The organism is uncultured Hymenobacter sp., from assembly GCF_964243305.1.
Taxonomy (GTDB): Bacteria; Bacteroidota; Bacteroidia; order Cytophagales; family Hymenobacteraceae; genus Hymenobacter.
Genome location: NZ_CAXTEF010000035.1, coordinates 1 through 49,355 on the forward strand (window position 1 = coordinate 1; position 49,355 = coordinate 49,355).

Genomic DNA, 49,355 nt, shown 5'->3' on the forward strand with positions numbered 1-49,355 from the left:
ACCTGATTTGCAGCTGCACCCCGATTGAGCAGTACGCCGACCAGCCGGAGCAGCTTGTGGACACTGATAAAGGGCCTTCTTATTAGGATTTAAAAGTTGAGAGCGAAAAGTTAAAAATCCCTACCCCCTCATCAGCCTTGAAACTGGATGAGGGGGTAGGGATTTTTAACTCTTAACTTTTAACTCATTTCATCCCTTGCTCCCCGAAGCAGCGGCGGTCCATGTAGCCGCTCACGGTTTGGCCGTTCTTGTCCAGGCGCACGCGCACGAAGTAGGCGTTGATGGTGTCGGTGACCTGGACCTCGCTGCCGGTGCTGGTGGTGGCCAGCACGGCGGAGGTTTTGGTCATGCCATCATACACCGGGCAATCGACGATGGTGGTGTGCGCCACGGGCGTGCGGTTGTTTGCCGTGGTGCTCATTCGCTCGTCGCGGGCGGCAGAGCAGGCCGCCAAGGTGGCCAGTGCCAGCAGCAAAGTAAACTTTTGCATATACGTACGTTAGGGAGGAGCTTATTCGGCGGGTAAGGTAAGGGTAATCAGCATAATTCCGCCATTAAATTCAACTCAGGCCGCTTAAAATTTCTGTCATTACGCGGCGGCGGCGGAACATCGGCCGGGGTGCCTGCGTTAGGGATGCAAGGCTGAGAATCTGAGCTTTGCCACCGCTGAGCTGCTTTTCAGACGCCTGCCACAGTTGCTTTTTTAACTTCTCTTATATGACCTCCATCACCCGTTTTCTGACCCGTCCGGTGGCATTCGCCGCCGTTGGTTTGAGCTTGCTGCTGGGCACCAGCGGCTGCGCTTCTTCGGCCCGCGTAGGCGTGTCGAACGACTTTGACCACTCCATTAATTTCCGCGCCTACAAAACCTGGAGCTACTACCCCCAGCAGGGCCAGGATACCGAAGGCGGCCCGGCCCGCGGCTACGAATCGTTTCTGGACCAGCGCATCCGCGCGGCCGTGGAGCGGGAAATGACCACCAAAGGCCTGACCAAAGTAACCAGCAACCCCGACGTGTTCGTGGCTTACACCGCCAAGGTGGAAAACAAGCAGCGCGTCAACTCTTACCCCGGTGGCTACGGCTACCCTTACGGGTATGGCTACGGCTACTATGGCCGCGGCATGGCGCCCGTCACCGAGTACAAGGCCGGTACGGTCATCATTGATATCGTGGACGCCAAGCGCAAGGAGCTAGCCTGGCGCGGCACGGGCATCGCGCAGCTCGACCAGAACTCTATCAACGAGGCCGAAACCTACCGCATCGTCAACAGCATCCTGGGTACTTACCCGCCCCAGGAAGGTAATCCCAGCAACCAGGCCCGCCGCTAAGCGTCAGCTGGTCTGCTGAAAGCAAAAGGCCTCGCTCAGTAATGAGTGGGGCCTTTTCTATTTATGAATTGCTTAGCGCCGTTGCGCTTGGTGAAGCACAGCTATAATCTCAACACCGAAATCTGCGGCCACGTAAACGAGCCGGTGGCTGCCGACTAATAGCTCACGAACCTGTTCAAAGCTACCTTCCGGCACTATACGGCCCAACTTAGGGTAGTCTGCCAGGCGTTGGGAAGCCACAATCAAGTCATCTTCCAGCTTATCAGCAGCACTAGCCGAATACTGACGCAGATAGTCAGCAATATCGGCCAGTTGCGTGAGAGCTTTATTGCTCCAATGAACGCGCACGCTGCATCTCCATTCGCTGCTTCATATACTCCTTTACTTCCTCAGCCGGTATTGTTCGGCCGGCCGCTACATCTGCCAGTCCTCGCTCAATGGAATGAAGAACATAAATTTCATAGAGCACATCATCCCACGTGGCCTGGGCAGACAGGTGCTGCGCCAGGGTAAGCAACTGGTCTTTTACGGCTGGCAGAGTAGGCATCATAGCGAAGACAGTTTGAGGGATAGAAAATAATTACACCGGCACGTTCACGTGGCGCTCGGCATGGTAGGAGCTGCGCACGAGCGGGCCGCTTTCCACGTACTTGAGGCCGCGGGCGAGGCCTTCTTCCTTGTAATGGGCGAAGAGGTCGGGGTGGATAAACTCGGCAACTTCGAGGTGGCGCTTGGTGGGTTGCAGGTACTGGCCCAGGGTGAGGATGTCTAGCCCATTGGCCACGAGGTCGTCCATCGCCTGATACATCGCGTCGCGCGTTTCGCCCAGGCCCAGCATGATGCCGGATTTGGTGCGCTTGCCGGCCAGCTTGGTGCGGCGGATTTGCTCGAGGCTGCGCTCATATTTGGCCTGCGGGCGCACGAGGCGGTAGAGGCTGCCTACGGTTTCGACGTTGTGCGACACCACTTCCTGGCCGCCGGCAATCATCGTGTCGAGGGCATCCCAATTGGCTTTCACGTCCGGAATCAGCGTTTCAATGGTCGTGGCGGGGCTGAGCTGCTTGATGCGCACCACCGTTTCGAGCCAGATGGCGGCGCCGCGGTCTTTCAGCTCGTCGCGGTTGACTGAAGTGATGACGGCGTGCTTCACTTGCATCAGGCTGATGGCCTCGGCCACGCGGCGCGGCTCGTCGGTGTCGTACTCGGTGGGGCGGCCCGTAGCGACGGCGCAGAACGAGCACGAGCGGGTGCAGACATTGCCCAGAATCATGAACGTGGCCGTGCCGGCGCCCCAGCACTCGCCCATGTTGGGGCAGTTGCCGCTCTCGCAAATCGTGTGCAGCTTGTGCTCATCGACGAGGCGGCGCACGGCGGCGTACTCCGGGCCGACGGGCAGCTTCACGCGCAGCCAGTCGGGCTTGCGCGGCTTGGCCAGCGCGGGGGGGGGTAGGGATTCGGCCAGCGGCTGAATAACGGGCAGCTCTATCATTTTATCAGTTAACAGTTATCAGTGAGCAATGAACAGTAAGCGGAAGCGGTGGTTTGAGGCTCTATTCCAGCTTACAAATTCAAAGCTTAATTCCATAGCAAATCAAATTTACACTCAACCAGCGCTTGGTCGTTTGGCTGACTGCTCACTATTAACTGCTAATTGCCAACTGCCCTAAGAGCGGTGGCCGAAGTATAGGGTCAGGTACACGGAGGGGAAAAACTGCTTGTTAAGCTGCACGTTGGCCGATGTGGCCTCGGGCTTGAGGATGGTCAGGTGCTTGGTGTAGGCTTCCAGCAAAAAGCCGGTTTCGAGGCCCGCCACGGCATCGCGGTAGCGGCCATACTCAAAGCTGAGGGCGCCGCGCAAGTGGGCGCCCGGCACAATACTGGTTTTCCCTACCCCCCCGAACAGCGAGCCACGGTCCACAATGCTTTCAAAAGAATGAATTTCCGGATCAAAAGCCTCCTCTTGAAAGTATTGCGGGTCGGGGCGCTGTCCGCCCGGCGTGCGGTCATAGCTAATATAATAGGGCAATAGCAATCCGAGCGTGGGTCCCGCACTAAGCAGACCGTTGACCTGCACGCCCGAATCGGCTGCCTTGCGGAACAGGATGCGCTGCATCCCGAAGGAAGGGCGCAAGGCGAACGCATAGTTGACCTTGCCCCGAACAACGGTGCCGCCGTAGTTGGGGGTTACCTCGCGCTGCTCCTTGCTGTTCTTGAGCATCACGCCCTCCAGGCTCCAGAAGCGCAGCCAGCGCTCATCCAGCACCCTGGCCGAGCGAACCGAAGCGCCCCCGATAAGCGCCCCCTGGGTATTGAAGTTGATGCCGAACACCACCTCCTTTTGGTACGACTGCTCATCGGACGGCGTGTTCAGGCCCAGCGGGCGCGCCTGGTCCTGCGCGGCGGCCGGCAGGCTCAAACCCAGTCCGGCCAGCAGGCCCGCGCCGGCCAGCAGGCGGCGGCCTCGCCCGCCGAAGGCGGACGGGTGTCCGGCACCGGTCGGGGCGGCGGTTTGTAGATTAGCGCTCCAGTTGCTTCTCATCGTCATCAGCAAGTCAAACCGTTAAAAATATGAGTACCGCCACCGCCCGCTACGCCGGCCAGCTGCGCACCGAAGCTACGCACGTGGCCTCGGGCAACCTGATTCAAACCGACGCCCCGCTCGACAACCACGGCCGGGGCGAAGCCTTTTCGCCTACGGACTTGGTCGCCACCGCGTTGGGCGCCTGCATGATGACCGTGATGGGCATCGTAGCCGAGCGCCACCGCCTGGACCTGACGGGCAGCACCTTTGCCCTGACCAAGCACATGACCGCCGAGTCACCCCGCCGCATCGCCCAGCTCGACGTTCAGTTTCAGCTGCCCGCCGCCCTGGCCCCGGCCGACCGCGCGCTGCTGGAACGCACCGCCCGCACCTGCCCTGTGGCGCTGAGCCTGAACCCGGAAATCCGGCAGCAGGTTCAGTTTGAGTATGTTAGTGCTTAGTGTCTGGTGCCTAGTTGTAGATAAAGCTGCTAAAACCAGGCACCAGGCACTAAGCACTAATAGCTGAGGCTACTTCGGCCAGGCGGATGCCCATGTGGGAGGCGTCGTAGCGGCAGGCGCCATCCTGAATAAGCAGGAGCTGGGGCGACTCGTGCGGCACGCCAAACTGCTGGGCCACGGCCGCCGACAGAGGCCGGTAACGCAGCAGGTCGAGGTAGTAGAGCGGAGTGTCGGCGGGCAGGCCGGCGGCGTCCCACTGGCGTTCGAGCTTGCTTTTGGCCGCCGCGCTGATAGAGCAGGTGGTGCTGTGTTTAAAAATGAGCACTGGCCGCTGCCGCGACTCTTCGGCGATGGCCGTGAGCTGCGTAGCGTCGGTGAGGGGTAGCCAGGGGGTAGTCATTAATTGAGTTATGATTTTTGAAGTATAGGTTGCGAGTTGCTGGCCTTGGCAAAATGGAGGGGGGTAGGGATGCCGGAGCCGGAGCTAGTGCGCGGGCTAGTGCTTGCGGCGGCCGGCCAAGGGTGAGCGTTTAACAGCGCGGGGGCGGTTCCCGTTCTCAAACCGGACCAAGTCGCTGCCTTCGGGGCGGGGCTGGTTGCCTTCGCCGCGTCGCAGGCGCCGGCCGGGCTGCAGGTGCGAGTCCGCATACGGGCTGGGCAGGCGGCGGGCTTCGCGCTGGGCGCGGCGCTGGTCGGCATCCTGCCGGCCCGCCGAGCGGTGGGTGGTTTGGGCGGCGGCTGGCCCGGCCCATAGGCCCAGCAGCAAGCTCAGGCTAAGACTAAGGAGCAAGGCCGGTATCGGCCGGAGCCGGGGTGGGGCTTGCGGGCGCCTTGGGCGCAGATTTGCCGGACTTAGGTGTGCCATGATGACGCGAGGGTTTTTTCTTGAACAGGTTGCGGAGGCGTTGCCAGGGACCAAACGGCGGCGGCGCGGGCTTGTAGTAGCGGCGGTGCCTGAGCTTGGGCTTCTTCATCAGCCCGTTTTTGTCATATTTTACTGTTGACTTATCGGCCCCGGCGCGCCTGGTCTGCCCATCGTCGGTTGCTGCGGTGGCAGTGGGGGCCGCGCCGCTGGCGGTACCAGGGTCATCGGCGGCGTCGGGGTCCTGGGCTTTCTTGCGGCGGGCCTTGGCTTCGTTGTCGGCGGCGCGCAGGCTGTTTTTCCGGCTCTTGCGGGCGGCGCGCTGCTGCTCCTTGAAGCCGGGCGGCAGGTTGGGGTTGGTGATGCGGTGCGGGTGCAGTAGGGTGCAGCCGCCAAGCCCGAAAATGCTCAGCAGCAGAAAGAAAAGCAAACGAGAGCCGGGACCCATCACCAGAAGCTAGCTAAATTCAAGCGAAAGATACGCCACCAGCTTTGAGCTTATCACCAGCTTATTGGCAGGGTGCGGCGCTTCCCTACCCCCTGCTTTTTGCCTAGTAGTTGCGCAGCATTTGCAGGCGCTCCTTCAGCCGCTGCTGGGGCAGGAAATTAGCTTCGAGCGGTGGGCTGAACGGGATGGCCGTATCGAGCGAGGCCACCCGCTGCACGGGCGCGTCGAGGTGCTGAAAGCAGTTTTCGGCCACCCAGGCCGCGATTTCGCCGCCCAGCCCGCCGGTCAGGGTGTCTTCGTGCAGGATGAGGACGCGGCCGTTTTTTTCGACCGTTTTTCGCACCGCTGCCTGGTCCCAGGGCAGCAGCGTGCGCAAGTCCAGAATGTCGGCCGCGATGCCCAGCTCCCGGCAGGCGGCCAGGGCCCAGTGCACGCCCATGCCGTAGGTAATCACGCTCAGCTCATCGCCTTCCTGCGCCAGGGCCGCCTGGCCGATGGGCGTCGTGTAATACGCTTCCGGCACCGGGCCGCTCAGGCTGCGATAGAGCAGCTTGTGCTCGAAATACATGACCGGATTAGGATCCTCGAAGGCGGCGCAGAGCAGGCCTTTGGCGTCGTGCGGGTTGCTGGGGTACACCACTTTCAGGCCCGGCACGTGCGTGAACCAGGCCTCGTTACTCTGGCTGTGGAAGGGGCCGGCGGCGGTGCCGGCGCCGGTGGGCATCCGGATTACGACGTCGGCGTTCTGGCCCCAGCGGTAGTGGCTTTTGGCCAGGTTATTCACAATCTGGTTGAAGCCGCAGGTCACGAAATCAGCAAATTGCATCTCGACCATCGCCTTGTGCCGCTTGATGCTCAGCCCCAGCCCCACGCCCACGATGGCCGACTCGCAAAGCGGTGTGTTGCGCACCCGCTCTTTGCCAAACTCGGCCACGAAGCCGTCGGTAATCTTAAATACGCCGCCGTAGTCGGCAATGTCCTGGCCCATGAGCACCAGTTCCGGGAAGCGCGCCATGCTCTGTTTTAAACCCTCCGAGATGGCATCGATGAAGCGCTTTTCCGGGGCGGGCTCGCTGGCGGAAGGGGGGGTTGGGATGGCCGCGAAAGGCCGGTACATATCGGCTACTTCTTCCCTCTCATCGGCCGTGGGCAGGGGTTCGGCGTCGGCTTCCTTCAGGCCGGCTTCGATTTCCTGCTTAATTTGCTCGCGGAAGGTGTGGCGGGCGGTTTCGCTGAGGATATTCTCGCTCAAGAGCCACTTTTCGTAATTATCCACCGGGTCGCGCTGGGCCCATTCCTGCATCAGCTCCTGCGGCACGTACTTGGTGCCGGACGCCTCTTCGTGGCCGCGCATCCGAAACGTGAGGGCCTCGATAAGCACCGGGCGCGGGTTCTGGCGCAGGTCGTCGGCCAGCTCCTTTACCGTATGGAAGACTTCCAGCACGTTGTTGCCGTCCACCTGCACGGCCTCCAGGCCGTAGGCGGGGCCTTTGTCGAGAAAGGACTTGAAGCGGAACTGCTCGTTGCTGGGCGTGCTCAGGCCGTAGCCGTTGTTTTCAATCATGAAAATGACCGGCAGCTGCCACACCGCCGCCACGTTCAGGGCCTCGTGGAAGTCGCCTTCGGAGGCGCCGCCGTCGCCGGAATAGGTGAGCGTGACTTTTGGATTCTTCGCCAGCAAATCGGCCAGCGCGATGCCGTCGGCTATGGCCAGCTGGGGGCCCAGGTGCGAAATCATGCCCACGATGTGGTGCTCGCTGGTGCCGAAGTGGAAGCTGCGGTCGCGGCCCTTGGTGTAGCCCAGGCGCTTGCCCTGCCACTGCGCGAAGAGCCGCCCCAGCGGCACCCCGCGCCCGGTGAACACGCCCAGGTTGCGGTGCAGCGGCAGGATGTACTCGTCCTTTTCCAGGGCCAGCGTGCTGCCCACCGAAATAGCCTCCTGCCCGATGCCCGAAAACCACTTGCTCACCTTGCCCTGGCGCAGCAGAATCAGCATTTTCTCCTCAATCAGCCGCGGCTTGAGCAGCTCTTTATATAAGTTCAGCAGCGTGTCATCGGAGTAGTGATGACGCTTGAAGGTCATGGCAGGGGGTAGGGCGAGGGCGGCGGAGTTCATGCGGCAAAGGTAGGGCGGGCGTAACGCCAGTAGCCCCGTAGCGCGGACTTTGTAGCCCGCGAGTCCGCCGTTCGGGTGTCGTTCACTCGCGGACTACAAAGTCCGCGCTACTAGCCCAGCAGCTCGGCGCACTGCCGCGCAATCGCCAGCTCCTCATTCGTCGGAATCACCAGCACCCGCGCCCGCGCGCCTACCCCGCTCAAATCGCGCAAACCCGACTCGCGCTGCTCGTTCAGCTCTTCATCCAGCTCCAGCCCGAAAAACGACATCTCCCGGCACACCAACCGGCGCACCAGGGCATCATTCTCGCCCACGCCGGCCGTGAACACAATGGCATCCAGGCCGCCCAGCACCGCCGCGTAGGCGCCGATGTACTGCCGGATGCGGTAGGCGTAGATTTCATACGCCAGCTGCGCGCGCGCATCGCCGGCGGCCAGCGCCCGGCTGATGTCGCGCATATCGTTGGCGCCGCTTAGGCCCAGCATTCCGCTTTCCTGGTTGAGCAAGGTGCTGACCTGCCCGGCCGAATAGCCCAGCGGCCCGAGCAGGTGCAGCAGCACCGATGGGTCCACGTCGCCGGAGCGGGTGCCCATCACCAGCCCGCTGAGTGGGCCGAAGCCCATGCTCGTATCCAGGGAGCGGCCGGCGCGCACGGCTGCCATGCTGCACCCGTTGCCGAGGTGAATGGTGATGAGCCGGGCGTCGGAATTTTGCAAATACTCCGCCGCCTGCGCCGCGACGTACTGATGGCTGGTGCCGTGAAAGCCATACTTGCGAATGCGCTGCTCGGCGTAAAGCGCCGTGGGCAGGGCGTAGCGAAAGGCGTATTCGGGCAGGGTTTGGTGAAACGCCGTGTCGAACACCGCCACCTGCCGGGCCTGCGGAAACAGCCGCTCGGCCACTTCAATGCCGCGCAGGTTGGCCGGGTTGTGCAGCGGCGCCAGGGCAAACAGCCGCCTGATTGCGGCCTTCACTTCCTCGTTAATAAAGGTCGTCGCGGCAAATGTCTCGCCGCCGTGCACCACGCGGTGCCCAACTACGGCTATTTCATCTGGGTTTTGAATGATGCCGCCGGGCGGCTCGGTCAGCAGGCGCACGACCTCGTGCAGGGCGGTTTCGTGGTCGGGCAGGGGTAGGGAATCGCGCCGCTCAACGGGCGGGGCGGCCGGGTTGGCCGAATTAAAAACCTTGTGCGTGAGGCTGGCGTCGGTGTTCGCGCCAATGCGCTCGACGAGGCCGCTGCCCACGGGCTGCGGATTGGGCCAGCGGAAGAACTGATATTTTAGGGAGGAGCTGCCGGAGTTGAGGACGAGGATGTTCATGCGGGAAGAGGGGGGTAGGGCAGTAGCGTGGACTCTGTGAGTCCGCGCGTGAACGAAACCCGAACGACTTATCTAGGCTACCCACGCGCGGACTCGCAGAGTCCACGCTACAGTTGCTGGCTCTGAATGGCCGTGATTATCACCGTATTAAACACGTCCTCCACGGTGCAGCCGCGGCTCAAATCATTTACCGGCTTGTTCAGGCCCTGCAAAACCGGGCCGATGGCCAGGGCGCCGGTCTCGCGCTGCACGGCTTTGTAGGTGTTGTTGCCGGTGTTCAAATCCGGGAAGATGAGCACGCTGGCCTGGCCGGCAACTTCCGAGTCGGGCAGCTTCTGGCGCCCCACGAGCGGGTCGACGGCGGCGTCGTACTGGATGGGGCCTTCTACTTTCAAGTCGGGGCGCTTTTGGCGAACCAGCTCGGTGGCCTGGCGCACTTTCTCCACATCGGCGCCCGCGCCGGACGTGCCGGAGGAGTAGGAAAGCATAGCAATGCGCGGCGCGATGCCAAACGCCAGGCTGCTTTCGGCCGAGGAAACGGCAATTTCAGCCAGTTGTGCGGCCGTGGGGTTGGGGTTCACGGCGCAGTCGCCGAATACGGCCACGCGGTCGGGCAGACACATGAAAAACACCGACGACACCACCGACACGCCGGGCCTGGTTTTGATGAACTGCAAGGCCGGCCGGATGGTGTGCTGCGTGGTGTGCACCGCCCCCGACACCATGCCATCAGCGTGGCCCTTGTGCACCATCATGGTGCCAAAATAGGACACGTCGCGCAGCAGGTCGCGGGCCATGTCTTGGTTGACGCCCTTGTCTTTGCGCAGCTCATAAAACGTTTCCACGTAATCCTCATACCCCTCGGATTGCACCGGCTCGATGACGCGCAGGTGGCCGGCGGGCAGGCTGATACCCAGCCGTTTGGCGGAGGCCGCGACTTCGGCTGGGTTGCCCAGGATGGTCAGGTCCACGATGTCCTGGGCCAGCAGCTGGGCGGCGGCCCGCAGGATGCGGTCGTCGTTGCCTTCGCAGAGCACGATGTGGCGCCGCTGCCGCCGCGCCATTTGCAGCAGCCGGTACTGAAACATGTGGGGCGTGATGCCCTCAGACTGAAAGCTAACCAGCTTTTCGAGCAGCTCCGGCCCGGCCACGTGGCGCTCGAAGGTGCTGATGGCCAGCTGCATCTTCTTTGGATTGTCGGCGCTCAGCCGCGACTTGATATTTCCTACCCTGGTTGCCGCCTCAAAGGTGCCCACCGGCACGCGCAGAATGGGCACCGCGTCGGGCAGGCCCTGGAGCAGGCGGCGGATGGGCTCGTCGGGTCCGGCGGCGCTGGCCGTGAGCACCAGGCCCGCCACGCGGGGGTAGGAGGCCGACTGGTTGGCTTGCAGCGCGCACACGATGATGTCGCCGCGGTCGGCGGGTGTCACGATGAGCACATTTTCCTTCAAATAATTCAGGAAGCTGGGCACCTGCATGGCCCCGATGATATTGTTATCCACCTGGTTACCCAAGCCCGCTTCGCCAAACAACAGCTCGGCGCCGAGCCCGGCCTGAATCTCGCGCATGGTGGGGTGGCCCAGGTTGGCGTCTTCGGGGATGACGGCCAGCAGCACGTCGGCGGGCAGCTGCGTGCGCAACAGCTCGCGCACGTCATCGACCTGCGCCGGGGCCACGCGGTTGGCCACGGCCAGCAGCACCGGCACCTCGCGGGCCTCGAAGCTGCGCAGCAAAGTCAGCACGGCGTTGACGATTTGGGCCGTGCTTTTCCCTACCCCCGTTACCACGAGCAAAGCCGGCACGCCCAGGTTTTTGGCGATGGAGACGTTGGCATCCAGCTCGAACGCCGTGCCCGCCCCCACGAAGTCGCTGCCCTCGACCACGGTAAAGTCGTGCTGCTCTTCCAGGCTCTTAAACTTGCGGATTACGACGTCAATCAGCTCACCCTGGGCATCGGTTTCGAGCAGGCGCAGCGCCTGCGGCCGGGTATAGGCGAAGGTGTCGGCGTAGGGCAGCGCGAGCTTGAAATAGCTGCTCACGGTGCTGATGTGCGGGTCGGGCTGCCCGGCCGGCTCGTCGTTGATGATGGGCTTGAAGTAACCCACGCGGCGCGCCTGGCCCAGCAGCAGGTTCACCAGGCCCAGCGCGACCAGCGACTTGCCGCTGTAGGGCTCAGCGGCGGCAATGAAAACGGCTTTCGTCATGCCAGGGCTAACGTAGGGGCTGGGCTTGGCGTTGGGGCGGGTGGTATGGCTGGTGAGTCTCAGTATTGAAATGCTACCCCCCTGCTGGCTTCATTGTTTTCACCAATTAATGGTATTGCTTGGCTTCGCAGTATCAGAGGTCGTGGAGATTATCGTGCACTGTTAATTATTATGCAGCTTACCTAGGCCGTTCGTGACTGGGAAAGTTGCATGATAGAGTGAATATGATTCCAGGGTTTACTTGAGTTAAGTTTACTCTATCTACCCTTTTCGTGAACTGTCGTCTCCCTGGCAAGTGGTTCCATTCGCCCCCTTGTGCTCGCTAGCGGCGGGTAAAGTGCACGTCGAAGCGGCCGTGGGTAAGGACGAGCGGAGTGCCAGCGCCTGCTAGACGTAGGTTCATGGTGAAGGTGCCTGCCACAACGTTCTGCACGGTGTCGAAGCACGTAATGACGAGCTGGCCGGGGGTGTCGGGCCCAGTGCTGCAGGTGTAGTGGTCCAGACGGGTGCTGTAATGTTGGCCGCACGCGACGATGCTGACGTCGGAGTATCTGCCTCGGGTCGGCGTGCGGTTGAGTGCGTAGGTACCCGCCCGTTGAATGTCGGGCAGAAAGAGGCCTACGCCTTGCTGGCCATCCCGCGAGAGCTCGCGCAGGACAAGGCTTAGTGAGCGGCCGACGGGGGTTTTCTCCCAATACCCCACCACCGGTTCGTCGGCGCTGAAGTCGCTGCGGAGGGGTACATGGGCCTGCCCGTTGAGCAGCCAGCCGGCGGTGGCCAGGCCCTGGCGGGTGGGCGCCGGCAGGCGGTCAAGCTCGGTTGCCTTTTTTGCGCACCCGCTGAGTGTGAGCAAACCGAAAAACAACAAGGTGCGGGGCATAGTCGCCAAAGAAGCATCGCCCAAAAGCAGGCAATGCCTCAAACGTACTACTTTCTTCTTGGCAGCCTCAATCATTCACTCCTTTCCTTGAACCACTAAACTAGCCGGTCAGCAAGTTCCGCGAGAGCGTGTAACAGCCATTCGCGGTGTGTACCGAGTTTAAGAAACTCGTTCACGAATCATAGTTTACGAAACGTGCTGAAGCAATGAGTTTCGTGAACGACGTGCTTACCGCTGTTTCTCCCTTAAAATTTTACCGCAACGCGGGCAGCTTGAAGGCTTCGAGCGCGCTCGGCTCGGCCATCAGCTGTTCAATCTCGGCCACGGTGCGCGGGGCACCGGCCGAGAGGTTTTCGTAGCCTTGTTCCGTAATCAACACGTCATCCTCGATGCGCACGCCGATGTTCCACCACTTCGCGTCGCAGGGCGAGCCGGCGGGAATGTAGATGCCGGGCTCCACGGTGATGACCGTGCCGGGGCGCAGCGAGCCGTAGGTGCCGCGGTCGTGCACGTCGAGGCCGAGGTAGTGGCTGGCGCCGTGGGGGTAGTAGCGGCGGGTTTCCCTGGGGTCCTTGATGATGCCGAGCCTGAGCAGGCCGGCGGTGATGATTTCCTGGGTGGCCTTGTTGGGCGCATTGAACTCCCTACCCCCCTTGCACTCCCGGAAGCCGGCTTCCTGCGCTGCCAGCACCAGCTCGTAAATCTGGCGCTGCGCCGGGCTGAAGGTGCCGCCGGGCGGCACCGTGCGCGTCACGTCGGCCGAGTAGCCGTGGTATTCGGCGCCGCAGTCCATGAGCAGCAAATCATTATCCAGGCGCTGGCGGTCGTTGGCTTCGTAGTGCAGGATGCAGCCGTTGGCGCCCGCGCCCACGATGCTGGGGTAGCCCTGTGCCTCGGCCCCAAACCGGCGGTACACGTATTCGTGCAAGCCCTGTATCTCCATTTCGCCCATGTCGGGCCGCACCAGCTTGAACACCTCGCGCTGCCCGGCGGTGCTGATTTGGATGGCCCGGCGCAGCAAGGTCAGCTCCTGGGGCTGCTTGATTTCGCGCAGCCCGTCGAGCGCCGCGCCCAGCGTGGCGCCGTCGTGGCGGCCGGGCACGATGGCGGCCAGCACCTGCCGCCGCTCGGCGTCGGTTTTGGCGGCCAGGTAGTTTTGGATGATGGGGTCAGCCGCCGCGGCGGGCACTTCCTGGCTCAGGCTGCTCAGATAGGCGGCCACCTGCGGGGCATTGTTCAGGCCGTGTTTCTGCATGGTGCGCAGCGTGGCCTGCCGCTCGGCATTGTAGTCGGCGGGCACGCCGGCCTGCTGCCGGAACGTGGCCACGAGGTCGTAGAGGTCGGCGGGGTCTTTGGGGTCGTTGCGGGTGTCGGTGGGCAGGTCCAGAAACAGAATCTGACTGAAATCGGCCCACTTGATGCCGGCGCCGGCAAAGTCCTTGTTGTCGGCCGCAAACTGGAATTGAAGCTGATTTTTGGCGCCGTCGCGGCCCAGGCGGCGGCCGGTCCACTGCTCGCGCTGCGGGTCGCGGGGCCGCGTGAACAAAGCCTCCGTGATGCCCGCCTGCCCGCCCACCGGGCGGGGCTCCTTAAATAAAACCAGCACCGCGTCGGGCTCATCGTAGCCGCTGAGGTAGTAGAGGTCGGGATTCTGGTGATAAACGAAGCTTACGTCGTTGGCGCGGTTGCGCTCGGGCGCGGCGAAGAGCACGGCCACGCTGCCGGCCGGCAGCTGCTGGCGCAGGGCTTCGCGGCGGCTTCGGTGAAAAGCGGGGGGTAGGAAATCGGCCGGCCGCGCCGACACGGCGCCGGGCGTGGCCGCGGCCGGGCGCTGGGCGTAAGCCGGGCCAGCCAGCAGCACAAGCCCGAGCAAGGCCAGTAGCGGCACCCGCCGCACGTTCAGAGGCCAGGAAGCAGCGGCGGACAAGGCCTTCATAAGAAATTGAGTGATTGACACTAATCTAAGCCAGCGCCGCCTGAACGACCGGGCAGACTGGCGGCGGGAGTTTCCTACCCCCTCCGAACGCGAGAAGACCAAACTCCGCGCAAGATATTGCCCCTGGAGGCAATCCTTGCGCGGAGTTCGGTCTTCTCGACGGCGAGCTTTCTCCAATCAGAGCTGGAGGCGGCCAGCGCGGAAACTAATAGGTGATAAAGCCTTCCTGCTTGGCCTTTTTCAACACGGCCATGATGCCGTTCTTGTTGATGGTGCGGATGGTGGAGGCGGCTACTTTCAAGGTCACCCAGGCGTCCTGCTCGGGGATGTAGAAACGCTTCTTCTGCAGGTTCGGGTAGAACTTGCGCTTGGTCTTGTTGTTGGCGTGCGACACGTTGTTGCCAACCTGGGTGTGCTTGCCGGTCAAATCACAAACTCGGGCCATGATATTCAGCTTAAAAAAAAGAGGAGACGATGCGGGGAAACGGGGCGCAAATATCGGCAAAAGTCTGGCAACGGCCAAATTAGCCGTCGAAATAGCCTGCCCGGCCCCAGCCAACCCGTGGCGCTGAGGGCCGCCAAAGGGGTTTGGGCCTAGCTTTGGGACCCACTTTCTCGCTTCTAATGCAGCGCCCGGCGCCCGGACTTTCCCGCTTTTTTGGCAGTATCAGCCTCGCCGTGCTGCTCAACCTGCTCGTTAAGCCCGGCTGGGTGGTGCTCGAAAACCTGGTGCAGGACCGCCTGGGCCACGCTGCATTTGGGCTCCTCGCGGCGCTCTCCTCGCTCACGGTTGTGGCGCTGGCACTGGCCGACCTGGGCCTGACGCAGTCCGGCATTCAGCGCACGGCCGCCGAGCCCGACTTCTTCACCGAGCACTTTCCTACCCTGCACGCGCTGCGCGGCCTTCTCAATGTGGTGGCCCTGGCGGCGCTGCTGGCTTTGGGCTGGGCGCTGGGCTACCGGGGCGCGCAGCTGGGGCTGCTGGCCGGCATCGGCGGGGCGTTGCTGCTCACGCAGTACGGCTTGTTTTTGCGGGGCGTCTTTCAGGGGCGGCAACACTTTCGCACCGATGCGGTGCTTTCGGTGCTGGAAAAGCTGGTGCTGCTGGGCGCGGTGCTGGCCCTGGTGGCGGTGCCCGGCGCCCTGAGACTGCCAAGCTACGTGGGGGCGCGGGTGGCGGCGGCGGCCTTCACCATCGTGTTGCTCTACGGGCTGCTGCGGCGCTTTTTCGGGCCGGTGCGCGCCCGCCTGAGCCGGCCGGCCAGCCGCGCGCTGCTGCGCCAGAGCCTGCCCTTTGCCCTCATCACGGTGCTCTACGGCCTCAACGAGCGCATTGATATGGTGATGCTGGAGCGCCTGGCCTCGCCGCGGGAAGCGGGCTACTACGCCGGCGCCTACCGCTGGATGGATGCGGCCATGATGTACGCCTGGACCGTGCTGCCGCTATTTTTTGCCCGCTTCGCCGGCGCCCGTCCGGCCGAGCTACGCCAGCTGCTGGGTCTGGGGCAGCGGGTGCTGGCCGTGCCGCTCTTGTTCGTGGTGGCCTTCGTCCTGTTTCGGGGCGAGGTGGTGTTCTGGCAGTTCAGCCACAGCTCCGGCGCCGAGGTGGCGCGCATGAGCAGCTGCCTGAAAATCCTGTTTCTGAACGTGCTGGTCCACGCCTTTTTCGCCATCTACAGCACCCTGCTTACCAGCACCGGCTACGCGCGTGCCGTGAGCACCGTGGTAGCCGGCAGCGTACTGCTGAATATCGGCCTGAACCTGTGGCTGATGCCGCGCTACGGCGCCCTGGCAGCCGCCTGGAACACTTTGGTTTGCGTGGGCTTCGTGTCGGCCGGCTACGTCTGGCTGCTGGCCCGGCGCACGGCCATCCCGGTGCCGGGCCGGGTGCTGGCGCGCCTGCTGCTGGCCTTCGGCCTGCTCTGCGGCGCCTGGTACGTGCTGCGCCAGGGCGTTTACCTAAGCTGGTATATCGAAACTGGCCTCATGGCCGCCGTTTTTGGGCTGATTGTGCTCGGTACGGGGCTGATTCGGCAAAGCGAGTTGAAGCAGTTAACAATGAGCAATGAGCGATGAGCAGTTGCCGGTCAGCCCCAGTGGGGCGCCCCAACCTCGTTGCGCAGTCGGTCGGGTCGCCCCGCGGGGGCTTTGGTCACGTGAGGGGGGTAGGGAATCTGCCGATGGGCCGCCCTGCTGGCGCTGTCGTTCAACTATTCACTGCTCATTGCTGACTGTTCATTGCTTATTATTCATTGCCTTAAACCCCCAGGGGCAGTGCCGGCAGCCGCTTTGGCAGCAGTAGCCGCGGCGAAGGTGATACTGGGCCGTGAACACCACGTAGCCTTCGGGCGTGTAGTACACGTCGCCGGCCTGCAAGGGGCGGGCAGCAAACTCGGCCAGCGTGGGGCGGCGCGGCGGCGGTAGCTGTTCCGGGGTTTCAGCGGGCATGGGGGGGTAGGGCGGCAATGCACTCAATCTCGACCAGCGCCTCCAGCGGCAGGCGCGACACCTCGACAGTGGTGCGGGCCGGGCAGTGCGCCCCGAATACGTCGGCGTACACGGCGTTCATGCGGGCAAAGTCGGCGAAGTTTTTCAGGAAAACCGTGGTCTTCACCACGTCCGCCAGGCCCAGGCTTTGAGCCGAGAGCACCGTGGCCAGGTTGGCCAGCACCTGCCGGGTCTGGTCCTCAATGGTGAGGGCTTCGATGCGCATGGAGGCCGGCACAAGCGGCGTCTGGCCCGAACAGAACACGAAGCCGCCCGCCGCAATAGCCTGCGCATACGGCCCCACGGCCTGCGGCGCGTCGGGGTGGTGGAGAATTTGCATACGGGCAAAGATAGCGGGCCCCGACCAGCGCCGGGGGCCGTGATAGCACCCTTAACCGGCGCGGCCTGCGGGCCGGTTAAGGCAATTTTCTCTCTTAATCGTCAGTTTAGTTTCTCTATGATGAAGTTGCTTCAACTCCTATTGGTCGGCGCGGCCCTGCTCGTGGGCCGCGCCGCCCCGGCCCAAACCGCGCCGGTACACGTGCTGCGCGCCGCCCCCACCGCGCCGGCCGGCCTGCGCCGCCAGCTGGCCCGCGCCGACTCGGCCCTGGCCGAGCCCTTGCAGCAGGCCCGCCGCACCCTGGCCCAGGCCCGCAAGCGCTACGCCGCCGGCCTGCCCGGCGGCACGCACTGCCTGGTGATGGTGCGGGTGCTGGCCTCCGACACGAGCTTCCGGCCGGTGCAGGCCCGCGTGATTGGCTGGCGCAACGGGGCCGTGCAGGCGCTTATCAGCCCGGCTCCTGCCCCCACTGCGCCAGCCAAAAGCCCTGATTTGCAGCCCGTCAGCTTTCCCGAAGCGGCCGTGCTCGACTGGACCTTCGTGGCGGCCAACGGCCGCGAGGAGGGTAACTTCGTAGGCAAGTACCTGGACCTGACCCGGCAGCTCGAACGCCTGCCATTCCGCTAGCTTTCCCTACCCCCGGCCGGCGCCCCAGAGCCTTGTCGTTCGTGCTTACTTTTGGGCTCCCATCGCCCTGAACTTTGTATCCTATGCAGCTCACCGCCCCTACCCCCCCCGCCGCCACCAGCCGCGCCGAGCAGCTTATGCAGCTCGAAGACCAGTACGGCGCCCACAACTACCACCCGCTGCCGGTGGTGCTGAGCCGGGGCGAGGGCGTGCACCTGTGGGACGTGGATGGCCGGCGCTACTACGACTTTCTCTCCGCCTATTCGGCAGTAAATCAGGGGCATTGCCACCCGCGCATCATCGGTGCGCTCACCGAGCAGGCCCAGCGGCTGACGCTGACCTCGCGGGCGTTTTTCAACGACCGGCTGGGGCCGGCTGAGAAGCAGCTCTGCGAGCTGTTCGGCTACGACAAGGCCCTGCTGATGAACTCCGGCGCCGAGGCCGTCGAGACGGCCCTCAAGCTGGCCCGCAAGTGGGGCTACCAGGAGAAGGGCATCGCCCCGAATCAGGCCCGCATCCTGGTGGCTGAGCACAACTTCCACGGCCGTACCACGGGCATCATCTCCTTCAGCACCGACCCCGACAGCACCGGCGGCTTCGGACCCTACAATCCTGGCTATCAGGTGGTACCGTATAATGACTTGGCTACGCTGGAAGAAGCTATCAAAGACCACCAGGTTTGCGCTTTTCTGGTCGAGCCCATCCAGGGCGAGGCCGGCGTGATGGTGCCGGCCGTGGGCTACCTGGCGCAGGCGGCGGCCCTCTGCCAAGCCCACAACGTGCTCTTTATCGCCGATGAAATCCAAACCGGGCTGGGCCGCACCGGCAAGCTGCTGGCCTGCGACCACGAGGCCGTGCACGCCGACATCCTGATTCTGGGCAAGGCCCTGAGCGGCGGCGTGCTGCCCGTGTCGGCCGTGCTGGCCGACGACCGGATTATGCTCACCATCCAGCCCGGCCAGCACGGCTCCACGTTTGGCGGCAACCCGCTGGCCTGCGCCGTGCTGCAAGCCGCTCTCGATGTGCTGCTCGACGAAGAGTTGGCCGCTAATGCCGCCCGGCTCGGCCAGGTGTTCCGCGAGCGAATGTGGCAGGTGCAGGCCCGCCGCCCCGACGTGATTGAGCTGGTGCGCGGCAAGGGCCTGCTCAACGCCGTCGTCATCCGCCCCGCCGCCGACGGCCGCACCGCCTGGGACCTGTGCGTGAGCCTGCTGGCGCGCGGCGTGCTGGCCAAGCCCACCCACGGCGACATCATTCGCTTCGCCCCGCCGCTGGTCATCACCGCCGAGCAGCTCCACGAAGCCTGCGACGTGATTGCGGAAGTGATGATAGGCTTCTAATTCAGAACGCTTTCAGAACGCTCACCCGATGGCGGGTCGCGGGCCCGGCGTTCGTCCCACAAAAGCCTGGACGCAGTAGCAACGCCGCGCCCGCGGTACGAGCAAGTTAATTTCGATTTTTCCTCCTGCCTGCATGGTGCCATTCCCTACCCCCCCCTGGCAGCCAATCCGGCTGCTGCTGCTCCTGCTGCTAACCGGCGCTGGCTGCCAGAGCGCCCGCACCGCCTTCGAGTTTCAGCCTCCTACTTCCGTGCCACCCGCCGCATCAGTGCCTGCCGGCGCTGCGCCCCGGTCCGCGCATAGTCAGCCAGATGGGAGTGTCCTCAGCAGTCCTGCCCTGGCGCGGCTGGCCCCACGGCCGGCCGGCCGGCCCCAGTTCCAATTACGGCGGCGCGTGGCCGCCTTAGTGGCACAACCCGTCAGCTCGCTGAGACATAATCAAAAACATAAGCAGCTGACCGCCAGTCTGCGCCCACGGCCAACCCGCCACCACGCCAATCCGGCGCCGGCCGCTGTGGCCGAAAATGGCCTGGGCACCACGTTCATCGGCATTCTGGGCATTGTGCTGCTGGCCGTGGGCTTGGTGGGCCTGCTGCTGGCTGGCTGGGGCGTTTTTGGCTGGCTGGCCGTGGCCGGCGCCGTGGGCCTGCTGATTTCCATTCTCGCGCCTTATTTCGGCTGGTAGGCCGGCGGCGGCCCGGCTGACACAGCTCCCTACCCTCCTCTTTCTTCCTCATGCCCTACGCCCTCGTTACCGGCGCCTCGCGCGGCATCGGCCGCGCCCTGGCCCTGACTCTGGCCCGCCGCGGCTACGACCTGCTGCTCGTGGCCCGCTCGGAGTCCCAGTTGCGCGCGCTGGCCCTCGAAATCGGCGAGCGCCACCAGCACCAGGCCCACATTCTGGCTCTTGACCTGGCCCTGCCCGCCGCCGCCGAGACCGTGGCGGCCTGGGCCGCCCGGCAGGCGCCGGAGCTGGCCGTGCTGGTTAATAATGCTGGCTACGGCCTCTGGGGCCGGTTCGAGCAGCTGCCCCTGGCCGAGCAGCAGAACATGCTGCAACTCAACATGCTGCTGCCCGTGGCCCTCACCCACGCGCTGCTGCCGCAGCTGCGCCGCCAGCCCAAGGCATACATCCTCAACGTGGCCAGCACAGCCGCTTACCAGGCCGTGCCCTCGCTCACGCTCTACGCGGCCAGCAAATCCTTCCTGCTGAGCTTCTCGCGCGGCCTGCGCTTTGAGCTGAAGGACGGCCCCATATCGGTCTCCTGCCTGAGCCCCGGCGCCACCGAGACTGGGTTTACCGACCGCGCCGGCATGGGCGCCGAGCTGCAAAAAACCGCCGCCCGCGTCTCCATGAGCGCCGACGCCGTAGCCGAAGCCGGCGTGGCGGGCCTGCTGGCCGGCGAAGCCGAAATCATCCCCGGCCTGCTCAACAAAGTGTCCGCCGGCCTCACCAGCCTCGTGCCCAAAAGCCTGACCGAGAAGATTGCGGCCGGCATATATGAGAAGTATTTATGAGCAGCGGCGGGGCAGCAAATCAGTAGCCGCCCACCAGTTTCCTACCCTCCCATGCCTGCCGAAACCAACCTCGACCGCCTGCTGCAAACCATGCAGCCCGTGCTGCGACCCGACGAGTATGTCTTCGTCACGCTGCCGCCCGGCGCCCCCGCGCCAGTGGGCACAAATCCGCTCGGCACGTTCCGGGAGGCGGAAGGGCTGACGCTAATTATAACCGCTGCCGAAGCGGCAGCAGCCGGACTGTCAGGCGCTTACCTCTGCCGGCTCATTACGCTGCAAGTGCATTCCAGCCTCGAAGCGGTGGGGTTTCTGGCGCGCATCAGCACCCGCCTGGCTGCCCACGGCTTGCCTGTCAATGCGGTGGCTGGCTATTATCACGACCACCTGTTCGTACCCACTGGCCGCGCCGAAGAGGCGCTAGCGCTGCTGGAGGAGCTACTGAAAGAAAGTTAAGAGTTGAGAGTTAAAAATCCCTACCCCCCTTATCCGACTTCAAGGCAGATGAGGGGGGTAGGGATTTTTAACTCTCAACTCTTAACTCCTTTCTATCCTGCTGTTGCGCCTTTAAACGCGGGCGCGAACACGGTTTGCACAAACTCTTCTAGCGTGGTGGGCGTGGTGTTGGCGGCGGTGCGCGGCTGGCTTATCATGGCCCCTTCCTCGTTTATGTTGCGGGTCATCTCGATGTAGAGGCCAGCCATGCTCTCACTCAGGCCAGCGCCCATCATGCCTTTCTTGGCGTCTTCGTAGGAGAAGGGCACGTAGGGCAGCTCCGGGCGGCCAATGGCTTGGCCGATGGCGGCCGTCGCCTCCTGCTGCGAGTAGTTGCGCGGCCCGAGCAGGTAGTGCACCGAGTGGTTATCGAAATCCCCGGCATCGAGCAGCTCCGCGGCTTTGGCGGCGATGTCTTTGGTAGCCACCATCGGAGACGGCAACTCCGGCCGCATGGCCGAGCCCACGATGCCCAGGTGCTGAATCATGCCCACGTTGGCGAGCAGGTTTTCCATGAAGTACGCCGGCCGCAGGTAAGCCACGCGCAGGCCCTCAATGGCATTGAGGCGGGCTTCTTGGTGGTGCAGGCCCACCACCGGGCCGGTGCCGGCGGGCGCGTCGGCCCCGATGCTGCTCAGCTGCACGGCCTGCTTGAGGCCCGAATCCCGCACGGCCTGGGCAATAAGTTCGCCGTTGTGGTCGTACAAGCCCAGCACGTCGGGCGCCGTCATGTCGGGCGGCGGAATCATCAGAAACGCCGCGTCGGCCCCGCGCAACACGCCGGTGAGGAAGGCGGCATCGTACAGGTCGCCGGCGGCGGCCGTGGCGCCGGCCTGCGTCAGAGCATCCAGCCGGGCGCTGGGCCGGGCCACGGCCGTGACGTGGTGGCCTTTGGCCAGTAGGTTGTGCACGAGCGCCGTGCCGATGTTGCCGGTGGCACCGAGCACCACCATACTTTTGGGAGTTGACATATCGAAAGGGGTTTGGTTAGAGTAAAGTAACCATCGTACTTTCACTAAAAGCAAGTACCTACGAAAAAGTAGGGTACGCACTCTGAAGTAAGAATTATTGACTTTCAGGTTGAAAAGATTTATGGCTAAGCTAACCAAACAGCAAGAGGCGACCATTCTCTACGGTCCTGCAACCCCCGACAAGCTCATCTGTACGGTGCGCGCCACGCTCAACCTGCTCGGCGGCAAGTGGAAGCTGCTGATTCTGGCCTCGCTGCTCGACGGCGCCCGCCGCTACGGCGAACTGCGCCGGCTGATGCCCGAAATCACGGAGAAGATGCTGATTCAGGAGCTACGCGAGCTGGAAGCCGATGGCCTTGTAGTCCGCACCGTGCACCAGCAGGTGCCGCCCAAGGTCGAGTATGCCCTCATCGGTCCTGGCGAGCAGGTGCGGCCGGTGCTGCTGGCGCTGCTGGGCTGGGGCACCGACTATCTGAGGCAGCGGCCGGGGGTAGGGATGCCGGCTGCGGCTGGCATGATGACGGGCGCGGCGGCTTAGCGTAGAGGCTACTTTTGGGGCTTCATCCTGTTTTTTGCCGCTTGAATCCTCCTTTACGCTCCTTTCGGCCCTAGCCTGCTACTGACCGAGTGACGGGCCTGCTGGCATTGGCCGCCGCGCCCGCTCTGGCCCAAACCGTGCCCGGCAACAGCAGCCCGCCGCCCGGAGGAACAAGTCTGGTAACTACTAGCGGCTGCGATAAGCTGGTAGCGAAGCTGTTTAGGAAGTCGGCCGAAACACGCCAGAACGTCCTGCTGAGCAAAGCGAAGCATCTCGCTCGGGAAAAAATCTACGGAACCGGACGATTGAGTTACTTCCCCACGCCAGATGCTTCGCGGGGCGCAGCAGGACGTTCTTTCGGCAGGACGTTCTTTCGGCTTCCTAAACAGCTTCAGCAAAAACAAAAGGCGGCCCCATCGGGGCCGCCTTTTGTTTTTAGCTTTAAAAAAGCTTAGAACGTGCGGTTGAACCAGCTCTTGATGTCCTCCACGGCGTGGCCAGTCTTTTCTTGCAAGCGGCCAAACCACTCATCCTGCCGGCCATCGGCGTAGTCGAGGTCATCATCGGTGAGGTTGCCCCACTTCTGCTTGGCCTGGCCTTTCAGCTCGTTCCAGTTGCCGCGGGCTTTCAGTTCAGTCTGGTCGTTGAGGTTATTCTGATTGAGGTCCATGAGTGAAAAAGAGTAGGTGAGAGGTAGTGTAGAGCTTGTACGGCGCAGCTTACGGGAAGTTTGGGGGGTAGGCCTGCCGGGCGGCCCGCACGCCATTCCAAACCCTGCCCTACCGCTTTTCTAAACAAGCCGGACCCTACTGCTTGCTCACCTTCAGCCGCTGCAACGTACCCTTATTCTGGATGAGCAGCATATACACGCCCGCGCGCAGCGCACTTACGTCAACGGCGCGGCCGCTCACCTTGGTTTGCAGCACGGTTCGGCCGGTCACGTCCACGACGCTCACCGGCGATTCCTCGGCCACGTTGGTGAGGTAGCAGGTAGTCTCGACCGGGTTGGGGTAGCTTGTTACCTGCGCGGCCGGGGCCTTGGCCGATGCAGTGGTGGTGGCTACCTGGTTGGAGTACACCCGCACCCAGTCGATATAGACATCAGCCGGGAACACGGCGGCGCTCGCCGAAAGCGGGCCGCCGTAGGTGTTGTTGCTGCCGCCGACGCCCGCGCTCAGGATGGCGTACATCTTGTGCTCGAACGGGTGCCACTCAGGAAAGAGGTTTGAGTATTCCGATTTGACGACTTTCTTGCCGTTGAGCAGCACCGCGCCGTTTTCATTTTCCTTGTCTACCACGCCGAAGGCCGCGCCGTCGTTGAAGTAGTGAATGTGGTACACGTTGTCATCGACGAAAAACTCCATGCGGTCCGAGAACCAGTCGATGCCGTAGGTGTGCCAGCCATTGGCCCCGATGTTGGGGTCAGTGGTGCCGGCCACGGCGCCGCCCTGGTACTGCGGGTTGCGGAAGCCGCTGCTCCAGCGGGTCTGGGCGTTGCCATCCACGGCCAGTTCCGGCCGCAGCGTCGCGTTCTCCACGCTGGAAGCGGTGACGGGCTTGTTGAGCGCCAGGTTGGTGGTGCCGCCGGCCGCGAACACTTGAAATTCATAGAGGGAGTAGCCGTACTGGTTGACCCGCAGCGTGCCCGTCATCCGCACGAAGCGGGCATTGACCGCCGTAAAGGTCACGTCGTCCGTGCCGCCGTCGCCGGTGGCGGTGCTGTAGGCGGGCTGCCAGGTGGTGCCGTCGGTCGAGGTTTCGATGACGTAGCTTTTGCCGTTGTTTTCCCAGTTCAGGTTTACGCGGCTCACGCTATAAACCGCGCCCAGGTCCACCCGGATGTTTTCCGGCCGGTCGGATAGCTGCTGCTCGGCATAGTTGTAGTAAGCCCCTTGCTGGCCGTGGTTCCATTCGGCGTACTGGTTGTTGTTGTACTGGTAGGCGTAGTGCACCGTGCCCAGGTTGTGGTCGGGGATGGAGCCCACGTACTCCATAATGTCGATTTCGCCCAACTGGGGCCAGGTCAGCTCCTGCACGCCGGCCGGGTGCTCGTTGCCCATCATCCAGAAAGCAAAGCCCTGGCCCTGGGTGCGCACGCCCTTGGGCCAGACCCGCGCCACGATGCGGTGGTTGGGGCCCCAGAAGGCCTTGTCCTTGGTGTTGATGCGCCCGCTGGTGTAGTTGCGGTCCATGAACGTCTCTCTGCGGGTGGTGATGCGCAGCGCCCCGCCGTCGGCGCCGGCAATGCCCTGCTCGACGGCCACGTTCTCGGGCCGGTCGGTGGCGCGGTCGAGCTGACCCGTGCCGAAGTCGCCGTTGACGCCAGTGCCGGTTTCGTAGGTCCACTTAGTTTGGTCGAGCACGGGCCCGTTGAATTCGTCGCTCCAAACCAGGTTGCGGGGTGGGCTCGTTTGACTTTGGGCGGCTATGCTGGTGCAGAGCCCGGCCGCTAGGAGAAGAATTTTTTTCATGCGGGTGGGAATAGGTAGTAAAAGATGAAAGGCTTAAGCAAGTCAGGGCTTAAAGATATAACGTTCCTGGTTTCCCAGTGGATTTTTACTGGTCAGAAACAAGGCTGACTTGGCGAACGCGGAGCGGCAGGTGGCCGGCGCCAACTGCCCGAAATGTAATTCTGCTCGCCTCGCATCCATCAATCAAGGGCAGGAAGCAATTTGGGTTCAGGCTGCCAGCTATCTTAGGCTCTTAACTGCTAACGGAGCGCTCCCTACCCCCCTTCCGCCTCCCGAGCCCGCTGATATACCGGAAACTGATAGAAGGGCCGCAGTAGCCGCACCACGTCGAGGGCGTCGGCCAGGGCTTCGTGGGCCACATCGGTATCGGCGAGTTGGGCGCGGGCCTTGCAGATGCTCAGGCTGGGCAGGCGCGAGTCCTTATGCCAGTTGAGGTAGAAGGCCGCCGGGTCGAGCGTGGCGGGCTCCGAGCGCACGAGGCTGCCCCAGCCGGGCAGCTGCCTGAGAAACAGCAGGTCGTAGGAGGCCACGTTTTTGCCGGCCATAATGAAGCGCACCCGGCCTTTGGCATCGGGCCGAAAGCCCTGGGTGAGCAGAAACTCACGCAGCTGGGGCAGCACGTCGGCGGGGGCGCAGTGGTCGGGAGGGGTAGGGGCACCCTTTTCGCCAGCGGCGGCCAGTTCGGCCAGCAGGCGGGCGTTCAGGGCCAGGGCGCCGGCCGTACCGCTGATTTCGGGGTGGCGCAGCAGGCGCCGGAAGCTGGGCAGCTCCGGCAGCGGAAGCGGACGCCGGGTGTCTTCAACCACCACGGCCAGCTCCAGCACCTGGTGGCGCAGCGGGTCGGGGCCGCTGGTTTCGAGGTCGAGGGAAAGGTAGCGCATGGCCCCTATACGCAAGGCCAGCCGCCGACAGACAGCGGCTAGCCGCTGTCTGATGCTGACCGCCGCGCCGTTGGCCGCCTCACTGCTGCTTGCTGACTTACTGCTGCTCGCTGAGCAAGGTCAGGTAAACTGCGCCCAGCAAGATGGCGGCCCCGGTGCCGTAGCCGGCCCAGGCCTTGCCGCGCTTGAGGCGGTTGGCCTGCTGCTGATAGGCGGCGCCATAATCAGAGTCTTGCAGCAAAACGGGCAGCGGCGCCCGCAGCTGTGGCGCGGGCACGGGCCGGCTGGATACGATGGCCGTACCCACTAATCCCGGCACGCCCAGCCAAAACGCGCCCGCCGAGCCCCAAAACACGCTGCGCCCGCGGTAATAGCGCCGGGCATCGGAGCGGCCCAGGCGCTGTCGCTCCGGGCCCGACAGCGTGTCGAGGCGGCCGTCGCCAAGCAGGGGCGCGGCCACCAGGGGGCGGGTGAGCACCTCGCGGGTGCCGTTGGCGTAGCGCACCAGAAACACGGCCGCCACGGGCAGCCGGAGCGTATCGGGCGTGGTGGCCGCCCCGGCCGGGGTGCCGGCCACCGGCGCGGGCAGGTAGCGCAGCTCGGTGGGCGTGATGAGCAGCACCCGGCCCGCCACCTCCTCACCATCGAGGCGCAGAATGACATCAGTAGCGGGCATAGGCGGGGGTGCCGGCGCGGCCGTTTGGGCGGGCGCGGGGCTCGTCAGGACCAGCATTAGGCTGAACAGTAGGCTGAGCACCAGGCCGATTGGCTGGCCGCAGGGGGGTAGGGAAAAGCGCATTGGGAAGGTGGTCTTGAAGTCGGTGAACCTGAAAATCCGCCCTTAATACTTGCGGGCATTGAAGCCAAACAGCAGGCTGATGCGCGCTCCGCCGTTGCCGGGCACCACGGCCAGGTTGACCGGAAAGTTGATGCCGTTGGCGCGGTAGGAGGTGCCCAGCGCCAGCACCAGGTTGGCGCCGAGCGGCGTCACGTTGGGCCCAATCCCGAACTCGAAGCCCTTGGGGCCGCGGATGCCCAGCAGCCCGCTCAGGCTCGGGATAAACTTGCCCTGCTCCAGGCCGCCCAGCAGCGGCACGAACTCGGCCACGGCCGACACGCCGTTGGGCATCCGAAACAAGCGGGTTTCAAACTGCCAGCCGAACTGAGTCAGAAACGGCTTCAGGTCGTCAAGCTCCTCGCGGGCCTTGTTCAACACGCCACCCGTGAGCACCGTGAAGCCGAGCCGGGGGCCGTCGAGGTGAATGTTCTCGAAGGGCTGCGTCTCGTCGCCGGGCACGGCGGCGCCGGCCGGCGCCGCGGTTCCAGCGGGCGCGGCCGGCAAGGTAGCGTCCGCGGCGCCGGGGCTTAGGGCCGGCGTTATGACCTCCTTGAGGCCATTGGCGTAGCGAATCATGAATACGTCGGAGCGGCGCAGCACGATGAGCGGCCCGTCGGGATTGTCGGCCCGCTTGTATTTGATTTCGTAAGGCGTGATTTCCACGACTTTAACCGAAAGCTCCTCACCGTTTGCTTTGGTAAGTACATCTTTGGTGAGCACAGCCTGGGCGTGGGCCGCGGCGCCTGAGAACAGAGCCAGCAGCAGAAAAAGTAGCGCGCGTATCATGGGTAGGGGGGTAGGGGGTAGGAAAAAGTAAATCCAGCCCAAAAGTCTCCCTTTGCATGTTGCTATGCTACACTATTTATGAGTTAATCAGACATTGAATTAAGAAAAATTTCATCGTAACGTGCTTATCATCAATAAATTGAATCGAAATAATCTGACAAACTAATTAGGCGGCTCCCGGTGCCGGATGCACGCAAAAAGCCCCGCTACGGGCGTAGCGGGGCTTTACGGGTAAGCAGCTAACGGAGTAGCGCGGCTTAGTTCTGGCGGGCAGGCGTCTCTTCCACCACTTTGTCGGCGGGGCGGTCCACTACCACGGCGGTGTCGCCGGGTTCGCGGGCCAGGTCGGCCTTCACGTTGTCGGCGGCATTGTCGACGGCCGCGCCGGTCTGGTCGGCGGCATTCTCAACGGCATCGCCGGTTTTCTCGGCGGCGTTCTCAGTGGCGGCGGCGGCGTTGTCGGCTTGCTTTTCCGAGCACGAGGTAGCGCCGAGCGTAACGAGGGTAGCAGCGGCGACGAGCAGGGTTTTGAAGGACATTTTCATGGGTAACGGGGAAGTTGGTAAAAACTGCTCCTTAATGCCGGCGGGCGCAAAAGGTAACCCGCCGCGAACGGTCAGCCGGGCCCAACGGCCGGGCTTGCGAGCTGAGCCGTTATCTTGCCCGCTATGGATGACCTTCGCGCCACGCTGGCCACGCTCAGCCCCGACGACCAGCGGGAATTTGGGCACTTTATGCAGCGCCAGAGCCCTAACCGCCCCGACCGGCTCGACTCGCGGCTGTATGAGTTGCTGCGCCGCCCCAAAGCCTACTCGCCGGAGCAACTCATTGCCAAGCTTTACCCCGACACGCCCAACCCGGCCGCCTACTACGCCCTGCGCAAGCGCCTGCTGCGCCAGCTGGCCGACTACCTGGTGCTGCGCCAGCGCCAGCACGACCCGACGGCCGCCGCCACCGTGCGCGGGCAGCTCACACTGGCTCAGTACCTGCTCGACGCGGGCGTGCCCCGCCTGGCCTGGGGCCTGCTGCGCAAAGCCGAAAAGCTGGCCCTGGCCAACGAGCAGTATGAGCCGCTGAACGCGGTCTACAACCTCCAGATTCAGTTCGCCGATTCGCCCCACGCCCCACCGCTGGAAGACATCATCCGGCGGCGCCACCTCAATAAGAAAGCCGCCGACGAAGAAGAGCGCGCGGGCATCGCCGACAGCCTGCTGCGCCTGCGCCTGCGCGAGGCCCGCACCAAGGGCCGGGCCGCCGTGCCCTTCGATGCCATCATGCAGGATATTCTGAAGGAATATGACCTGCGCGAAGCCTTCGCCCGCTCGCCCTCGCTGCTGTGCCGGCTCATGAGCATCGCCCGCTCGGCCATGCTGGTGCGGCGCGACTTTGTCTCGTTTGCGCCCTTCATCGAGCGCTGCTACCGGCTCATGGAGCGGCGCCACGGCTTCGCGCCGGCCCAGCAGGGCTACCAGCTGCGGCTGCTCTACATGCTGGCCCACGCCCTGTACCGGGCCCGGCGCTTCGCCGACTCGGTGACGTACCTGAAGCAGGGGCGGCAGCTGCTGGCGGCGGCTCCCGGCCGGGCGGCGGCCGGGCTGGGGCCGCGCTTCACGTTCCTGCTGGCCGCCAACTACGCCTTTCTGCGCCGCAACGCCGACAGCATCAACCTGTTGGAGCAGGCGCTGCGCGCCCGCCCGCCGCTCTCCGAAGCCGATGAGCTGACCGCCCGCCTCCAGCTGGCCTTCCATCAGTTTGCCGAAAATCAATTCGCCAAAGCCAACCAAAGCCTTATTCAGCTCGACCGCACCGACTACTGGCTGGAGCAGCACCTGGGCCTGGAGTGGCTGCTCAAGAAGACGATGGGCGAAATCCTCATTCAGTTCGAGCTGGGCAACGCCGAGCACGCGCTGGGGCGCCTGCACTACCTCAAGCAGCTGCTCACGGAGCGGTTCCCGGCCCAGGAGGCTACCGCCGATGGCCTGCCCGCCGCGCCGGCCGGCGGCGCCTACCGCTACGTGCTCGACTACCTGCGCCTGGTGCGCGAAATCCTCGAAAATCCGGCCGTGGCCGCGCAGGCCGCGTTTCGGCAGCGCCTGCGCCAGATGCCGGCCCTACCCCCCGTCGAGAGCGAAGACCTGCAATCGCAGAGCTTTTTTGCCTGGCTGCGCGCCCGTTCCGAAGGCCGCCCCTACTACCAGGTGCTGCTGGAAGTAGCTGGCAGCTGAGGCGTGCGGTGGCACGGCAGCTTGGTTTAAGCAAAAACAAAAAACCCGCCCCATTGCGGGGGCGGGCCTTTTTTGCAGAAGAAAGAGTGGCAGGACTGACTTACTGGGACGGGTCGCCCCCGCTGGGCTTGCCGCCGGTGGGGGAGTTGGTTTCGACTTTATCGGCTACGTTGAGGCGGCTCTCGGCGGGCTCGGTGGCCGGGGCCAGCATACTGTCGGCGCGGGCTTCGTTGGCGGCGGTGGCGGGGTCTGCGGCCGAGGTGGTGGTGCTGTTGGTGTCGGTGCTGGGCGAGCAGGCCACGGCGCCCAGAGTCAGAGCGGCGACAGCCAGCGTTTTGGCGAACAATTTCATAAGCAGATAAAAAGTAAGGAGAAGTTGAGCTTAATGAGGAAAACAGAGAAACGTAACCCGGCGCGCCAACGGGGCCCGGCGCGGCTGAGCTAACTTTTCCGGGGCGGGCCAAGTATAGCGGGGCACATTCCCATTTTCTTCTCTCCTTATGGATTCCACCGCCACCACGCCCCAAAGCACGCCTACGCCCTCTGTGCCCCTGACCGTTAGCGATAACCAAACCTCCGCCCTGCTCGACGACACGCTGACCCTGCTCGGCGCCGGCCTGCCGACCAAGGGCAAGGACGGTGCCCACGCCACGGCCGAAATTGACCGCTGGGAAGCCGTGCTGGCCGCCACCGAGCGCACTGGCCTGGCCAAAATCACGCAGGAGCTGCGCCTGCTGCGCGAGCAGCTCGGTGACCCCGAAACCCAGTCGCACGACCTGGCCGAAACCCTGGCCAGCCTCGGCGCCGAAACCGCCAAAGTAGCCGAGGAAGCCGCCAACGACTACACCGCGCCCCTCCAAAACCTGAGCAAGCTGCTCCTCAAGGCCGGCTCGGGGCTTTCGCGCTAAGCGAGGGGGTAGGGAATTGAAAAGCTACTTTTGCGGCCTATGAGCCCTACCACCGCCGACCTGCTGTCCTACGACCCGTTTGAGAACATGCGCTTCGGCCCGGCGCGCTGCTTTCTGAGCGGCGTGCCCGTGGCACCGGCCGACGCGCTGCCCGTGTTTGCCGACTGGCTGCAAGCGCGCTACAACTTGGCCGAGCGGCCCATTCAACTGCTCGACCAGCGCACGGTGGCCCTGCGGGAGCTAACCCTGCCGGTGAGCCCAGCCGTGCGCCCGCGCCTGCTGGCCCTGGAAGTGCAGGTGGCCGCCGCGGCGGCGCAGGGGCCCGCCGCCGTGCGGGCGCTAGGCGACGAAACGCTGTTTTTGTGGCTGGGCAAGATGTTCTACGGCATCTTCATCACCGAGCTACTTAATGAGCGCGAGCCGCTCATCATGCCCAAATATCCGCTGTCGGAAAACGCAGCTTTGCTCCGGCGCTTCCGCACGTTTTTTCAGCTGCTGCAAGGCCTGCGCGTGCCCGCCGAGTACGCCGATTTCGTGCCCGGCTCGGTGTTCGTGCTCGAAGCCGACGCGCAGTTTGAGCAGCCCGCCTTTGAGTACGACGACGACCTGAACACGCTGGTATTCAGCATCAAGCTTGATAAAACCGTGCTCGTCGCCTGCCTGGTCGATACCGGGCTGATTGGGCAGGCCATGCGCCAGGTGTATGCGGATGCGCAGCGCCCGCTGCACCCGGCGCAGGTGGCCGAGTTCAAGGCGCGGGTGTATTACGCGGCGCACCTGCTGCACGTCGTGCCCGACATTTACCCGCGCCCGCCCCGGCCCGGCGATACGCACCTCGTGTTCGATGCCCTGATTGACGACGTGGCCGGCGCCATCTTCAACCCCTGGGAAAACCCGGCCTACGCCCAGGCCCTGGCTGAGCTGACCCAGCGCTGGGGCCTGACCTACCCGCAGATTATGGCCGACCCCGCCGCCCCGCTGAGCCTGCTCTATGATGCCGACGGTCAGCCGCGGCCCGCCACCGGGCTTCCACTGGCGCAGGGGGGGTAGGGAAAGGCCAGCCACTTTCAGCGGCCTGTTTTTACCATCCGGCCAAGCAGGCCGTATGCAAAAGCCGGCTTCGCAGGGAGCCGGCTTTTCTGTTTTACCCCATTCTCCTTTCACCTACTCAGCTTCTATGATTTCCCTACCCCCCTCCCGGCGCTGGACCGCGCCGGCGCTGGCCCTGCTGCTGGGCCTGAGCGCCGCCTGCTCCCAAACCAAAACCGACGGTACCGCCGCCGCGCCGGGCGCCACATCCGAAACCCCGGCCGCCGGTGCCGGCGATAACGGTGCCGCGCCGGCCAATTCACCGCTGCAAGTGGTGACTGAAATCGCCGAGCCGCAGATGGTGGCGCTGGCCGTGACCGGCGACGGCCGCAAGTTCGGCACCTTCCCGCGCTGGGACCACAACCCGGTGAACCCCGTGGCGGAGTTCAGCGCCGATGGCCGCTCAGTCAAGCCCTACCCCAACGCGAGCTGGTGCACTTGGAACGACTCGGTGAAGACCGACCCCCAGCACCACTGGATTTGCCCGCAGGCCATTATCGTGGATAAAACCGGCCTGCTGTGGGTGCTCGACCCGGCCGCGCCGGGCATGAAGTTTATCGTGGCCGGCGGCCCCAAGCTGGTCTGCATCGACCCCAAAACCAATCAGGTAGTCAAGAACATCTCGTTTGGCCCCGACCTGGCGCCGGCCAAGTCCTACCTCAACGACGTGCGCATCGACACCGACAAGCAAATAGCTTATCTAACGGAATCGAGCCAGGGCGGCATCATCGTGATGGATTTGAAAACCCAGAAGGGCCGCCGCCTGCTCACCAAGCACCCCTCGGTGAAGGCCGAAAAAGGGTTGATTCTGAAAGCCAGCGGCACCCACGAGATGATTGATGCGAAGGGCAAGCCGATGATGGTGAACAGCGACGGCATCGCCTTGAGCCGCGACGGCCAATACCTCTATTACCAGCCCATCACGGCTCACCACCTCTACCGCATCAAGACCGAGGCCCTGCGCAACCCCGCCCTGAGCGAGGCGCAGCTGGGCCAGCAGGTCGAAAACCTGGGTGAGGTGCCCGCCACCGACGGCCTGGAAATCGACGCCCAGAACAATGTCTACTTCACGGCCTTCGAGCAAGACGCGCTCGTGCGCCGCAGTCCCGACGGCAAGCTCACCACGCTGGTCAAGGAAGACCGCCTGCTCTGGCCCGACACCTACGCCTGGGGCGCCGATAACACGCTCTACGTCACGGCCTCTGCTATTCAGAACGGCCCGACCTGGAACAAGGGGGTAGGGCTGCCCGGCACAATGTACCGCACGTTCAAGATGAAGCTGCCATAGGTTAAATCTCCAGCTTCTCCTTTACGATGGAGGCGACGGAATGCCACTCCCAAACCGCTTTTTAAAACTTAAAAGCCCGCTGTCCTTAAATTTAAGGAAGCGGGCTTTTTACGGGTATAGTCACGTGAAACTTCGTTCGGCCTCCTTCCTCGCGAACGGGAGGTAGGGGCAGGCCTGCGCAGGAAGAATCAGTAAATCAAAGGCTTACCCTTTGTATTGTAACGCCTTTAGTGAGAATGTTAATTTTCTCGCTCGGATGCGTCAGCACATCGAGGCAGCGGCGGTGGCGGCGGTTCATCGTGTCGTGCACGGTATAGATGCCGTCAAGCTCCGGCGAAATGCCGCGCACGCGTACTTGGTCGCCGTAGTCAAAATGGCCGCCCCAGCGCTTGAGCAAGTCGTTGGAGAGGGCCAGCCAGCGTTTTTTGCTACCATAGTGCGGCTTGATGCGCGAGTTGTCGGCCGTCACGAACGGCTCGGCGTCCGTCTGGCCCGGCACAGCCTGGTAGGTAGTGGCTGTCACGGTAAAAATGCGGCCAATTACCAATGGCCGCTTGTGGCTGATGGAGTAGCTCTTCACCGCCGTCGATTTGGCTGGCCGCCTAGTTGCCTTAGCCGGATGAATAAACCCTGATAAGCTTAGTAGCTGGGGAGAGGGGGTAGGGATTAGAAGGGAGGTAGTCAGGGCCGTAACGGCTACGAGCGCGTCTAAAAAGAGGCGGGCATTAATCATCAAATAGTGGTTCGTACTACTGCCGTTTCAGCCCGGCAGCTTGGGCAAGCGCCAATTCTTCAAAAAGACGAAAAACACTAACAATGAGCTAAATAGATAAGTTTTGGGGGTCTGAATTATGCAATAAAATGTTACTTTAAAGGGAAGAGATAGTAATGCGTAAGCGAAAGTTTATAGATTGCGAAACTGGAAAACAGCACATTTTATCAGGTTTAAAGCCTATGAAGCGGCCCGACGAAAACCGTTTCGTTCTCGGATGCTCCGTATGAGCTGGCCCAGCGACTTTTCGTTGAAACAGGTAGATTAGCTATCGTACTAGCCACCCTTAACTAGCCTTTGTTAGGAAGATGGCTGAGCGTCAAGCAAATTTGTTCAGGCGAATACAAGTTTTTGCTTGTCTGACAAGCGTATTACTTTTACGCAGCCTCACCAAGCTGCTGCACTTGCTACACCTATGGACACGTATTCTTACCTCGCCAACGCGGATGCCGCGGCCATTGAGTCGCTTTACCAGGCTTACCAGCAAAACCCGGAATCGGTTGATTTCGGCTGGCGCAAGTTTTTTGAGGGCTTCGATTTCTCCCAGCAGTTTCCGGAAGACGGCGCCACGCCCCTGAACGGCAGCACTAACGGCGCTGCGCCGGCAAACAGTAACGCTAACGACGCGGCTAAAGCGGCACCTGCCGCTCCCAAGGTGCCCGGCAGCAGCGAACAGCCGCAGCCCGACGACTACGGCGTGCTGAACACATCCGCGTCGACGAACAACGCGCCGGGCCTGGCGCAGGGCGAGGCCGCCACCGATAAGGAAGCGGCCGTCCGCAACCTGATTCATGCTTTCCGCAGCCGCGGTCACTTGCGGGCCAGCACCAACCCCGTGCGTGAGCGCAAAGACCGCAAGGCGCGGCTGGACCTGGCCGATTTCGGCCTGAGCGAGGCCGACCTGGACCTGACTTCGCGGCAGGGTGCCGAGCTGGGTTTGGGTGAGAGTTCGACGCTGTGCGACATTGTGACGGCGCTGGAGAAAATCTACACCCGCAGCATCGGCTTCGAGTATAAGTACATCCGCGACCCGCAGATTCTGGACTGGTTTCAGGAGAAAGTCGAGCGCGACTCGCTGGCGTTCAATCCGGGAGTGGAGTATAAGAAGCGCATTCTCAAGAAGTTGAACGAGGCCGTGGTGTTCGAGAATTTCCTGCACACCAAGTTTCTGGGGCAGAAGCGGTTTTCGCTCGAAGGCGGCGAAACCACCATCCCGGCGCTGGACGCTATTATCGGCAAGGGCGCCGAGCTGGGCGTGAAAGAGGTGATGATTGGCATGGCGCACCGCGGGCGCCTCAACGTGCTGGCCAACATCATGGGCAAAACCTACGAGCAGATTTTCTCGGAGTTTGAGGGCACCGCCGTGCCCGACCTGACGATGGGCGACGGCGATGTGAAGTACCACATGGGCTACAGCTCCGAAGTGGAAGCTGCTGGCGGACAAAAGGTTAACTTGAAGCTGGCGCCTAACCCCTCGCACCTGGAGGCGGTGAACCCGGTGGTCGAAGGCTTCGTGCGGGCCAAGATGGAGCACGGCTACGGCGGCGACTACCACCAAATTCTGCCCATTCTGATTCACGGCGACGCGGCCTTGGCCGGGCAGGGCATCGGGTATGAGCTGACCCAGATGTCGCTGCTGGAAGGCTACAAAACCGGCGGCACGGTGCACTTCGTGATTAACAATCAGGTTGGCTTTACCACTGACTTTGAGGACGCGCGCTCCAGCATCTACTGCACCGATTTGGCCAAGATTATCGATGCGCCAGTCGTGCACGTGAACGGCGACGACCCCGAGGCCGTGGTGTTTGCCGTGCAACTGGCCACCGAGTACCGCCAGCAGTTTCACGCCGACATCTTCATTGATATGGTGTGCTACCGCCGCCACGGCCACAATGAGTCGGACGAGCCCAAATTCACGCAGCCCACGCTGTATAATATTATCTCGAAGCACCAGAACCCGCGCGAGGTGTACAACGCTACGCTCGTGCAGCGCGGCGACGTGGATGCCGAGCTGGCCGGGCAGATGGACAAGGAGTTCCGCGACATGCTGCAAGAGCGGCTGGATTTGGTGAAGCAGAAGCCGCTGCCTTATAAATACCAGGCGCTGGAAAACGAGTGGCGTAGCCTGCGCCGCTCTAGGAATGAGGACTTCGACCTATCGCCCGAAACTGGCATCAGCGCCGAGGCCGTGGAGCGAGTGGCGCAGGCGCTGACCACGATTCCCGAGGGCTTTCGGCCCATCAAGCAGATTGACAACCTGCTCAAGGAGCGCCGCAAGATGTTCTTTGAAACCAAGGTGCTGAACTGGGCCGCCGGCGAGCTGCTGGCCTACGGCTCCTTGCTGCTCGAAAAGCACATCGTGCGCGTGAGCGGGCAGGACTGCCAGCGCGGCACGTTCTCGCACCGCCACGCCGTGCTGCACGACGCCGAAACGTCGGCGCCCTATAACTCGCTGAATAACCTGGCCGGCGAGCACGAGGAGCTGCGCATCTTCAATTCTCTGCTGAGCGAGTACGCGGTACTGGGCTTTGAATTCGGCTACGCGATGGCGAATCCGACGGCGCTCGTGGTGTGGGAGGCGCAGTTTGGCGACTTCGCCAACGGCGCGCAGACTATGATTGACCAGTTTGTGGTGAGCAGCGAAAGCAAGTGGCAACGCATGAACGGCCTGGTAATGCTCCTGCCCCACGGCTACGAAGGCCAAGGTCCGGAGCACTCCAACGCCCGCCCCGAGCGGTTTTTGCAGCTGGCCGCAGAAAATAATATTGTGGTCGCTAATATGACCACGCCGGCCAACTTCTTCCACGCCCTGCGCCGGCAGCTGACCTGGGAATTCCGCAAGCCGCTCATCGTGATGTCGCCCAAGTCGATGCTGCGCCATCCGCTGTGCGTCTCGCCGGTCGAGGAGTTCACCAGCGGGCGCTTCCGCGAAGTGCTCGGCGACGACTTCGCCGAGGCCAAGAAGGTGAAGCGTGTGCTGCTGTGCTCGGGCAAAGTCTACTTTGATTTGCTCGAAGAGCAGCGCGCCTCCGACCGCCGCGACGTAGCCATCATCCGCCTGGAGCAGCTGCACCCCTTCCCGCAGAAGCAGCTGGCTGCTGAGCTGGCCAAGTACCCCAAAGCCAGGCTGTTCTGGACCCAGGAAGAGCCCGAGAATATGGGCTACTGGAACTACCTGCTGCGCTTCATGCGCCGCGAGCTGGAAGACGTGATTGCGCGCAAGCCCTCGGCCTCGCCGGCCACCGGTTACAACAAGGTGCACGTCAAGGAGCAAAAGGAGCTGGTAGCCCGCGCCTTCGACAAGCCCAAAGAGGCCGTGGCGGATGAGAACATCAAGGCCGTCGCGGAGTCGGCCAAGAAGCAGGAGTAATTCCCTACCCCCCCCATGATCAGCGAAGCCCAGATTCAAGCCATCGTGGCGCGCATCGTCGAAGGCTACCAGCCGGATAGGATTATCCTCTTCGGCTCGTACGCCTACGGCACGCCCACCGAGGACTCGGACCTGGACTTGCTAGTCGTGAAAGGGGGAGAAAAGCGTCCGGTGTGGGAGCGTATGGCGGCGATAGAGAAACTGTTCGTTCGCAGCAAAGCTCCCGCGATGGACGTGGTGGTGGTGAACTCCGAAGAAGCTCGGCGCTACAGTCGGGGCCGGTATGGGATAGAAGCATTTGCTCTACAAAACGGCCGGGAGCTATATGCCGCAGCTTGACGACGAGACCAAGCGCTGGGTGGTGAAGTGGCTGCGCAAAGCCGATAAAGACCTGGCGTTGGCGGAGGATATTGTTTCTAACCCCTACCATTTCGACAGTTTGGCTTACCATTGCCAGCAGGCCGCGGAGAAATACATTAAGGCTGCGCTGGTTAGCTACGAAATTCGCCCGCCGCACACGCACAATCTGCGCGTATTGCTGGATGAGCTAAATTCGGTGCTGCCGGTGCCCGACGCGCAGTACGACGCGGCCCGCTTGCTCAACCCTTTCAGTACGCTTACCCGTTATCCCACGGAAGATGAAACCGAACCGCCCGCGCTAGAGCTGCTGGAGCTGGCCCGGCAGCTGCGCAATTGGCTGCGGCCCGCTTTAGCTTTGGCGGCTGGCGCCGGGCCGTATCCCACGATTTAAGTTTAACCAATTCCCTACCCCCCTCATGATCAGCGAAGCCCAGATTCAGGCTGTTGTGGCGCGCATCGTCGAAGGCTACCAGCCGGACCGGATTATCCTCTTCGGCTCGTATGCCTACGGCACGCCCACGGAAGACTCGGATTTGGACTTGCTGGTTATTAAGCAAAACGCTGAACCAAGGCGAATTGAACGTCTCCTAACGGTGCGTCATCTGCTTTGGGGAGGAGAAATGCCCCCAATGGATATACTCATCCGTACCCCGCAGGAATTGGCCCAGGCAGTGGCTGATATCTATACCGTTGAAGCCGAAGCAGTGGAAAAAGGACGAACTTTATATGCAGCCTAGCACACCTGCCCAACGCCGGGTAGCCACATTCCTGCGGATTGCTGACCGCGATATAGAAACTGCGGAATCGTTGCTGCAGAATTCGCCGCACCTTTATGAGAGCATTGGATTCAGCTGTCAACAGGCGGTCGAAAAGTATTTAAAAGCGGTTTTGCTTTTAAATCAGCTGCCTTCGCCTTTCATTCATGACTTGACCAGCTTAGCGACTATGCTGTCGGCGCGTATCACCTTCGACGGCGACGATGTGTCAGCAGCAACCATATTAAATGCTTTCGCAGTCGATTGGCGCTACGACACCGACGACGCGCCGAGCTATACGTCCGCAGACTTGTTGAACATGACTTACCGATTCCGCGACAAGCTGCGCCCGCTGGCGCTTGCTTTCCTGGACTAATTCTCACGCTTACTTCTTGCGCATCCCCATCTTATGGCCCTCGAAATTAAAATCCCCGCCGTTGGCGAATCCATCACTGAAGTCACCATCGCCAAGTGGCTCAAAAAGGACGGCGAGGCCGTGCAGCGCGATGAAGTAATTGCCGAGCTGGAATCCGACAAAGCCACCTTTGAGCTGCCCGCCGAAGCCGCCGGCACGCTGAAAATCCGAGTGGCGGAGGGCGAAACCATCGGCATCGGCACCGTGATTGCCGAGCTGGACGGCGCGGCGGATGGGGCTGCGCCGGCAACTTCGGCTCCGCAAGCAGCCGCTGCGCCGGCAGCCGCTGTTCCAGCCGCCGCCAGCAACGACCCGGTGAGCCAGGGCGAGCAAAATCCTGAAATCAGCGACCAGTCCGGCTACGGCGGCACCCCGGCCGGCCGCCCGGCGCCCGCCGCCGATACGCCCGGCGCGCCCGTCGGCGCCCCGCCTACCCCCACCTCGGCGGCCAATGCCCCGGCGGCTAGTCCCAACGGTGTGGATAGCAGTGCGGCAATGGAAATGAAGATTCCCGCCGTGGGCGAATCTATCACGGAAGTGACGGTAGCCAAGTGGCTCAAGCCCGATGGCGCCCAGGTGAGCCGCGACGAGGTAATTGCCGAGCTAGAATCGGATAAGGCCACGTTTGAGCTGCCCGCCGAAGCCGCCGGCACGCTGCGCCACGCGGTGAAGGAAGGTGAGACTATCGGCATTGGCGCGGTCATCGCGCGCATCGAGGGGGGTAGGGATTCGGCGGCCCCGGCGACCGCGCCAGCAGCGGCACCGGCGCCAGCAGCTACAGCGGCGGCGCCAACGGCAGCCCTGGCCCAGCCCGCCAGCAGCGGCGCGGCCACTTATACCACGGGCGTGCCGTCGCCGGCCGCGGGCAAGATTCTGGGCGAAAAGGGCATCGACGCCGCCAACGTAGCCGGCACGGGCCGCGACGGCCGCATCACCAAGGAAGACGCGCAAAACGCGCGGGCTCAGCCAGCCGCCGCGCCAGTTCCTGCCCCAACTGCGCCAACTCCCGCGCCCACGCCGAGCGCGGCTCCGGCCGTCGCGGCGCCTGCTGGCACGCAACCGGCCGCGGCCAGCGCGCCGCAGCCAGCCGGCGGCAGCCGCAACACGCGGCGCGAGAAGATGTCGAACCTGCGCAAGACCGTGGCGCGCCGCCTGGTTTCGGTGAAGAACGAAACGGCCATGCTCACGACCTTCAACGAGGTCAACATGCAGCCCATCATGGACTTGCGCGCCAAGTTCAAGGACCGCTTCAAGGAAAAGAAGGGGGTAGGGCTGGGCTTTATGTCCTTCTTCACCAAGGCCGTGTGCGTGGCCTTGCAGGAGTTTCCGGCCGTGAACGCGCAGCTCGACAACGGCGAAATCGTCTATTCCGACTTCTGCGATATCAGCATCGCCGTCTCGGCGCCCAAGGGCCTCGTGGTGCCCGTCATTCGCAATGCTGAACAGCTTAGCTTCGAGGGCGTGGAGAAGGAAGTGGTGCGCCTGGCCGGCCTGGCCCGCGACAACAAGCTCACTATCGAGCAGATGACCGGCGGCACGTTCACCATCACCAACGGCGGCATTTTCGGCTCGATGATGAGCACGCCGATTATCAACGCCCCGCAGTCGGCCATTCTGGGGATGCATAACATCGTGCCGCGCCCGGTGGCTGAAGACGGGCAGGTTGTTATCCGCCCCATGATGTATTTGGCCCTGAGCTACGACCACCGCATCATCGACGGCCGCGAGTCGGTCAGCTTCCTGGTGCGCGTGAAAGAATTGCTCGAAGACCCGGCGCTGCTGCTGCTGGGCGTGTAGCAGTCAGTTAAAGGTTGAGAGTTGAAAGGTAGAATCCCTACCCCCTCGTCTGGCTTAAAACCAAGAGAGGGGGTAGGGATTCTACCTTTTAACTCTCAACTTTTAACTTATTCTACCTGCGTCAGCCGCACGTAGTCCAGCATGGCCTGGTTCACTTCGCCGTTCATGTTCTCGTTGGCCGGCTCGTAGGCCAGCGTGAGCGTTTGAACACCCTTGGGCAGGCTAACCACAATCGGATTCGAGAAGCCCCAGTCCGACCACTCATCGACGCCGCGCTGCGGAAAGACGGCGGTGCCCAGCTGCCGGCCGGCCGCGTCGCGCAGGGTGCGGAAGGCGCATTTGTTGCTCGTGTTAATAGGGCCGTTGCCGTTGGCGTAGCGAAAGTCCACGGCGTAGCGGCCGGCGGCCGGCACCGGCACCTTCACGGTCAGCGTTTTGTGGCGCGTGGTGCTGATTTCGAGGAAGCCCAGGCCGGTGGCGCCCTGGTAGGGTAGGGCCGATTTGCTGGCGCGGTCGGCCAGCTCGATTTGCTGCCGCAGCTTGCCAGCATCCACGGGCAGCGGCTCGCTGGCGAAGCCTTCGTAGCCATCTTTATCAACGGCCAGTACTTGATACTCGGTGTAGCCGGTGGGCACCGGCACGTCAAAAGTTGGTTGGGTGGTGCGGGCCGCAAACTGGCCGTTGCGCAGCACCTGGTAGGCCTGGGCGCCCTCGACCGGCGCCCAGCTCAGGCGGCCTTTGGTGTAGCTGACGGCCGGCGTCATGGGCGAGACGTGGTGGGCGACTTGGTTGACGGGGCGGGGGGTAGGGAGCTGATTATCCAGCTGAATGACCAGCTCGTGGAGGCCGGTGAGCGTGGCGGGCACGGCGGCATCGGGCAGGGGCCGGCCGTCGAGGGTAATGCTCCAGATGCTGCGGCCAAAGCCGCTCAACTCGATGTTGAGCACGGCGCCGCGGTACTTGAAGTTGGTGAGGTGGCGGGTGCCGCGCAGCGCCTGCGGCACAAAGGGGCGGAACACCAGCCGGTCGGGCTCGAACTGCATCCCGAACAAGCCTTTATAAACTAGGCCCAGGCTGCCCGACAGGCTCCAGAGCATGTTGCTGGAATTTACCTGCGTGCCGGCAAAGTCGCCGTTGCTGGCCACGAAGTTTTCCTTATTGGTCAGAAATAAGGCCGCTGGGCGGTATACCGTGGCCAGGCTATGCAGAAAGGCTTTTTCGTAGCCCACTTGCGCGGCGGCCAGGCCCCAGAAGCTCTGCACGAAGGGCCAGACGGCGTTATTATGGTAGGGCGGGATGCCCGGAATCTGGGGGTAGATGCACGGGATGCCGTAGTCCATGACGGGCGTGCGGGCCAGCACCGAATCGGCCCGGCTAGCGTCGGCCACGCCGTAGAGCACGCTCAGGGCGCCGCCGAGGGCTTCGGCGCGGGGCGAGGGGGTAGGGAAGGTGCGGCCGTACAGATACTGCGCGTAGCGGCCCGCCTCCGGCAGCCACAGGTGCCGGTTGATGCCCGTGCGGATGGTGGCGGCCAACTGCTGATGGTGGGCAGCGACGGCCGTATCGCCTAGCTGCGCGGCCATCTGGGTCAGCACCTGGTTGGCTTGGAAATGCACGGCGTTGGTACCCAGGTTTTCGGACTGGTAGATGTCCACCGGCTGCATCCACTTGGGGTAGGTTTGCTCGCGCCAGTCGAGGAACGACGACTCGCCGCGCACCAGGCCCGTGGCCGGGTCGTAGGCGTTCTGCTCATCGTCCGTAATGCTCTGTTTAATAATAGGATAAACCTGCTTCAGCCAGCTTTCCTCGCCCGTCACCTGGTAAATTTCCCAGGCTGCGACGGCCCAAATCATCCGGTCAGTGGAGCAGGGGTAGGCGCCGCCGGTGCCGGTGTCCTGGATAATGCGGCCGTTTTTGACCTTGCGCAGCAGGCTGGTTTTGGCCGCTTCGGGCTGCAAGATGGCCTGGGCTAGGATGATGGAGTAGGAGATGTCGCGGGTCCAGACGCCGGCCCACTCCTTGCCGGTGCGGAAGGTGCCGTCGGCTTCGACAGCGCCTTTGCCTTCTTCCAGGGCCAGGTTGTAGAGCGCGTCGGGCAGCGGGTGGCCGGAGCTGTACTGCGGAAACTCGCTGGTATCCAGCGTCTGGCGCCACTCGGCGGCGGTGGTTTTGGCGTCGGAGTGGGCGTTGAGCACCAAAATGGCTTCGTAGATGCCGTTGCCGTCGGGGTCTTTTAATTCTAGCTGCGGCTTGTTGATGAGGTTGTCGAAATCCCAGCTCAGCGGCGTGGTGTTGCCGGCCACGAACACGTGCTTGAAATCGGCCTGGTAGAGCTTTTGGCCATTATAAAGCTGGTAGAAGCCCTGCTTTTGGAACGCGGCGAGTACGGGGCGCATATCGAGGCGGATGCGCAGCGGCGTGTTGGGCGCCAGAAACGTGTTGGCTGGCACCGGGCGGCGGTCCACGAATGGCCGGCCGAAGACGATAACGGGCGTTTCGAGGGTGGCGCCCGGCGCCCCATTTTGGGTAGTGGGTAGGGCCATGAACACGTGGTCCTGGCCGGGCGGCATCTCGTTGTCCTTGCCGTTGAGGCTGAACTTGAAGTTGACCTGCGGGCTCTGGAAGGCGTTGGCCGGGCTCTTATAATCGGAGGTGAGCTGGGTGCGCGAGACGGCCCGCGCCGTGTGCGGGCCCTGCACGAGGCGGTCGGCGTAGAGCGTGAAGGCCGCCGACTGGTAGAGCGGGGCGTTGGGGTCGGCGGGGGCGGCGGCGGTTGCGGCGGCCGGGGGGGGTAGGGAATTTGGGGCGGTGGGCTTGGTCATCTGACAGGCATTTAACAAGCCGAGCGTGAGCAGGATACCGATAGTGGCGGGACGGAAATACATGGCAGCAAGATAGGGGGAGCAGGGCTATTTCAGAATTCAGCTTTTGCAGAGGCGTTGCGGCAGCCGCCGGAACAGGGCGAGAACGCCGCGCCGCTCGCCGCGCGAACTCCGGCGATTCGCAGAATCATACGTTCAAGGCATTTCACCCAACCGACTTTTTTGCTTCACTGCTATGAAACAGCCCGTCAACCACGCCCCGGCCCGGTTCTGGCCGCTTGTCGGCTTCGCCACCCTGGCCGGGATGCGCAGCCAGAGCGCCCCGGCTTTCCTCACTCATTTGCTCACGCATCAGCCTAATCCTAATCTGGCTCGCTCGCCGCTGCGCTTCATGCAGAAGCCGCTGGTGGCCACGGGCTTCAAGCTGCTGGCGGCGGGCGAAATCGTGACCGACAAGCTGCCCGCCGCGCCCAACCGCACGGCGCCGCCGGTGCTGCTGGGGCGGCTGCTGTCGGGCGCACTGGTCGGGGCGACTTGGTATAAGTCGCGGCACGGCAGCGCCTGGGGCGGAGCGGCTTTGGGCGGGGCGGTGGCCGTGGCGGCCACGTTCGCCAGCTTCGCTTTGCGCATGGGTGTGAGCCGGGCGGCGGGGCTGCCGGTGGCCTTGGTGGGGGTGGGCGAAGATGCGCTGGTGCTGGCCGGCGGCGCGGCTTTGCTGCGGGCGCAAAAGCCGCCGCAAGGCCGGGCGCTGTAGCGCCTTAACATTAACGAGCCCGGCTGTCATCCTAAGCTTGCGAAGGACCTTATGACAATCGAACGAGTCGTGATGACGATAATCGTTCCGGCGTGAGAAGGTCCTTCGCAAGCTCAGAATGACACCCGGGCTCGTTAATTCTTCCGGCCGCCGAGCACCACCAGGCCCACGGCCAGCACGATGAGGGCGGCGCCGCCGAGCATCTGCACGCTCAGCTTTTCGCCGCCAAAGCCCCAGCCCAGCAGCACCGCCACTACCGGATTAACAAAAGCGTAGGTGCCAGCCAAGGCTGGCTCGACGACGCGCAAGAGCCAGATGTACGCCGTAAAAGCCACGATGGAGCCCAGCGTGACCAGATAGGCGTAGGCCAGCCAGGACTTGAGCGTGACCTGCGCCAGCGTGAAGCCGCTGGCTTCGCCGCGCACCAGGCCCACCAGCAGCATGGCCGCGCCGCCGCACAGCATCTGCATTCCGCCCGACAGAAACGGCGAGGGCGCCGGCTGGTGCTTTTTGGAATAGAGTGAGCCGACGGACCACAAAAAGGCGGCCGTGAGCACTGCTATCATGCCCAGGCCAGCGTGGCCGGGGCGCTGCACGGTGGGCGCGGGGCCGGCGTGGGTGGCCAGCAGATACATGCCGGCCAGGCCCGCCGCCAGGCCCAGCGTCACCCAACGGGTGGGCCGGGGCGCCACGCCGCTGAGCCAGCCCAGCACGGCCAGAAACATGGGCACCGTGGCGACGAGCAAGGCCGCCGTGCTGCTGGGCAGATATAGCACGCCTAGCGTGGTGCCGCCATTGCCAAAGCCCAGCAGCGCCACCCCGATGATGGCTGCCTGCCCCCAGCCGGCGCGCGTGGGCCTGGCCTCGCCGCGGCGGCGCATAAAGCCATAGAGGAGCCCGCCGGCCAGGGCGTAGCGGGTGCCCGCCATGAGCAGCGGCGGCATACTGGCCACGGCAAACTTCATCACCAGATAAGTGGAGCCCCAGATAAGGTAAACGGCGGCGAAAGCGGTGAGCAGCGCCGCCCGCGACGGCCGGGCGGCCAGGGGGAGGGTAGGGGACATCAGGGAGGCTGGCAGGTCAAACAGCCGCCCGAAATTACGCTCAAACCCCGCCGCCCGGCCGCGGCTTGGCGTCCCGAACCGGCCCGCAGCCGCACCTTTGCTTTATGAAAATTCTGAAATGCAGACTGCTGGCTTTGGTTTTTTTAGGGGGGGTAGGGATGCTGGGTGGTGGCATCCGGCCGGCGGCGGCCCAGCTGCTGCAAGCCCGGCCCGCCACCACCCGCGCCGATTCCTTGCGCGGCAACCAGGGCCCGCTGCGTACCTGCTACGACCTCAGCTACTACCACCTCGACGTGAAGCTGGACCCGGCCCGGCGCTTTATCAGCGGCAGCAACCTGTTTCGCTTTACCGCCACGCAGGATTTCACGCGCCTGCAATTCGACCTATTCGCCAATCTGAAAGTGGAGAAGGTAGTATATGGGAGTAGGGAATTGCCTTTTACCCGCGAGGCCAACGCCGTGTTCGTTTCCTTCCCTACCCCCCTTCGGAAGGGCCAGCGCGCTGAGTTCACGGTTCAGTATTCCGGCCTGCCGACCGTGGCCAAAAAGGCGCCCTGGGACGGCGGCGTGGTCTTTACTCAGGATGCCGCCGGCCAGCCCTGGGCGGCCACGGCCTGCCAGGGCGTGGGCGCCAGCATCTGGTGGCCCTGCAAAGACCAGCAGGCCGACGAGGTGGATTCGATGCTCATCAGCGTCAGCGTGCCTAGGGGCCTCAAGGACGTTTCCAACGGCCGCCTGCGCCGCATCACGGAGCTGAAGGATGGCTACACGCGCTTCGACTGGGCCGTGCAGAGCCCCATCAACAACTACGACGTGGCCCTGAACGTGGGCAACTTCCAGCACTTCGGCGAGGTGTATCAGGGCGAGAAAGGCCCGCTCACGCTCGACTACTGGGTGCTGCCGGAGAATCTGGCCAAGGCCAAAACGCAGTTTGCGGCCAACGTGCGGCCCATGCTCAAGAGCATGGAGCACTGGTTCGGTCCCTACCCCTTCTACGCCGATGGGTATAAGCTCGTCGACGCCCCGCACCTGGGCATGGAGCACCAGAGCGCCGTGGCCTACGGCAACAAGTACCAGAACGGCTACCTGGGCCGCGACCGCTCGGCCACGGGCTGGGGCGAGAAGTGGGATTTCATCATCGTCCACGAAAGCGGCCACGAGTGGTTCGGCAACAGCATCACGAGCCAGGACATTGCCGATATGTGGGTGCACGAGAGCTTCACCACCTACTCCGAAGCGCTGTTCGTGGAAAGCCAGTTCGGCAAGCAGGCGGGGCAGGAGTATATCCACGGCCAGCGCCGCAACATCCAGAACGACGCGCCCATCATCGGAATCTACGGCGTCAATAAAGAAGGCTCCTCAGACATGTACGATAAGGGCAGCAACCTGCTCAATATGATAAGGGTAGCGGTGAATGACGACGAGAAATGGCGCCGCATCCTGCGCGGCCTTTCCAGCGCCTTCGCCCGCCAAACCGTTACCGGCCAGCAGATTATCGCCTACATCAACCGCGAAAGCGGCCGGGATTTCAGCCGCGTCTTCGCGCAGTATCAGCAATTTAGCACGCTGCCGGTGCTGGAAGTCCGCTTCGAGAAAAACCAGCCGCAGGCCCGCTGGATTGCCAATGTGCCGGGCTTCGATATGCCGGTGCGGGTGCGCTTGAAAGGTGGCAAGTACCGGCTGCTGACGCCCACCACCAAGCTTCAACCCCTGGATTTGCCGGGCGCGACACCGGAAAACCTGGAAGTGGACACGTTCAACTTCTACGTCGGCGTGCTGGTTGAGTAGCGGACCGAACGCACCGTTTGGTCCGTCAGCGCACTGCGGAACACTGCGTTTTTAACACTGCGGGACACTGCGTGAAAGCGGACCCGCGCCGACTTGCGCCGTACCTTTGCTTAGCTGATTCTCACCGCCTACCCCGCCTTTTTATGGAAGCGCCAGCCCCAGTTGATTACCGCGACATCATCACCATCGAGCCCGGCAAGCGCAGCGGCAAGCCCTGCATTCGCGGCCTGCGCATCACGGTGTATGACATCTTCGGCTGGTTAGCCAGTGGCATGTCGGAAGACGATATTATCGATGACTTTCCGGAGCTAACCAAACGGGATATTCGCGCCGCGCTGGCGTTTGCCGCCGACCAGCACGGCCGGCTGCTGCGCGTACCAGCATGAAGCTGCTGCTGGATGAGAACCTCACGTTTCGGCTGACGAAAGCGCTGTTGCCGGATTATCCCGGTAGCTGCCACGTCAAGGATGTCAGTCTGCTGGAAACGGATGATATGCTGGTTTGGCAATGGGCGCAGCGTAACGGTTTCGCCATCCTTACGCAGGATGCCGACTATGAACAGCTAGCTCGACTACGCGGCCATCCGCCCAAAATCATCTACTTGCGCTTTGGCAACAGCTCACTGCTAAATCAGGTCAGCCAGCTTCGCCACTATCGCACCGTTATTACCGATTTCTTATCTGACCCAAAATCAGCCTGCCTGGAATTAAGCCAGGCCGCCCTGACCGACTTTTCTGCTGAATAACATTCCCACCCCATGAATCAATACGACGTTACCGTTATCGGCTCCGGTCCGGGGGGCTACGTAGCCGCCATCCGCTGCGCCCAGCTGGGCCTGAAAACCGCCCTGATTGAGAAATACCCCACCCTGGGCGGCACCTGCCTCAACGTGGGCTGCATCCCCAGCAAGGCCCTGCTCGACTCCACGGAGCACTACCACAACGCCCACACCACCTTCAAGGAGCACGGCATCAACCTGGAAAACCTCCGGGTGAACATGCCCCAGATGATAGACCGCAAAACCGGCGTGGTGAAAGCCAACGTGGACGGCATCGCCTACCTGATGAAGAAAAACAAGATTGAGGTTTTGCAGGGGGTAGGGAGCTTCATCGACAAGAACCATATCAGCATCGCGCCCACCGCCGGCGGCGAAGCCCGGCAGATTGAAACCAAGAACGTCATCATCGCCACCGGCTCCAAGCCCACGGTGCTGCCCTTTATCCAGCAGGATAAGGAGCGCATCATCACCAGCACTGAGGCCCTGAACATCCGCGAGGTGCCGGGCCGCATGGTCGTGGTCGGTGGCGGCGTCATTGGGCTGGAGCTGGCCTCCGTGTATGCGCGCCTGGGCACCAAGGTCAGCATTGTCGAGTTCACCGACAGCATCATCCCCACGATGGACCGCAGCCTGGGCAAGGAGCTGCGGCGCATCCTGGGTAAAATCGGCATCGAGTTTTTCTTCAGCCACAAAGTCACCGGCGCCACCCGCGCCGGGAATACCGTGACCGTGACGGCCCAGAATCCGAAAGGCGAAGAAGTGAAATTCGAAGGTGACTACTGCCTCGTGGCCGTGGGCCGCGCGCCCTACACCGCCGGCCTTAACCTCGAAGCCGCGGGCGTGCAAATGGAGGAGCGTGGCCGCATCAAGGTCGATGAGCACCTGCAAACCAACGTGCCGGGCATCTACGCCATCGGCGACGTGGTGCGCGGCGCCATGCTGGCCCACAAGGCCGAGGAAGAAGGCGTGTTCGTGGCCGAAACCATCGTCGGCCAGAAGCCCCACATCAACTACCTGCTCATTCCCGGTGTCGTGTACACCTGGCCCGAAGTGGCGGGGGTAGGGTTTACCGAAGAGCAGCTCAAGGAGCAGGGCAAGGCCTACAAAGTCGGTTCCTTTCCCTTCAAGGCCAGCGGCCGGGCCCGCGCCAGCATGGACACCGACGGCTTCGTGAAAGTCCTGGCCGATAAAACCACCGACGAAATCCTGGGCGTCCACATGATTGGCCCGCGCATCGCCGACCTCATCGCCGAAGCCGTCACGGCGATGGAGTTCCGCGCCTCTGCCGAGGACGTGGCTCGCATGAGCCACGCCCACCCCACTTACGCCGAGGCCATGAAGGAAGCCTGCCTGGCCGCCACCGAGAACCGGGCGATTCATATGTAGTTGAGGTGATTTTAATAAAAAAGGCTGGAGCTACAGAAGCTTCAGCCTTTTTTGTTGCACAACCGGATAATTATTTCGTCAACAGATTTTGAGAACGTCCAATCAATCTGTTGGCTTCCCAGGTATGTGTCAAGCCTTATTACACTAAGTGGCCCCGAACAGACCCCTTGTCCATAGCTCTGATTATAACTACTTTGCTCATTGCCCTTGTCATCAATAACAGTAATGTAGGTTGAGATATTGTCGAGTTCAGTTGAGGTAATGAGTATGTTGTTTGAGGGCATTTCTACTGTTCGTGTCCACCAGGCATAGTCAGGTAACGAAGCATTCCCTTTAGCCCCACAAATTATAGCCAACTCTTGGGGGCGGTGGTCTAAACAAGGGTGAGGTTGTAATTATCAATTACGATTTTAATAC

Annotated in this window: 52 protein-coding genes; 25 read left to right on the top strand and 27 right to left on the bottom strand. The window is 63.0% G+C overall.

Annotated features, from left to right (window positions below):
* Positions 1-184: 184 nt before the first annotated feature.
* Entirely contained in the window at positions 185-490 is a 306-nt protein-coding gene (locus ACFE70_RS16365) for a hypothetical protein (RefSeq protein ID WP_375418851.1), read from the bottom strand.
* 227 nt (positions 491-717) lie between these two features.
* On the opposite strand from ACFE70_RS16365, the gene ACFE70_RS16370 reads away from it, so the two are divergent.
* Positions 718-1,329 carry a DUF4136 domain-containing protein gene (locus tag ACFE70_RS16370; protein ID WP_375418852.1) on the top strand — a complete coding sequence of 204 codons (612 nt, stop codon included), beginning with the start codon at positions 718-720 and terminating at the stop codon, positions 1,327-1,329.
* Between the two features lie 72 nt (positions 1,330-1,401).
* Here ACFE70_RS16370 and ACFE70_RS16375 read toward each other — a convergent pair whose 3' ends face one another.
* From ACFE70_RS16375 to ACFE70_RS16390, 4 genes are all read right to left on the bottom strand, one after another.
* Positions 1,402-1,677, bottom strand: coding sequence for a type II toxin-antitoxin system RelE/ParE family toxin (locus ACFE70_RS16375; protein WP_375418853.1), 276 nt, complete (start codon positions 1,675-1,677; stop codon positions 1,402-1,404).
* Positions 1,655-1,879 (bottom strand): hypothetical protein, encoded by a 225-nt coding sequence (locus ACFE70_RS16380; protein ID WP_375418854.1) that lies wholly within the window; start codon positions 1,877-1,879, stop codon positions 1,655-1,657. Before ACFE70_RS16380 ends, ACFE70_RS16375 begins: the two co-directional genes overlap by 23 nt.
* Positions 1,880-1,909: 30 nt before the next feature.
* Entirely contained in the window at positions 1,910-2,818 is a 909-nt protein-coding gene (gene lipA / locus ACFE70_RS16385; protein ID WP_375418855.1) for a lipoyl synthase, read from the bottom strand.
* A gap of 174 nt (positions 2,819-2,992) precedes the next feature.
* Positions 2,993-3,868 carry a hypothetical protein gene (locus ACFE70_RS16390; RefSeq protein ID WP_375418856.1) on the bottom strand — a complete coding sequence of 292 codons (876 nt, stop codon included), beginning with the start codon at positions 3,866-3,868 and terminating at the stop codon, positions 2,993-2,995.
* Between the two features lie 29 nt (positions 3,869-3,897).
* Here ACFE70_RS16390 and ACFE70_RS16395 point away from each other — a divergent pair, with 29 nt between their 5' ends.
* A complete protein-coding gene (locus ACFE70_RS16395; RefSeq protein WP_375418857.1) occupies positions 3,898-4,311 on the top strand; it encodes an OsmC family protein in 414 nt (137 codons plus the stop codon).
* A gap of 49 nt (positions 4,312-4,360) precedes the next feature.
* Here ACFE70_RS16395 and ytxJ read toward each other — a convergent pair whose 3' ends face one another.
* From ytxJ to rpmB, 9 genes are all read right to left on the bottom strand, one after another.
* Positions 4,361-4,711, bottom strand: a complete 351-nt coding sequence (gene ytxJ, locus ACFE70_RS16400; protein ID WP_375418858.1) for a bacillithiol system redox-active protein YtxJ — start codon at positions 4,709-4,711, stop codon at positions 4,361-4,363.
* A 96-nt stretch (positions 4,712-4,807) separates the two neighbouring features.
* Positions 4,808-5,101 carry a hypothetical protein gene (locus tag ACFE70_RS16405; protein WP_375418859.1) on the bottom strand — a complete coding sequence of 98 codons (294 nt, stop codon included), beginning with the start codon at positions 5,099-5,101 and terminating at the stop codon, positions 4,808-4,810.
* Positions 5,091-5,621, bottom strand: a complete 531-nt coding sequence (locus tag ACFE70_RS16410) for a hypothetical protein (RefSeq protein ID WP_375418860.1) — start codon at positions 5,619-5,621, stop codon at positions 5,091-5,093. The genes ACFE70_RS16405 and ACFE70_RS16410 overlap by 11 nt, the downstream gene beginning before the upstream one ends.
* A 103-nt stretch (positions 5,622-5,724) precedes the next feature.
* Positions 5,725-7,704, bottom strand: a complete 1,980-nt coding sequence (locus tag ACFE70_RS16415) for a thiamine pyrophosphate-dependent enzyme (protein ID WP_375418901.1) — start codon at positions 7,702-7,704, stop codon at positions 5,725-5,727.
* Positions 7,705-7,847: 143 nt separating this feature from the next.
* Positions 7,848-9,059 carry an acetate/propionate family kinase gene (locus tag ACFE70_RS16420; protein ID WP_375418861.1) on the bottom strand — a complete coding sequence of 404 codons (1,212 nt, stop codon included), beginning with the start codon at positions 9,057-9,059 and terminating at the stop codon, positions 7,848-7,850.
* Between the two features lie 107 nt (positions 9,060-9,166).
* On the bottom strand, positions 9,167-11,263 hold the full coding sequence (gene pta, locus ACFE70_RS16425; protein WP_375418862.1) for a phosphate acetyltransferase: 2,097 nt from the start codon (positions 11,261-11,263) through the stop codon (positions 9,167-9,169).
* A gap of 322 nt (positions 11,264-11,585) precedes the next feature.
* Positions 11,586-12,143, bottom strand: coding sequence for a hypothetical protein (locus ACFE70_RS16430; protein WP_375418863.1), 558 nt, complete (start codon positions 12,141-12,143; stop codon positions 11,586-11,588).
* 253 nt (positions 12,144-12,396) lie between these two features.
* Positions 12,397-14,079 carry an aminopeptidase P N-terminal domain-containing protein gene (locus ACFE70_RS16435; RefSeq protein WP_375418864.1) on the bottom strand — a complete coding sequence of 561 codons (1,683 nt, stop codon included), beginning with the start codon at positions 14,077-14,079 and terminating at the stop codon, positions 12,397-12,399.
* 205 nt (positions 14,080-14,284) lie between these two features.
* Entirely contained in the window at positions 14,285-14,524 is a 240-nt protein-coding gene (gene rpmB / locus ACFE70_RS16440) for a 50S ribosomal protein L28 (protein WP_375418865.1), read from the bottom strand.
* A gap of 179 nt (positions 14,525-14,703) precedes the next feature.
* On the opposite strand from rpmB, the gene ACFE70_RS16445 reads away from it, so the two are divergent.
* Positions 14,704-16,155: an oligosaccharide flippase family protein gene (locus ACFE70_RS16445; RefSeq protein WP_375418866.1), complete on the top strand. Its 1,452-nt coding sequence runs from the start codon at positions 14,704-14,706 to the stop codon at positions 16,153-16,155.
* A gap of 159 nt (positions 16,156-16,314) precedes the next feature.
* Here ACFE70_RS16445 and ACFE70_RS16450 read toward each other — a convergent pair whose 3' ends face one another.
* Both ACFE70_RS16450 and ACFE70_RS16455 read right to left on the bottom strand, forming a co-directional pair.
* Complete coding sequence (locus ACFE70_RS16450) at positions 16,315-16,455, bottom strand: DUF5522 domain-containing protein (RefSeq protein ID WP_375418902.1); 141 nt, start codon at positions 16,453-16,455, stop codon at positions 16,315-16,317.
* 61 nt (positions 16,456-16,516) lie between these two features.
* Entirely contained in the window at positions 16,517-16,906 is a 390-nt protein-coding gene (locus tag ACFE70_RS16455; RefSeq protein ID WP_375418867.1) for a RidA family protein, read from the bottom strand.
* A 117-nt stretch (positions 16,907-17,023) separates the two neighbouring features.
* Between ACFE70_RS16455 and ACFE70_RS16460 the strand changes: the two genes are divergently transcribed.
* The 5 genes from ACFE70_RS16460 (at position 17,024) to ACFE70_RS16480 (ending at position 20,844) form a co-directional block, all read left to right on the top strand.
* Positions 17,024-17,533 (top strand): hypothetical protein, encoded by a 510-nt coding sequence (locus ACFE70_RS16460; protein WP_375418868.1) that lies wholly within the window; start codon positions 17,024-17,026, stop codon positions 17,531-17,533.
* Positions 17,534-17,616: 83 nt separating this feature from the next.
* A complete protein-coding gene (gene rocD / locus ACFE70_RS16465; RefSeq protein WP_375418869.1) occupies positions 17,617-18,873 on the top strand; it encodes an ornithine--oxo-acid transaminase in 1,257 nt (418 codons plus the stop codon).
* 133 nt (positions 18,874-19,006) lie between these two features.
* On the top strand, positions 19,007-19,558 hold the full coding sequence (locus ACFE70_RS16470; protein WP_375418870.1) for a hypothetical protein: 552 nt from the start codon (positions 19,007-19,009) through the stop codon (positions 19,556-19,558).
* 50 nt (positions 19,559-19,608) lie between these two features.
* A complete protein-coding gene (locus tag ACFE70_RS16475; protein ID WP_375418871.1) occupies positions 19,609-20,391 on the top strand; it encodes an SDR family NAD(P)-dependent oxidoreductase in 783 nt (260 codons plus the stop codon).
* A 51-nt stretch (positions 20,392-20,442) separates the two neighbouring features.
* Positions 20,443-20,844 (top strand): ACT domain-containing protein, encoded by a 402-nt coding sequence (locus ACFE70_RS16480; RefSeq protein ID WP_375418872.1) that lies wholly within the window; start codon positions 20,443-20,445, stop codon positions 20,842-20,844.
* A 92-nt stretch (positions 20,845-20,936) separates the two neighbouring features.
* On the opposite strand, the gene ACFE70_RS16485 is transcribed toward ACFE70_RS16480, so the two are convergent.
* Entirely contained in the window at positions 20,937-21,854 is a 918-nt protein-coding gene (locus ACFE70_RS16485) for an NAD(P)H-binding protein (RefSeq protein WP_375418873.1), read from the bottom strand.
* Positions 21,855-21,975: 121 nt separating this feature from the next.
* Here ACFE70_RS16485 and ACFE70_RS16490 point away from each other — a divergent pair, with 121 nt between their 5' ends.
* Together ACFE70_RS16490 and ACFE70_RS16495 are read left to right on the top strand one after the other, a co-directional pair.
* On the top strand, positions 21,976-22,392 hold the full coding sequence (locus ACFE70_RS16490) for a winged helix-turn-helix transcriptional regulator (RefSeq protein WP_375418874.1): 417 nt from the start codon (positions 21,976-21,978) through the stop codon (positions 22,390-22,392).
* A gap of 89 nt (positions 22,393-22,481) precedes the next feature.
* The gene (locus ACFE70_RS16495) at positions 22,482-22,847 is read left to right on the top strand and encodes a hypothetical protein (RefSeq protein WP_375418875.1); all 366 of its coding nucleotides are present in this window, start codon (positions 22,482-22,484) and stop codon (positions 22,845-22,847) included.
* Here the strand turns inward: ACFE70_RS16495 and ACFE70_RS16500 are convergent.
* The 6 genes from ACFE70_RS16500 to ACFE70_RS16525 all read right to left on the bottom strand — a co-directional run bounded on the left by ACFE70_RS16500 (position 22,844) and on the right by ACFE70_RS16525 (position 27,913).
* Entirely contained in the window at positions 22,844-23,062 is a 219-nt protein-coding gene (locus tag ACFE70_RS16500; RefSeq protein WP_375418876.1) for a CsbD family protein, read from the bottom strand. The genes ACFE70_RS16495 and ACFE70_RS16500 overlap by 4 nt on opposite strands.
* Positions 23,063-23,198: 136 nt before the next feature.
* Positions 23,199-24,863 (bottom strand): discoidin domain-containing protein, encoded by a 1,665-nt coding sequence (locus ACFE70_RS16505; RefSeq protein ID WP_375418877.1) that lies wholly within the window; start codon positions 24,861-24,863, stop codon positions 23,199-23,201.
* Positions 24,864-25,117: 254 nt separating this feature from the next.
* The gene (locus tag ACFE70_RS16510) at positions 25,118-25,744 is read right to left on the bottom strand and encodes a hypothetical protein (protein ID WP_375418878.1); all 627 of its coding nucleotides are present in this window, start codon (positions 25,742-25,744) and stop codon (positions 25,118-25,120) included.
* 97 nt (positions 25,745-25,841) lie between these two features.
* A complete protein-coding gene (locus ACFE70_RS16515) occupies positions 25,842-26,543 on the bottom strand; it encodes a hypothetical protein (RefSeq protein ID WP_375418879.1) in 702 nt (233 codons plus the stop codon).
* Positions 26,544-26,585: 42 nt separating this feature from the next.
* Positions 26,586-27,368 (bottom strand): hypothetical protein, encoded by a 783-nt coding sequence (locus ACFE70_RS16520; protein ID WP_375418880.1) that lies wholly within the window; start codon positions 27,366-27,368, stop codon positions 26,586-26,588.
* Between the two features lie 257 nt (positions 27,369-27,625).
* Complete coding sequence (locus tag ACFE70_RS16525) at positions 27,626-27,913, bottom strand: hypothetical protein (RefSeq protein WP_375418881.1); 288 nt, start codon at positions 27,911-27,913, stop codon at positions 27,626-27,628.
* Positions 27,914-28,036: 123 nt separating this feature from the next.
* Between ACFE70_RS16525 and ACFE70_RS16530 the strand changes: the two genes are divergently transcribed.
* On the top strand, positions 28,037-29,593 hold the full coding sequence (locus ACFE70_RS16530) for a hypothetical protein (protein ID WP_375418882.1): 1,557 nt from the start codon (positions 28,037-28,039) through the stop codon (positions 29,591-29,593).
* 100 nt (positions 29,594-29,693) lie between these two features.
* On the opposite strand, the gene ACFE70_RS16535 is transcribed toward ACFE70_RS16530, so the two are convergent.
* Positions 29,694-29,945, bottom strand: a complete 252-nt coding sequence (locus ACFE70_RS16535; protein ID WP_375418883.1) for a hypothetical protein — start codon at positions 29,943-29,945, stop codon at positions 29,694-29,696.
* A 148-nt stretch (positions 29,946-30,093) separates the two neighbouring features.
* On the opposite strand from ACFE70_RS16535, the gene ACFE70_RS16540 reads away from it, so the two are divergent.
* From ACFE70_RS16540 to ACFE70_RS16550, 3 genes are all read left to right on the top strand, one after another.
* The gene (locus ACFE70_RS16540; RefSeq protein WP_375418884.1) at positions 30,094-30,501 is read left to right on the top strand and encodes a hypothetical protein; all 408 of its coding nucleotides are present in this window, start codon (positions 30,094-30,096) and stop codon (positions 30,499-30,501) included.
* Between the two features lie 39 nt (positions 30,502-30,540).
* Complete coding sequence (locus tag ACFE70_RS16545) at positions 30,541-31,551, top strand: hypothetical protein (protein WP_375418885.1); 1,011 nt, start codon at positions 30,541-30,543, stop codon at positions 31,549-31,551.
* A 127-nt stretch (positions 31,552-31,678) separates the two neighbouring features.
* The gene (locus tag ACFE70_RS16550; RefSeq protein WP_375418886.1) at positions 31,679-32,878 is read left to right on the top strand and encodes an SMP-30/gluconolactonase/LRE family protein; all 1,200 of its coding nucleotides are present in this window, start codon (positions 31,679-31,681) and stop codon (positions 32,876-32,878) included.
* 196 nt (positions 32,879-33,074) lie between these two features.
* Here the strand turns inward: ACFE70_RS16550 and ACFE70_RS16555 are convergent, their stop codons facing one another.
* Positions 33,075-33,401 carry a hypothetical protein gene (locus tag ACFE70_RS16555; protein WP_375418887.1) on the bottom strand — a complete coding sequence of 109 codons (327 nt, stop codon included), beginning with the start codon at positions 33,399-33,401 and terminating at the stop codon, positions 33,075-33,077.
* Between the two features lie 664 nt (positions 33,402-34,065).
* Between ACFE70_RS16555 and ACFE70_RS16560 the strand changes: the two genes are divergently transcribed.
* The 6 genes from ACFE70_RS16560 to odhB are packed head-to-tail and all read left to right on the top strand — an operon-like array spanning position 34,066 to position 40,347.
* A complete protein-coding gene (locus ACFE70_RS16560) occupies positions 34,066-37,020 on the top strand; it encodes a 2-oxoglutarate dehydrogenase E1 component (protein ID WP_375418888.1) in 2,955 nt (984 codons plus the stop codon).
* Between the two features lie 15 nt (positions 37,021-37,035).
* A complete protein-coding gene (locus ACFE70_RS16565; protein WP_375418889.1) occupies positions 37,036-37,359 on the top strand; it encodes a nucleotidyltransferase domain-containing protein in 324 nt (107 codons plus the stop codon).
* Positions 37,346-37,771 carry a HEPN domain-containing protein gene (locus tag ACFE70_RS16570; RefSeq protein WP_375418890.1) on the top strand — a complete coding sequence of 142 codons (426 nt, stop codon included), beginning with the start codon at positions 37,346-37,348 and terminating at the stop codon, positions 37,769-37,771. Before ACFE70_RS16565 ends, ACFE70_RS16570 begins: the two co-directional genes overlap by 14 nt.
* 25 nt (positions 37,772-37,796) lie before the next feature.
* Positions 37,797-38,117, top strand: coding sequence for a nucleotidyltransferase domain-containing protein (locus ACFE70_RS16575; protein WP_375418891.1), 321 nt, complete (start codon positions 37,797-37,799; stop codon positions 38,115-38,117).
* Positions 38,071-38,511: a HEPN domain-containing protein gene (locus ACFE70_RS16580; protein WP_375418892.1), complete on the top strand. Its 441-nt coding sequence runs from the start codon at positions 38,071-38,073 to the stop codon at positions 38,509-38,511. Before ACFE70_RS16575 ends, ACFE70_RS16580 begins: the two co-directional genes overlap by 47 nt.
* 33 nt (positions 38,512-38,544) lie before the next feature.
* Entirely contained in the window at positions 38,545-40,347 is a 1,803-nt protein-coding gene (gene odhB / locus ACFE70_RS16585) for a 2-oxoglutarate dehydrogenase complex dihydrolipoyllysine-residue succinyltransferase (RefSeq protein ID WP_375418893.1), read from the top strand.
* Between the two features lie 107 nt (positions 40,348-40,454).
* Here the strand turns inward: odhB and ACFE70_RS16590 are convergent, their stop codons facing one another.
* On the bottom strand, positions 40,455-43,232 hold the full coding sequence (locus ACFE70_RS16590; protein WP_375418894.1) for a glycogen debranching protein: 2,778 nt from the start codon (positions 43,230-43,232) through the stop codon (positions 40,455-40,457).
* Between the two features lie 172 nt (positions 43,233-43,404).
* Here ACFE70_RS16590 and ACFE70_RS16595 point away from each other — a divergent pair, with 172 nt between their 5' ends.
* Entirely contained in the window at positions 43,405-43,923 is a 519-nt protein-coding gene (locus tag ACFE70_RS16595; RefSeq protein ID WP_375418895.1) for a hypothetical protein, read from the top strand.
* Between the two features lie 134 nt (positions 43,924-44,057).
* Here the strand turns inward: ACFE70_RS16595 and ACFE70_RS16600 are convergent, their stop codons facing one another.
* The gene (locus ACFE70_RS16600) at positions 44,058-44,987 is read right to left on the bottom strand and encodes an EamA family transporter (protein ID WP_375418896.1); all 930 of its coding nucleotides are present in this window, start codon (positions 44,985-44,987) and stop codon (positions 44,058-44,060) included.
* A gap of 104 nt (positions 44,988-45,091) precedes the next feature.
* On the opposite strand from ACFE70_RS16600, the gene ACFE70_RS16605 reads away from it, so the two are divergent.
* From ACFE70_RS16605 to lpdA, 4 genes are all read left to right on the top strand, one after another.
* Positions 45,092-46,774 carry a M1 family metallopeptidase gene (locus ACFE70_RS16605; protein ID WP_375418897.1) on the top strand — a complete coding sequence of 561 codons (1,683 nt, stop codon included), beginning with the start codon at positions 45,092-45,094 and terminating at the stop codon, positions 46,772-46,774.
* A 143-nt stretch (positions 46,775-46,917) separates the two neighbouring features.
* Entirely contained in the window at positions 46,918-47,160 is a 243-nt protein-coding gene (locus tag ACFE70_RS16610; protein WP_375418898.1) for a DUF433 domain-containing protein, read from the top strand.
* Positions 47,157-47,519, top strand: a complete 363-nt coding sequence (locus tag ACFE70_RS16615) for a DUF5615 family PIN-like protein (protein WP_375418899.1) — start codon at positions 47,157-47,159, stop codon at positions 47,517-47,519. Before ACFE70_RS16610 ends, ACFE70_RS16615 begins: the two co-directional genes overlap by 4 nt.
* Before the next feature lie 12 nt (positions 47,520-47,531).
* The gene (lpdA, locus tag ACFE70_RS16620) at positions 47,532-48,938 is read left to right on the top strand and encodes a dihydrolipoyl dehydrogenase (RefSeq protein ID WP_375418900.1); all 1,407 of its coding nucleotides are present in this window, start codon (positions 47,532-47,534) and stop codon (positions 48,936-48,938) included.
* The last annotated feature ends 417 nt before the right edge of the window (positions 48,939-49,355 follow it).

What these genes read in the sequence shown, in the direction of transcription:
- ACFE70_RS16365 (WP_375418851.1), bottom strand. Translation starts at nt 490, where the DNA reads ATGCAAAAGTTTACTTTGCTGCTGGCACTGGCCACCTTGGCGGCCTGC.
- ACFE70_RS16370 (WP_375418852.1), top strand. Translation starts at nt 718, where the DNA reads ATGACCTCCATCACCCGTTTTCTGACCCGTCCGGTGGCATTCGCCGCC.
- ACFE70_RS16380 (WP_375418854.1), bottom strand. Translation starts at nt 1,879, where the DNA reads ATGATGCCTACTCTGCCAGCCGTAAAAGACCAGTTGCTTACCCTGGCG.
- lipA (WP_375418855.1), bottom strand. Translation starts at nt 2,818, where the DNA reads ATGATAGAGCTGCCCGTTATTCAGCCGCTGGCCGAATCCCTACCCCCC.
- ACFE70_RS16390 (WP_375418856.1), bottom strand. Translation starts at nt 3,868, where the DNA reads ATGAGAAGCAACTGGAGCGCTAATCTACAAACCGCCGCCCCGACCGGT.
- ACFE70_RS16395 (WP_375418857.1), top strand. Translation starts at nt 3,898, where the DNA reads ATGAGTACCGCCACCGCCCGCTACGCCGGCCAGCTGCGCACCGAAGCT.
- ytxJ (WP_375418858.1), bottom strand. Translation starts at nt 4,711, where the DNA reads ATGACTACCCCCTGGCTACCCCTCACCGACGCTACGCAGCTCACGGCC.
- ACFE70_RS16410 (WP_375418860.1), bottom strand. Translation starts at nt 5,621, where the DNA reads ATGGGTCCCGGCTCTCGTTTGCTTTTCTTTCTGCTGCTGAGCATTTTC.
- ACFE70_RS16415 (WP_375418901.1), bottom strand. Translation starts at nt 7,704, where the DNA reads ATGACCTTCAAGCGTCATCACTACTCCGATGACACGCTGCTGAACTTA.
- ACFE70_RS16420 (WP_375418861.1), bottom strand. Translation starts at nt 9,059, where the DNA reads ATGAACATCCTCGTCCTCAACTCCGGCAGCTCCTCCCTAAAATATCAG.
- pta (WP_375418862.1), bottom strand. Translation starts at nt 11,263, where the DNA reads ATGACGAAAGCCGTTTTCATTGCCGCCGCTGAGCCCTACAGCGGCAAG.
- ACFE70_RS16430 (WP_375418863.1), bottom strand. Translation starts at nt 12,143, where the DNA reads ATGCCCCGCACCTTGTTGTTTTTCGGTTTGCTCACACTCAGCGGGTGC.
- ACFE70_RS16435 (WP_375418864.1), bottom strand. Translation starts at nt 14,079, where the DNA reads ATGAAGGCCTTGTCCGCCGCTGCTTCCTGGCCTCTGAACGTGCGGCGG.
- rpmB (WP_375418865.1), bottom strand. Translation starts at nt 14,524, where the DNA reads ATGGCCCGAGTTTGTGATTTGACCGGCAAGCACACCCAGGTTGGCAAC.
- ACFE70_RS16445 (WP_375418866.1), top strand. Translation starts at nt 14,704, where the DNA reads ATGCAGCGCCCGGCGCCCGGACTTTCCCGCTTTTTTGGCAGTATCAGC.
- ACFE70_RS16455 (WP_375418867.1), bottom strand. Translation starts at nt 16,906, where the DNA reads ATGCAAATTCTCCACCACCCCGACGCGCCGCAGGCCGTGGGGCCGTAT.
- ACFE70_RS16460 (WP_375418868.1), top strand. Translation starts at nt 17,024, where the DNA reads ATGATGAAGTTGCTTCAACTCCTATTGGTCGGCGCGGCCCTGCTCGTG.
- rocD (WP_375418869.1), top strand. Translation starts at nt 17,617, where the DNA reads ATGCAGCTCACCGCCCCTACCCCCCCCGCCGCCACCAGCCGCGCCGAG.
- ACFE70_RS16470 (WP_375418870.1), top strand. Translation starts at nt 19,007, where the DNA reads ATGGTGCCATTCCCTACCCCCCCCTGGCAGCCAATCCGGCTGCTGCTG.
- ACFE70_RS16475 (WP_375418871.1), top strand. Translation starts at nt 19,609, where the DNA reads ATGCCCTACGCCCTCGTTACCGGCGCCTCGCGCGGCATCGGCCGCGCC.
- ACFE70_RS16480 (WP_375418872.1), top strand. Translation starts at nt 20,443, where the DNA reads ATGCCTGCCGAAACCAACCTCGACCGCCTGCTGCAAACCATGCAGCCC.
- ACFE70_RS16485 (WP_375418873.1), bottom strand. Translation starts at nt 21,854, where the DNA reads ATGTCAACTCCCAAAAGTATGGTGGTGCTCGGTGCCACCGGCAACATC.
- ACFE70_RS16490 (WP_375418874.1), top strand. Translation starts at nt 21,976, where the DNA reads ATGGCTAAGCTAACCAAACAGCAAGAGGCGACCATTCTCTACGGTCCT.
- ACFE70_RS16500 (WP_375418876.1), bottom strand. Translation starts at nt 23,062, where the DNA reads ATGGACCTCAATCAGAATAACCTCAACGACCAGACTGAACTGAAAGCC.
- ACFE70_RS16505 (WP_375418877.1), bottom strand. Translation starts at nt 24,863, where the DNA reads ATGAAAAAAATTCTTCTCCTAGCGGCCGGGCTCTGCACCAGCATAGCC.
- ACFE70_RS16510 (WP_375418878.1), bottom strand. Translation starts at nt 25,744, where the DNA reads ATGCGCTACCTTTCCCTCGACCTCGAAACCAGCGGCCCCGACCCGCTG.
- ACFE70_RS16515 (WP_375418879.1), bottom strand. Translation starts at nt 26,543, where the DNA reads ATGCGCTTTTCCCTACCCCCCTGCGGCCAGCCAATCGGCCTGGTGCTC.
- ACFE70_RS16520 (WP_375418880.1), bottom strand. Translation starts at nt 27,368, where the DNA reads ATGATACGCGCGCTACTTTTTCTGCTGCTGGCTCTGTTCTCAGGCGCC.
- ACFE70_RS16525 (WP_375418881.1), bottom strand. Translation starts at nt 27,913, where the DNA reads ATGAAAATGTCCTTCAAAACCCTGCTCGTCGCCGCTGCTACCCTCGTT.
- ACFE70_RS16530 (WP_375418882.1), top strand. Translation starts at nt 28,037, where the DNA reads ATGGATGACCTTCGCGCCACGCTGGCCACGCTCAGCCCCGACGACCAG.
- ACFE70_RS16535 (WP_375418883.1), bottom strand. Translation starts at nt 29,945, where the DNA reads ATGAAATTGTTCGCCAAAACGCTGGCTGTCGCCGCTCTGACTCTGGGC.
- ACFE70_RS16540 (WP_375418884.1), top strand. Translation starts at nt 30,094, where the DNA reads ATGGATTCCACCGCCACCACGCCCCAAAGCACGCCTACGCCCTCTGTG.
- ACFE70_RS16545 (WP_375418885.1), top strand. Translation starts at nt 30,541, where the DNA reads ATGAGCCCTACCACCGCCGACCTGCTGTCCTACGACCCGTTTGAGAAC.
- ACFE70_RS16550 (WP_375418886.1), top strand. Translation starts at nt 31,679, where the DNA reads ATGATTTCCCTACCCCCCTCCCGGCGCTGGACCGCGCCGGCGCTGGCC.
- ACFE70_RS16560 (WP_375418888.1), top strand. Translation starts at nt 34,066, where the DNA reads ATGGACACGTATTCTTACCTCGCCAACGCGGATGCCGCGGCCATTGAG.
- ACFE70_RS16565 (WP_375418889.1), top strand. Translation starts at nt 37,036, where the DNA reads ATGATCAGCGAAGCCCAGATTCAAGCCATCGTGGCGCGCATCGTCGAA.
- ACFE70_RS16570 (WP_375418890.1), top strand. Translation starts at nt 37,346, where the DNA reads ATGCCGCAGCTTGACGACGAGACCAAGCGCTGGGTGGTGAAGTGGCTG.
- ACFE70_RS16575 (WP_375418891.1), top strand. Translation starts at nt 37,797, where the DNA reads ATGATCAGCGAAGCCCAGATTCAGGCTGTTGTGGCGCGCATCGTCGAA.
- odhB (WP_375418893.1), top strand. Translation starts at nt 38,545, where the DNA reads ATGGCCCTCGAAATTAAAATCCCCGCCGTTGGCGAATCCATCACTGAA.
- ACFE70_RS16590 (WP_375418894.1), bottom strand. Translation starts at nt 43,232, where the DNA reads ATGTATTTCCGTCCCGCCACTATCGGTATCCTGCTCACGCTCGGCTTG.
- ACFE70_RS16595 (WP_375418895.1), top strand. Translation starts at nt 43,405, where the DNA reads ATGAAACAGCCCGTCAACCACGCCCCGGCCCGGTTCTGGCCGCTTGTC.
- ACFE70_RS16600 (WP_375418896.1), bottom strand. Translation starts at nt 44,987, where the DNA reads ATGTCCCCTACCCTCCCCCTGGCCGCCCGGCCGTCGCGGGCGGCGCTG.
- ACFE70_RS16605 (WP_375418897.1), top strand. Translation starts at nt 45,092, where the DNA reads ATGAAAATTCTGAAATGCAGACTGCTGGCTTTGGTTTTTTTAGGGGGG.
- ACFE70_RS16610 (WP_375418898.1), top strand. Translation starts at nt 46,918, where the DNA reads ATGGAAGCGCCAGCCCCAGTTGATTACCGCGACATCATCACCATCGAG.
- ACFE70_RS16615 (WP_375418899.1), top strand. Translation starts at nt 47,157, where the DNA reads ATGAAGCTGCTGCTGGATGAGAACCTCACGTTTCGGCTGACGAAAGCG.
- lpdA (WP_375418900.1), top strand. Translation starts at nt 47,532, where the DNA reads ATGAATCAATACGACGTTACCGTTATCGGCTCCGGTCCGGGGGGCTAC.